Annotated in this window: 53 protein-coding genes and 1 riboswitch (2 of these 54 only partly in view); of the genes, 25 read left to right on the forward strand and 28 right to left on the reverse strand. The window is 64.7% G+C overall.

The genetic code is table 11. The features are described from left to right. Nucleotides 1-787: the 3' portion of a prephenate-dependent tRNA uridine(34) hydroxylase TrhP gene (gene trhP, locus LQD11_RS03650; protein WP_238616309.1), read on the forward strand. It extends 569 nt beyond the left edge of the window; 787 of the gene's 1,356 nt are visible here — the last part of the coding sequence; the start codon falls outside the window, past its left edge; its stop codon occupies nt 785-787. Continuing rightward, a complete protein-coding gene (locus LQD11_RS03655; protein ID WP_238616310.1) occupies nt 760-2,841 on the forward strand; it encodes a hypothetical protein in 2,082 nt (693 codons plus the stop codon). Before trhP ends, LQD11_RS03655 begins: the two co-directional genes overlap by 28 nt. 9 nt (nt 2,842-2,850) lie before the next feature. Here LQD11_RS03655 and LQD11_RS03660 read toward each other — a convergent pair whose 3' ends face one another. Continuing rightward, on the reverse strand, nt 2,851-3,597 hold the full coding sequence (locus LQD11_RS03660; RefSeq protein ID WP_238616312.1) for a YdcF family protein: 747 nt from the start codon (nt 3,595-3,597) through the stop codon (nt 2,851-2,853). A 120-nt stretch (nt 3,598-3,717) separates the two neighbouring features. Here LQD11_RS03660 and LQD11_RS03665 point away from each other — a divergent pair, with 120 nt between their 5' ends. From LQD11_RS03665 to LQD11_RS03695, 7 genes are all read left to right on the forward strand, one after another. Continuing rightward, nucleotides 3,718-4,686: a patatin-like phospholipase family protein gene (locus LQD11_RS03665; protein WP_238616313.1), complete on the forward strand. Its 969-nt coding sequence runs from the start codon at nt 3,718-3,720 to the stop codon at nt 4,684-4,686. A gap of 83 nt (nt 4,687-4,769) precedes the next feature. Next, nucleotides 4,770-5,018: a BolA family protein gene (locus LQD11_RS03670; RefSeq protein WP_040405667.1), complete on the forward strand. Its 249-nt coding sequence runs from the start codon at nt 4,770-4,772 to the stop codon at nt 5,016-5,018. A gap of 38 nt (nt 5,019-5,056) precedes the next feature. After that, entirely contained in the window at nt 5,057-6,331 is a 1,275-nt protein-coding gene (locus LQD11_RS03675) for a bifunctional O-acetylhomoserine aminocarboxypropyltransferase/cysteine synthase (protein ID WP_238616314.1), read from the forward strand. Nucleotides 6,332-6,384: 53 nt separating this feature from the next. Beyond that, nucleotides 6,385-7,608 (forward strand): HDOD domain-containing protein, encoded by a 1,224-nt coding sequence (locus LQD11_RS03680; protein WP_238616315.1) that lies wholly within the window; start codon nt 6,385-6,387, stop codon nt 7,606-7,608. After that, nucleotides 7,601-8,836: an HDOD domain-containing protein gene (locus tag LQD11_RS03685; RefSeq protein WP_238616316.1), complete on the forward strand. Its 1,236-nt coding sequence runs from the start codon at nt 7,601-7,603 to the stop codon at nt 8,834-8,836. The genes LQD11_RS03680 and LQD11_RS03685 overlap by 8 nt, the downstream gene beginning before the upstream one ends. 46 nt (nt 8,837-8,882) lie before the next feature. After that, a complete protein-coding gene (lipA, locus tag LQD11_RS03690; RefSeq protein WP_238616317.1) occupies nt 8,883-9,872 on the forward strand; it encodes a lipoyl synthase in 990 nt (329 codons plus the stop codon). Next, entirely contained in the window at nt 9,865-10,611 is a 747-nt protein-coding gene (locus LQD11_RS03695) for a HesA/MoeB/ThiF family protein (RefSeq protein WP_238616318.1), read from the forward strand. Before lipA ends, LQD11_RS03695 begins: the two co-directional genes overlap by 8 nt. 13 nt (nt 10,612-10,624) lie before the next feature. On the opposite strand, the gene gatB is transcribed toward LQD11_RS03695, so the two are convergent. The 3 genes from gatB to gatC form a co-directional block, all read right to left on the reverse strand. Beyond that, nucleotides 10,625-12,058: an Asp-tRNA(Asn)/Glu-tRNA(Gln) amidotransferase subunit GatB gene (gatB, locus tag LQD11_RS03700; RefSeq protein ID WP_238616519.1), complete on the reverse strand. Its 1,434-nt coding sequence runs from the start codon at nt 12,056-12,058 to the stop codon at nt 10,625-10,627. Nucleotides 12,059-12,084: 26 nt separating this feature from the next. After that, nucleotides 12,085-13,539: an Asp-tRNA(Asn)/Glu-tRNA(Gln) amidotransferase subunit GatA gene (gene gatA / locus LQD11_RS03705; RefSeq protein WP_238616319.1), complete on the reverse strand. Its 1,455-nt coding sequence runs from the start codon at nt 13,537-13,539 to the stop codon at nt 12,085-12,087. A gap of 66 nt (nt 13,540-13,605) precedes the next feature. Further along, nucleotides 13,606-13,893 (reverse strand): Asp-tRNA(Asn)/Glu-tRNA(Gln) amidotransferase subunit GatC, encoded by a 288-nt coding sequence (gatC, locus tag LQD11_RS03710; protein WP_008932435.1) that lies wholly within the window; start codon nt 13,891-13,893, stop codon nt 13,606-13,608. A gap of 126 nt (nt 13,894-14,019) precedes the next feature. Here gatC and LQD11_RS03715 point away from each other — a divergent pair, with 126 nt between their 5' ends. From LQD11_RS03715 to mreD, 3 genes are all read left to right on the forward strand, one after another. Beyond that, entirely contained in the window at nt 14,020-15,066 is a 1,047-nt protein-coding gene (locus LQD11_RS03715; protein WP_238616320.1) for a rod shape-determining protein, read from the forward strand. Nucleotides 15,067-15,185: 119 nt separating this feature from the next. Beyond that, nucleotides 15,186-16,061 (forward strand): rod shape-determining protein MreC, encoded by an 876-nt coding sequence (gene mreC / locus LQD11_RS03720; protein WP_276315660.1) that lies wholly within the window; start codon nt 15,186-15,188, stop codon nt 16,059-16,061. Beyond that, nucleotides 16,054-16,545 (forward strand): rod shape-determining protein MreD, encoded by a 492-nt coding sequence (mreD, locus tag LQD11_RS03725; RefSeq protein WP_238616322.1) that lies wholly within the window; start codon nt 16,054-16,056, stop codon nt 16,543-16,545. Before mreC ends, mreD begins: the two co-directional genes overlap by 8 nt. Before the next feature lie 10 nt (nt 16,546-16,555). On the opposite strand, the gene LQD11_RS03730 is transcribed toward mreD, so the two are convergent. Then, complete coding sequence (locus LQD11_RS03730; RefSeq protein ID WP_238616323.1) at nt 16,556-17,515, reverse strand: ChaN family lipoprotein; 960 nt, start codon at nt 17,513-17,515, stop codon at nt 16,556-16,558. 130 nt (nt 17,516-17,645) lie between these two features. Between LQD11_RS03730 and rnd the strand changes: the two genes are divergently transcribed. Then, on the forward strand, nt 17,646-18,791 hold the full coding sequence (gene rnd, locus LQD11_RS03735; protein ID WP_238616324.1) for a ribonuclease D: 1,146 nt from the start codon (nt 17,646-17,648) through the stop codon (nt 18,789-18,791). An 87-nt stretch (nt 18,792-18,878) separates the two neighbouring features. Beyond that, nucleotides 18,879-19,367, forward strand: a complete 489-nt coding sequence (locus LQD11_RS03740) for an FKBP-type peptidyl-prolyl cis-trans isomerase (RefSeq protein WP_008932429.1) — start codon at nt 18,879-18,881, stop codon at nt 19,365-19,367. A gap of 221 nt (nt 19,368-19,588) precedes the next feature. Here LQD11_RS03740 and cspE read toward each other — a convergent pair whose 3' ends face one another. Both cspE and LQD11_RS03750 read right to left on the reverse strand, forming a co-directional pair. After that, the gene (cspE, locus tag LQD11_RS03745; protein ID WP_008932428.1) at nt 19,589-19,795 is read right to left on the reverse strand and encodes a transcription antiterminator/RNA stability regulator CspE; all 207 of its coding nucleotides are present in this window, start codon (nt 19,793-19,795) and stop codon (nt 19,589-19,591) included. Nucleotides 19,796-20,130: 335 nt separating this feature from the next. After that, a complete protein-coding gene (locus LQD11_RS03750; RefSeq protein WP_238616325.1) occupies nt 20,131-20,571 on the reverse strand; it encodes a hypothetical protein in 441 nt (146 codons plus the stop codon). A gap of 376 nt (nt 20,572-20,947) precedes the next feature. Here LQD11_RS03750 and LQD11_RS03755 point away from each other — a divergent pair, with 376 nt between their 5' ends. Beyond that, nucleotides 20,948-21,499, forward strand: coding sequence for a SprT family zinc-dependent metalloprotease (locus LQD11_RS03755; RefSeq protein ID WP_008931340.1), 552 nt, complete (start codon nt 20,948-20,950; stop codon nt 21,497-21,499). Between the two features lie 6 nt (nt 21,500-21,505). Here LQD11_RS03755 and LQD11_RS03760 read toward each other — a convergent pair whose 3' ends face one another. Further along, the gene (locus LQD11_RS03760) at nt 21,506-23,407 is read right to left on the reverse strand and encodes an ATP-binding cassette domain-containing protein (RefSeq protein ID WP_238616326.1); all 1,902 of its coding nucleotides are present in this window, start codon (nt 23,405-23,407) and stop codon (nt 21,506-21,508) included. A gap of 135 nt (nt 23,408-23,542) precedes the next feature. On the opposite strand from LQD11_RS03760, the gene LQD11_RS03765 reads away from it, so the two are divergent. After that, entirely contained in the window at nt 23,543-24,397 is an 855-nt protein-coding gene (locus LQD11_RS03765; protein WP_238616327.1) for an ATPase, read from the forward strand. A gap of 50 nt (nt 24,398-24,447) precedes the next feature. Then, a complete protein-coding gene (gene metA / locus LQD11_RS03770; RefSeq protein ID WP_238616328.1) occupies nt 24,448-25,521 on the forward strand; it encodes a homoserine O-succinyltransferase MetA in 1,074 nt (357 codons plus the stop codon). A gap of 17 nt (nt 25,522-25,538) precedes the next feature. Here metA and LQD11_RS15555 read toward each other — a convergent pair whose 3' ends face one another. The 3 genes from LQD11_RS15555 to LQD11_RS03790 form a co-directional block, all read right to left on the reverse strand. Then, on the reverse strand, nt 25,539-25,808 hold the full coding sequence (locus LQD11_RS15555) for an ACT domain-containing protein (protein ID WP_200175604.1): 270 nt from the start codon (nt 25,806-25,808) through the stop codon (nt 25,539-25,541). After that, complete coding sequence (gene ilvG, locus LQD11_RS03785) at nt 25,805-27,532, reverse strand: acetolactate synthase 2 catalytic subunit (protein ID WP_338081466.1); 1,728 nt, start codon at nt 27,530-27,532, stop codon at nt 25,805-25,807. The genes LQD11_RS15555 and ilvG overlap by 4 nt, the downstream gene beginning before the upstream one ends. A gap of 269 nt (nt 27,533-27,801) precedes the next feature. Further along, on the reverse strand, nt 27,802-29,868 hold the full coding sequence (locus tag LQD11_RS03790) for a tRNA(Met) cytidine acetyltransferase TmcA (protein ID WP_238616329.1): 2,067 nt from the start codon (nt 29,866-29,868) through the stop codon (nt 27,802-27,804). Between the two features lie 267 nt (nt 29,869-30,135). Between LQD11_RS03790 and LQD11_RS03795 the strand changes: the two genes are divergently transcribed. Then, a complete protein-coding gene (locus LQD11_RS03795) occupies nt 30,136-30,339 on the forward strand; it encodes a cold shock domain-containing protein (protein WP_200175598.1) in 204 nt (67 codons plus the stop codon). A 113-nt stretch (nt 30,340-30,452) separates the two neighbouring features. On the opposite strand, the gene LQD11_RS03800 is transcribed toward LQD11_RS03795, so the two are convergent. The 8 genes from LQD11_RS03800 to LQD11_RS03835 form a co-directional block, all read right to left on the reverse strand. Beyond that, nucleotides 30,453-31,040 (reverse strand): CBS domain-containing protein, encoded by a 588-nt coding sequence (locus tag LQD11_RS03800; RefSeq protein WP_008931348.1) that lies wholly within the window; start codon nt 31,038-31,040, stop codon nt 30,453-30,455. Nucleotides 31,041-31,121: 81 nt separating this feature from the next. Beyond that, on the reverse strand, nt 31,122-31,922 hold the full coding sequence (gene trpC, locus LQD11_RS03805) for an indole-3-glycerol phosphate synthase TrpC (RefSeq protein ID WP_238616330.1): 801 nt from the start codon (nt 31,920-31,922) through the stop codon (nt 31,122-31,124). Between the two features lie 5 nt (nt 31,923-31,927). Next, nucleotides 31,928-32,950, reverse strand: a complete 1,023-nt coding sequence (gene trpD, locus LQD11_RS03810; RefSeq protein WP_238616331.1) for an anthranilate phosphoribosyltransferase — start codon at nt 32,948-32,950, stop codon at nt 31,928-31,930. Continuing rightward, nucleotides 32,947-33,600 carry an anthranilate synthase component II gene (locus LQD11_RS03815; RefSeq protein ID WP_238616332.1) on the reverse strand — a complete coding sequence of 218 codons (654 nt, stop codon included), beginning with the start codon at nt 33,598-33,600 and terminating at the stop codon, nt 32,947-32,949. The genes trpD and LQD11_RS03815 overlap by 4 nt, the downstream gene beginning before the upstream one ends. 57 nt (nt 33,601-33,657) lie before the next feature. Then, complete coding sequence (gene trpE / locus LQD11_RS03820) at nt 33,658-35,160, reverse strand: anthranilate synthase component I (protein ID WP_238616333.1); 1,503 nt, start codon at nt 35,158-35,160, stop codon at nt 33,658-33,660. A 95-nt stretch (nt 35,161-35,255) separates the two neighbouring features. Then, on the reverse strand, nt 35,256-35,936 hold the full coding sequence (locus LQD11_RS03825) for a phosphoglycolate phosphatase (RefSeq protein WP_238616334.1): 681 nt from the start codon (nt 35,934-35,936) through the stop codon (nt 35,256-35,258). Between the two features lie 5 nt (nt 35,937-35,941). Beyond that, nucleotides 35,942-36,631 (reverse strand): ribulose-phosphate 3-epimerase, encoded by a 690-nt coding sequence (rpe, locus tag LQD11_RS03830; protein WP_008931354.1) that lies wholly within the window; start codon nt 36,629-36,631, stop codon nt 35,942-35,944. A gap of 174 nt (nt 36,632-36,805) precedes the next feature. Next, nucleotides 36,806-38,680, reverse strand: coding sequence for a sensor domain-containing diguanylate cyclase (locus tag LQD11_RS03835; protein ID WP_238616335.1), 1,875 nt, complete (start codon nt 38,678-38,680; stop codon nt 36,806-36,808). A 438-nt stretch (nt 38,681-39,118) separates the two neighbouring features. On the opposite strand from LQD11_RS03835, the gene LQD11_RS03840 reads away from it, so the two are divergent. Both LQD11_RS03840 and LQD11_RS03845 read left to right on the forward strand, forming a co-directional pair. Next, nucleotides 39,119-39,322, forward strand: coding sequence for a hypothetical protein (locus LQD11_RS03840; protein WP_238616336.1), 204 nt, complete (start codon nt 39,119-39,121; stop codon nt 39,320-39,322). 6 nt (nt 39,323-39,328) lie between these two features. Then, nucleotides 39,329-40,663, forward strand: coding sequence for an RNA-guided endonuclease InsQ/TnpB family protein (locus tag LQD11_RS03845; protein ID WP_238616337.1), 1,335 nt, complete (start codon nt 39,329-39,331; stop codon nt 40,661-40,663). Nucleotides 40,664-40,917: 254 nt separating this feature from the next. Here the strand turns inward: LQD11_RS03845 and LQD11_RS03850 are convergent, their stop codons facing one another. From LQD11_RS03850 to purE, 3 genes are read right to left on the reverse strand one after another with little or no spacing between them, the layout of a single operon-like run. Further along, nucleotides 40,918-41,508 carry a class I SAM-dependent methyltransferase gene (locus LQD11_RS03850; RefSeq protein ID WP_238616338.1) on the reverse strand — a complete coding sequence of 197 codons (591 nt, stop codon included), beginning with the start codon at nt 41,506-41,508 and terminating at the stop codon, nt 40,918-40,920. Nucleotides 41,509-41,511: 3 nt separating this feature from the next. Next, a complete protein-coding gene (locus LQD11_RS03855) occupies nt 41,512-42,645 on the reverse strand; it encodes a 5-(carboxyamino)imidazole ribonucleotide synthase (RefSeq protein ID WP_238616339.1) in 1,134 nt (377 codons plus the stop codon). Beyond that, nucleotides 42,642-43,142, reverse strand: coding sequence for a 5-(carboxyamino)imidazole ribonucleotide mutase (gene purE, locus LQD11_RS03860; RefSeq protein ID WP_040405058.1), 501 nt, complete (start codon nt 43,140-43,142; stop codon nt 42,642-42,644). Before purE ends, LQD11_RS03855 begins: the two co-directional genes overlap by 4 nt. Before the next feature lie 106 nt (nt 43,143-43,248). Between purE and LQD11_RS03865 the strand changes: the two genes are divergently transcribed. Both LQD11_RS03865 and bioD read left to right on the forward strand, forming a co-directional pair. Then, on the forward strand, nt 43,249-44,145 hold the full coding sequence (locus tag LQD11_RS03865; RefSeq protein ID WP_238616340.1) for a phosphoribosylaminoimidazolesuccinocarboxamide synthase: 897 nt from the start codon (nt 43,249-43,251) through the stop codon (nt 44,143-44,145). After that, nucleotides 44,145-44,849: a dethiobiotin synthase gene (bioD, locus tag LQD11_RS03870; RefSeq protein ID WP_238616341.1), complete on the forward strand. Its 705-nt coding sequence runs from the start codon at nt 44,145-44,147 to the stop codon at nt 44,847-44,849. Before LQD11_RS03865 ends, bioD begins: the two co-directional genes overlap by 1 nt. Here bioD and LQD11_RS03875 read toward each other — a convergent pair. The 4 genes from LQD11_RS03875 to LQD11_RS03890 all read right to left on the reverse strand — a co-directional run bounded on the left by LQD11_RS03875 (nt 44,824) and on the right by LQD11_RS03890 (nt 47,959). Then, nucleotides 44,824-45,342: a TorD/DmsD family molecular chaperone gene (locus tag LQD11_RS03875; protein ID WP_238616342.1), complete on the reverse strand. Its 519-nt coding sequence runs from the start codon at nt 45,340-45,342 to the stop codon at nt 44,824-44,826. The genes bioD and LQD11_RS03875 overlap by 26 nt on opposite strands. Before the next feature lie 178 nt (nt 45,343-45,520). Further along, nucleotides 45,521-46,453, reverse strand: coding sequence for an endonuclease (locus LQD11_RS03880; RefSeq protein ID WP_238616343.1), 933 nt, complete (start codon nt 46,451-46,453; stop codon nt 45,521-45,523). 171 nt (nt 46,454-46,624) lie between these two features. After that, nucleotides 46,625-47,359: a coiled-coil domain-containing protein gene (locus LQD11_RS03885; RefSeq protein ID WP_238616344.1), complete on the reverse strand. Its 735-nt coding sequence runs from the start codon at nt 47,357-47,359 to the stop codon at nt 46,625-46,627. Nucleotides 47,360-47,530: 171 nt separating this feature from the next. Further along, entirely contained in the window at nt 47,531-47,959 is a 429-nt protein-coding gene (locus tag LQD11_RS03890; protein ID WP_238616345.1) for a hypothetical protein, read from the reverse strand. 948 nt (nt 47,960-48,907) lie between these two features. Further along, nucleotides 48,908-48,981: riboswitch (S-adenosyl-L-homocysteine riboswitch) on the forward strand. 82 nt (nt 48,982-49,063) lie between these two features. On the opposite strand from LQD11_RS03890, the gene ahcY reads away from it, so the two are divergent. The 3 genes from ahcY (at nt 49,064) to LQD11_RS03905 (ending at nt 52,185) form a co-directional block, all read left to right on the forward strand. Next, on the forward strand, nt 49,064-50,479 hold the full coding sequence (gene ahcY / locus LQD11_RS03895) for an adenosylhomocysteinase (RefSeq protein ID WP_238616346.1): 1,416 nt from the start codon (nt 49,064-49,066) through the stop codon (nt 50,477-50,479). Between the two features lie 90 nt (nt 50,480-50,569). Beyond that, nucleotides 50,570-51,433 carry a methylenetetrahydrofolate reductase [NAD(P)H] gene (gene metF, locus LQD11_RS03900; protein WP_238616347.1) on the forward strand — a complete coding sequence of 288 codons (864 nt, stop codon included), beginning with the start codon at nt 50,570-50,572 and terminating at the stop codon, nt 51,431-51,433. Continuing rightward, the gene (locus tag LQD11_RS03905; RefSeq protein WP_238616348.1) at nt 51,430-52,185 is read left to right on the forward strand and encodes a 16S rRNA (uracil(1498)-N(3))-methyltransferase; all 756 of its coding nucleotides are present in this window, start codon (nt 51,430-51,432) and stop codon (nt 52,183-52,185) included. Before metF ends, LQD11_RS03905 begins: the two co-directional genes overlap by 4 nt. 5 nt (nt 52,186-52,190) lie before the next feature. Here LQD11_RS03905 and LQD11_RS03910 read toward each other — a convergent pair whose 3' ends face one another. Then, on the reverse strand, nt 52,191-52,661 hold the full coding sequence (locus tag LQD11_RS03910) for a chemotaxis protein CheW (RefSeq protein ID WP_238616349.1): 471 nt from the start codon (nt 52,659-52,661) through the stop codon (nt 52,191-52,193). Next, nucleotides 52,658-56,498, reverse strand: the 3' portion of a protein-coding gene (locus LQD11_RS03915; protein WP_238616350.1) for a hybrid sensor histidine kinase/response regulator. The gene runs 1,601 nt beyond the window's last position; 3,841 of the gene's 5,442 nt are visible here — the last part of the coding sequence; the start codon falls outside the window, past its right edge — the gene reads right to left on this strand; its stop codon occupies nt 52,658-52,660. The genes LQD11_RS03910 and LQD11_RS03915 overlap by 4 nt, the downstream gene beginning before the upstream one ends.

Raw genomic sequence — 56,498 nt, forward strand, 5'->3', positions numbered from 1 at the left:
CCAGGGGGCCTGCACCAATTCCTGCCGCTGGCGCTACCGCCTGCACCCCGCCCGGGCCGATGACACCGGCGACCTGCTGCCGATGGAGGAAGCCGCCGGGGGACGTCATCCACGGGCGAACGAGGCATTCCTGCTGGAGGAAGGGGAACGGCCCGGACAGCTCATGCCGGTGGAGGAGGATGAGCACGGCACCTACATTCTCAATTCCATGGACCTGCGGGCGGTGGAGCATGTGCGGCGACTGACGGAGATCGGGGTGGACGCGCTGAAGATCGAGGGCCGGACCAAATCCCACTACTACGCCGCCCGCGCCACCCAGGTGTATCGCCGTGCCATCGACGATGCAGCGGCGGGCCGGGACTTCGATCCGCGACTGCTGGATCACCTGGAGGGGCTGGCCAACCGGGGCTATACCGACGGCTTCCTCACCCGCAACAAGGACCGCACCGCACAGAATTATGAACGGGGACACTCGGAATCCGCCCGCCAGCTGTTCGTGGGAGAGATCCTGGGCTTTGATCCCGACACCGAGCTGGCGGAGATCGAGGTAAAGAACAAGTTTGCGGTGGGAGATCGTTTGGAGGTGATGACCCCGGCGGGCAGCCGCGAACTGGTCCTGGAAGCCCTGTTCAGCCTTGCGGGAGAGGCAATGGCGGAGGCGCCGGGCGCGGGCTACCGGGTCCGGATCCCCCTGCCCGAGGGGGATTACCACCTGGGTCTGGTGGTACGGTACATGGACACGCGGACCTCTCAAACACCTTGCGACGCCTCCTCCTTTCAACCCTGATCCTGCTGGCCGCGGGACTGGCCGGCCCGGCCCTGGCCCTGGACGGTCTGCGCCTGGGCATCGGGGACATTCAGGGCGACGGCTGGTCCATGGCAGGCGTCAGCCTGGACCTGAGCCTGGGGCAGCGGGACACCCTGGATCTCCAGGTGGAACGACTCCGGCTCCCGGAACCCCTGGGGGCACTGCGGCAGGTCCGGCTGCAGTGCCGGGGAGGCGGGCTGGACAACATCACCCTGGATTGCCCGCAATTGCAGGTCACATGGCGACACCCGGCATTGGGATATGGCAGCGGCACGGGCCGCATGGCCCTGCGCCTGGACGGTCGGCTGGATCTGGATCTGGCCCTTGAACTGGAACGGATGGACGGGCTTCGAGTACGCCTCTTGCTGGGTCCGGGACACTGGCAGGCGACGGCAACCCTGCAGGCCCTGCCCGTGGCGGAGTTGCCGGGTCTGCTCGCGGACCTGTCCTCGCCCGCACCAGATATTCCCCTGGACGACCTTATGCTGCAGGGCGCCCTATCCGGCCACCTGCAGGCCACCGGTGGTGACGACGGCCTGGGGCATCTTTCATCCCGACTGTCCTGGCGCTCCGGCGCCTTCAGCGCCGCCGACGGCACCCTGGCGGGAGAAGACCTGGCCATGGACCTGGCCATGGAAGCCCGACAGCAGGCCGGTGGCTGGCGGGGCCGGCTGGATCTGACCTGGTCCGAGGGAGGCAGCTACATCCACCCGGTCTATGCCGAGTCCTCGCCCGAGGCCCCCGGCCGGGTGGGACTGACTTTCAACGGCTCACCGCAACGTGGCGAACTGCGGGTGGAGCAGCTGGATCTGACCTGGGGGGAGGCCCTGCAGGTGGTGGGCAGGCTGCATCTGGACACCCGGCGGGATCCACCCCTGCGGGAGGCCGACCTGATCCTGAGCCGGGGGCGTCTGCCGGTCCTGTACGAAACCTTTCTCCAACCCTTTCTCCACGGCACGGTGCTGGAAGACCTGGAAACCCTGGGACTGGTCTCGGCCCGGCTGCAGGTCCGGGAGGGCGAGCTGTCCCAGGCGGCACTGACCGCCGTGGACGTCTACCTGGACGACCGACTGGGACGCCTGGGCCTCTACGGCCTGGACGGTCGCTTCCTGTGGAGCGCGGCACAGATCCCACCCACCAGCAGCCTGGGCTTTGTGGGCGGACACGTCTATCGCATCCCCCTGGGCAATACCCGCCTGCGACTGCAACTGGAACAGGACGGCCTGCGACTGCTGGAACCGGCCCGGATTCCGATCCTGGACGGCGCGCTGGAAGTGGAGACACTTAAGGCGCAGGCCCTCTCCACCGATGACCCGGTGATGGAATTCGATGGCCGGATCACCCCCATTGCCATGGAACTGCTGGCCGCCGCGGTGGACCGCCCCCTGTTCACCGGCACCCTGGCCGGGGTCATCCCCCGGGTGCGCTACCAGGGGGGCGAACTGAGCGTCGGCGGACGACTGCTGATCCATGCCTTCGACGGCCTGATCATGATGCGCAACCTGCGCCTGCGGGACCCGTTCGGCGTGGCACCGGTGCTCTCCGGCGACCTGGACATCAACCACCTGGATCTGGCCGCCATCACCGGCACCTTTGCCTTCGGCAGGATCGAGGGGCGACTGCAGGGCCACGTGCATGACCTGGTGCTGGTGAACTGGGAGCCGGTCCGTTTCGATGCCGCCCTCCACACCCCCCTGGAGGGTCATTTCCGGCGTCGCATCAGCCAACGGGCGGTGGATAATCTGGTGAGTCTGGGCGGCGGCGTGGGTGGGGCGCTGGGCACCGGCTTCCTGCGCTTCTTCGAGTCCTTCTCCTACCGCCAACTGGGCCTGTCCTGCCGCCTGCGCGGGGATGTATGCGAGATGAGCGGGGTGGCACCGGCGCCCATGGGAGGGTATTTCATCGTCCAGGGGTCGGGACTGCCCCGAATCCAGGTGGTCGGCTTCACCCGCCAGGTGGCCTGGCGGGATCTGGTGCACCGGCTGGTCAGCGCGGTGCAGTCCGGGGAGTTCTCGACGGGTGAGGACGATTGAAACCGAGGCTCAGCGATACCTGAACCGGTACCAGACCATGCCCAGATACTCGTGCAGGGCAAAGCGGGTGCGTTCCAGGGCAGCCGCCTGGGGAATCAGGCCCCGTCCGTCGAACCCCTCCGTCGACCGCGGGTCCGGGCGGCGGGAATAGGTCGGCATGGCGGATACGGTCAACCCGGTCTGCTCGAAGCACCAGCGCGCCCGGGGCACATGCACCGCGTGGGTGACAAGGACGGCATGCCCGATGCCTTCGGCCAGCAGCAGTTCGGCACTGAACAGGGCGTTTTCACAGGTATTACGGCTTCGATCCTCCACCCATTGCACGGGCACGCCCCATTCCCCGGTGAGCACCTGCTGTATCAGCTCCGCCTCGCTCAGGGGTTCTTCCCCCCCCACCCGTCCACCGCTGACCAGGATCGGCAGACCGGTCTGTCGATGCACCCAGGCACCATACCTGGCCCGCTCCAGGGAAAAGTGGTTCACCGTGTCGCCGCCGTATTCCGGGGCATCCGCGCGCCTTCCACCGGCCAGGATGACGACAGCACCGGCCTCATCCGGTGCGGCCTGCACGGCACGGGCCCGGTCTTCAAGGGCACCGGTGAGCGCATGGGACACCATCGGCAGCGAGGCCAGATAAAGTAACAGCAGGCCCAGCACCACCAGGGTCCGCCCCATCCACGTCCGCCGGAACAACACCCCCGCCAGTACGAGCAGCAGGGGGCTTGCAGGCGGCATCAGCAACAGTTCCAGGGCCACGCTTCTCTCCACGGACTTGGCAAATCATCGGGCCGACGACCGGCAGCACGACGGCTTCGGCAGCGGCCTCCGGACACGGTATGATCAACACGGCATTCTACAGAAAAGGAGACCTCGCCCATGACCGCCCTCGATCCCGGTCGGCGTCGCGCCCTCAAGGCCCTGATGGCCGCCACCCTCGTGCCCGCCCTTGCCGGTCTGCCCGGTCCGGCCGCCGCGGGCCGGACACCCCGCGTCGGACTGGCGCTGGGCAGCGGCGGCGCCCGGGGCCTGTCCCATGTGCTCATCTTCGAAGTGCTGGAGGAACTGGGCGTGGTCCCGCACCGCATCGCCGGTTCCAGCATCGGCGCCATCATGGGGGCGCTCTACGCGGCGGGCCTGTCGTCCCGGGATATCCATGATGCCATCGACACCCTCACCGTGGCCCACGACGAATCCTGGTTCGAGTCCCTGCTGAACCGGGAATGGACTCGCTGGATCAAGTTCCTGGAGCCCTTCGGCGCCAAGGGCGGGCTGATGAAGTCGGACGCCTTCATCAAGTTCCTTAAGGATATCGCCGGCGTGGGTCGTTTCGAGGAACTCCAGATCCCCCTGCAGGTGGTGGCCACCGACTTCTGGGAACGGCGCATGGCGGTGTTCGACAGCGGTGATCTCTGGCCCGCCGTCCAGGGCAGCATGGCCATGCCCGGGCTGTTCAGCCCGGTCACCGTGGGCGACAGGGTGCTGGTGGACGGCGGTCTCACCAACCCCGTCCCCTATGATCTGTTGCTGGAGGATTGCGACATCACCATCGCCGTGGACGTGCTGGGCACGCGGGAGCCGAACCACGATAACGGTAACGGCGGCGTCAACGGTGCGGGCAACGGCAACCCGTCCTACTTCGACAACAGCTTCAACACCTTCCAGATCATGCAGTTCTCGATCCTGGAAGAAAAGCTCAGGCGGGTCCGACCGGACATCCTGATCCGCCCAAAGATCAGCAATGTGCGGGTATTGGAGTTCTACCGTTTCGAGACCATTTTCGAACAGTCCCGGCCGGCGGCGGAACAACTGCACAAGGAGTTGAAGGCGCTGCTCGGGAAGCACTGAACAGCAGCGGACCACCATGACCTCCCGACTCCCGATCCGTTATGATCAGAAGCCCCGAACCACGGATTGCCATTGATCAAATCATGACCCCAGAACAGGTACAAGCGCTCATCGCCGCCGGGCTGCCCGACGCCCAAGTCACCGTCAGCGGCCAGGAAGGCCATTTCGAGGCCGTGGTCATCTGCGAATCCTTCGCCGGACTCAGCCGCCTCAAGCGGGAACAGAGGGTCAACGCCACCGTCAGGCGGGAGATCACCAGCGGTGCCCTGCACGCCCTGTCCATTCGCCCCATGACCCCGGAAGAATGGGCGCAAAAGCACCCGAACGCCTGATTTTTCATCGACCGCCGAAAAACTTACGGAACCCCCCCATGAAATTCGAGACCCAGGCCATTCACGCCGGCTTCAGCCCCGACCCCACCACCAAGGCCGTGGCGGTGCCCATCTACCAGACCACGTCCTATGCCTTCGACGACACCCAGCATGGGGCCGACCTGTTCGACCTGAAGGTGGCGGGCAACATCTACACCCGCATCATGAACCCCACCACCGACGTGCTGGAAAAACGCCTGGCCGCCCTGGAAGGCGGCGTGGGCGCCCTGGCCCTGGCCTCGGGCATGGCCGCCGTCACCTATGCCATCATGACCATCGCCGAGGCGGGACATAACATCGTCACCACCAGCACCCTCTACGGCGGCACCTACAACTTGTTCGCCCATACCCTGCCCCGCTACGGCATTGAGGTCCGCTTCGCCGCCCCCGGCGACATTGATGGCATGCGCGCCCTGATGGACGACAACACCCGGGCGGTATTCTGCGAATCCGTCGGCAACCCGGCCGGCAACGTGGCGGACCTGCGGGCTCTGGCGGACATGGCCCACGCCCACGGCGTGCCGCTGATCGTGGACAATACCGTGCCCACCCCCTACCTGTGCCGCCCCTTCGAGCACGGTGCCGACATCGTGGTGCATGCCCTCACCAAGTACATGGGCGGACACGGCACCACCGTGGCCGGGGCCATCGTGGATTCGGGCAATTTCCCCTGGGCGGAACACAAGGATCGCTTCATCCGCCTGTGCGAGCCGGACCGGTCCTACCATGGCGTGGTCTACACCGAGGCCTTCGGTGCCGCCGCCTATATCGGCCGCGCCCGGGTGGTCCCCCTGCGCAACATGGGCGCCGCCCTGTCCCCATTCAACAGCTTCCTGATCCTGCAAGGCATCGAGACCCTGGCGGTGCGCATGGACCGGCACTGCGAGAACGCCTTGCGGGTGGCCCGATTCCTCAAGGCGCACCCCGGCGTGAGCTGGGTGCGCTTTGCCGGCCTGGAAGACCATCCCGATCACGCCCTGGCGCAAAAATACATGGACGGCCGCGCCGCCAGCATCCTGTCCTTCGGCATCAAGGGCGGCCGCGAGGCCGGTGCCCGCTTCATCGACGCCCTGAACCTGGCCGTGCGTCTGGTGAACATCGGCGATACGAAGACCCTGGCCTGCCATCCAGCCACCACCACCCATCGTCAGCTGTCGCCGGAAGAGCTGCAAAAAGCCGGCGTTTCCGAGGACATGGTCAGGCTTTCCATTGGCATCGAGCACGTGGATGATATCCTTGCAGACCTGGACCAGGCCCTGGCGGCCGCCGGCTGAATGCGGCTACCGGCCCGGTCCGCATCCAATCCGCCATCAGGAATCACGTCACCATGGCAGCCAGCATCGATGCCCCCCGCTTCGAGGATCTCGTCCCCATCAACGAGCTGTCAGAAGCCGGGCGCAACCAGCTCAGGATCCATCTGCGCAAGGGCGTCCTGCGCGCCGGCAACAAACTCAGCCCCGGCCATGACGCGGCGGATCTGGTGTACCTGCTGTCCGGTCGCCTGAGCCTGGTGTCCCGCGGCGTGCCCGAAGAGGTGCGCGGCGGGATGGAGCGGGCCTGCCAGCCCCTGTTCTCCGACCGTCACCAGGGGGAGTTTGCCGTGGCGGAAACCGACTGCATTCTCCTGCGCGTCAACCGGCAGGTCTTCACGGCCCTGCTGAGCCGGGAGCGCACGGCCGGCGTCGAGGTGGTGGACGTGGACGTGGACGAGACCCAGAGCTCCATCTTCCGGGATCTCTACCAGGCCACCATCAATGGCCGCCTGGAGCTGCCGCCGATGCCCGAAGTGGCCATGCGCATCCAGCGCATGGCCCAGGATCCGGACGTGGGGGTCAGCGAGATCACCCAGGTGATCCAGACCGACCCGGTGGTGGCGGGCGCCATCATGCACGCCACCAACAGTCCCCTGTTCCGGGCCGGCAAGCCCATCAACAACATCCGCGACGCGGTCATACGCTTGGGGTTCAACGCCACCCAGAAACTGGCGTTCAACATTGCCATGCGGCAGGCCTTCCAGGCCCGCTCCCCCAAAACCCGCCAACACATGCGCGAACTGTGGGACCGCAGCGTCGACATCTCCGCGATCGCCTATGTGCTGGGCAGACACCTCAAGGGTTTCGACCCGGACCGGGCCCAGTTGGCGGGCCTGATGCACGAGATCGGCACCATCCCGATCCTGAACTACCTGGACCGTCACGAGATCCATCTCAATGATGAACAACTGGAACACACCATCACCAAGCTGCGCGGCATGACCGGCGTCATGGTACTGAACTACTGGGGCATGGACCCTGAACTGGTGAGCGTGGCGGAACATGCGGGCAACTGGCAGCGGGAACACCCGAATCCCGGCGACTACTGCGATCTGGTGATCGTGTCACGCCTGCTCAGCGGGCGGGATGCCGGCACCGGCGCGGCATTGCCCCCCCTCGATCAGGTTCCCGCCTTCCAGAAACTGGATCTGGGCCCGCTCGACGATGACATGAGCCTGGGATTGCTCAAGGAAACCGAACAGGAAATCGCCGCCCTCAGGAACATACTCCATGGCTGACAGCATCTCCGCAGATACACTGACCGGCCTGCAGCCACTGCAGGAACTGGGCGAACAGTCCCGAGGCAGTCTGGCCAGCAAGGCCACCGTGAGAACCCTCAAACCAGGCACACGGATCACGGCCGCGGAAGAGAACCGCTGGATGCTCTACGTCCTGGCCGGACGCATCACCTTCGTGGCCAATGACAAGCCGATACTGATCGAGGCAGGCAGCCCGCGGGCGCAACACCCTCTGTTCAGCGCGAAAAACCTGCGGGAGTTTGCCGTATGCGCCACCCCGGCACAGATCCTGTGCATTGACCGCAACATGTACGAGTCCCTCAGCCAACAGCAACGGGATGCCAATTTCGAGGTGCAGGAAACCATTCTCAGCCCCACCGAGAGCGCCCTTTTCGCCAGGATCTACCAGCATATCGTCACCGGACGCCTGGATCTGCCGGCCATGCCCGAAGTGGCCGTCAAGATTCAGGGCGCGATCAACGCCTCCGACGCGGACGCCTACCGGCTGTCGCGGATCATCCAGATGGACCTGGCCGTGACCGGCGGCCTGGTCAAGGCCGCCAACAGCGCCCTTTACGGCGGTGCAAGCCCGGTCAGCAGCGTGCGGGATGCCATTGTCAGACTGGGTTTTGATGTCACCCGACAGTTGGTGATCAGCATCGCCATGAAACAGGTCTTCAGCACGGACATACCCGCCCTGAAAAAGCGCATGCGGACACTGTGGGACCGCAGCGTGCACGTCTCCGCCCTGAGCTACGTACTGGCCCGCCACAGTCAGCGTTTCGATCCGGAACATGCCATGCTTGCCGGGCTGCTCTATCAGGTCGGCATGGTCCCCCTGCTGGACCATATCGGGCGCCGGTACAGCGACATCCCGGAAACCGAGATCGACAGCATCCTCACCCGACTGCATCCGGTGGTGGGGGAACTGGTGATCAATTACTGGGGGCTTGGTCCCGATATCTGTCAGGTGGTGCGGGAGTGCGGCAACCTGGAACGCAACGGCCACAACACCCCGGATTACTGTGACGTGGTGCTGGTCGCCGACCTCTACCGCAGAGCCCACGACCGCAACGACACCCATGCGCCGAGTTATCACCAGGTACCCGCCTACGAAAAGCTGGGACTCCCCGAACCCGACGACGATTTGAAGATCAACATCATCAGCGAGGCCGAGGAAGAAATCCGCGAGGTCATGGACTTCCTCAAGGGCATCAAAGTGGTCTGAGCACCTTGGTCAGTCGCACGCCCATCCCAGCCCTACAGGATATGCCATGAGTCATCCCCCCCAGCGCCCGGTTCAGGGTGAAAAGCTGCGCGCCGCCGACAAGGTGGCCCGCATCCCGGTCAAGGTGGCCCCCACCGTGCAAGTCCAGCGCAAGCCGCCGTGGATTCGCGCCCGGGCCCAGGGCAGCCCGGAAGTTCAACGCCTCAAGCGGGTACTGCGGGACAGTCACTTGCATACCGTCTGCGAAGAAGCCGCCTGCCCCAATCTGGGGGAATGTTTCGGCCACGGCACCGCCACTTTCATCATCATGGGTGACATCTGCACCCGGCGTTGTCCTTTTTGCGACGTGGCCCACGGCCGCCCCAATCCCCTGGATCCGGAAGAACCCGTGAACCTGGCCCGCACGGTGCGGGCCATGGGCCTGCGCTACGTGGTCATCACTTCGGTGGACCGGGACGACCTGCGGGATGGCGGCGCCGCCCATTTCGTCGACTGCATCCGCGAGACCCGCGCCCTGTGCCCCGAGATCCGCATCGAGATCCTGGTGCCGGACTTTCGCGGTCGTATGGAGATCGCCCTGGAGATCCTGGATCAGGCCCCGCCGGACGTCTTCAACCACAACATGGAGACCGTTCCACGACTGTATCGGCAGGCCCGTCCCGGCGCCGACTATGCCTGGTCCCTGGCCCTGCTCAAGGCCTTCAAGGCCCGACACCCGGACATCCCCACCAAGTCCGGACTCATGCTGGGGCTGGGTGAAACGTCGGCGGAAGTGGAAGCCGCGCTCAGGGACCTTAGGGACCATGACTGCGAGATGCTGACCCTGGGCCAGTACCTGCAACCTTCCCGGCACCATCTGCCGGTGAGCCGGTTCGTCACCCCGGAGGAATTCGAGCGTCTGGCCCAGGTGGCCTACGGGCTGGGCTTCTCTCAGGTGGCCAGCGGCCCCATGGTGCGCTCCTCCTACCATGCGGACCAGCAGGCAGCCGCCTATGGCCTGGACGCCGGCGCCCGGGAACCCGCCGGTCATGGATGACCCGATCCTGCTGCGCTACAGTCGCCAGATCCTGTTGCCCCAGGTGGGCTACGAGGGTCAGGAACGGCTGGGGCAATCCCATGCCCTGATCATCGGCCTGGGGGGGCTGGGCAGTCCCGTGGCCCTGTACCTGGCCGCCGCCGGCGTGGGCCGGCTCACCCTGGTGGACTTCGACCGGGTGGATCTGTCCAACCTGCAGCGCCAGATCATCCATCGTACCGACCGCATCGGTCGGCCCAAGGTGACCTCGGCCGAGGAATCCATTGCCGGGATCAATCCCCTGGTGCGGGTGACCTGCATCGACCAGGCCCTGACAGGGGATGCCCTGGCCCAGGCCATGGCCGATGTGGACGTGGTGCTGGACTGTTCCGACAACTTCGCCACCCGCTTTGCGGTCAACCGGGCCTGTGTGGCCACGGGCACCCCCCTGGTATCGGCGGCGGTGATCCGGCTGGAGGGGCAGCTGTCGGTATTCGAGCCCCGGGTCGCGGACAGCCCCTGCTACCACTGTCTCTACGGAGAAGGCGAGGAGACCGCCGAGACCTGCAGCCGCAACGGGGTCCTGGCCAGCCTGCCGGGGGTGATGGGGACACTACAGGCCACCGAGGCCCTGAAACTACTGCTGGGCCTGCCCACGGTGCGGGGGCGGCTGCTGCTGCTGGATGCCCTGGCGATGGAGTGGCGCAGCATCCGGGTGAGGAAGGACCCGGGCTGCGCCGTCTGCGGGAAGGGGGGATGAGGGGGGAGGGGCGTCAGGACAGCTTCTGCTTGAGCAGATCGTTCACCTGCGCGGGGTTGGCTTTGCCGCCGGTGCGCTTCATCACCTGACCGACGAAGAAGCCGAACAGCTTGTCCTTGCCGCTGCGGTACTGCTCCAGCTGGGAAGGATTGTCGGCAATCACCTGATCGATCACTTGCTCGATGGCACCGGTATCGGTGATCTGCTTGAGCCCCTTGCGCTCGATCACTTGATCCGCATCGCCTTCACCGGCCCACATGGCCTCGAAGACCTCCTTGGCGATCTTGCCGGAGATGGTGTTGTCCTGGATGCGTCGCAGCAGTCCCCCCAGGGCCTCGGCGGAGACGGGGCTGTCGGTGATCTCCCGGCCTTCCCGGTTGAGAGCGCCGGTCAGATCCCCCATCACCCAGTTGGCCGCCAGCTTGGCCTGACCTTCCACTGCGACCGCCACCTGTTCGAAGTATTCAGCCATTTCCCGGCTGGCGGTAAGTACGCCGGCATCATAGGCGGACAGGCCGTGATCGTTCATGAAACGGTGCTTCTTCTCGTCCGGCAGCTCCGGCAGGGAACCCCGGACCTGTTCGATGAAGGCGGGCTCGATGTCCAGGGGCAACAGATCGGGATCCGGGAAATAGCGATAGTCGTTGGCCTCTTCCTTGGAACGCATGGAGCGGGTTTCACCCTTGTCCGGGTCGAACAGGCGGGTCTCCTGCACCACCGCGCCACCGCCTTCCAGGATGTCGATCTGACGCTCCACCTCGAAGTGAATGGCCCGCTCCAGGAACCGGAAGGAGTTGAGGTTCTTGATCTCGGTCCGGGTGCCGAACTTCTCGGTACCCTTGCGGCGCACGGACACATTGGCGTCGCAACGGAAGGAGCCTTCCTGCATGTTGCCGTCACAGATCTCCAGATAACGCACCAGGGCGTGGATCTTCTTCATGTAGGCCACCGCTTCGCGGGCGGAGCGCATGTCCGGCTCGGAGACGATCTCCAGCAAGGGGGTGCCGGCACGGTTCAGGTCCACCCCGGTCATGCCGTGGTAATCCTCGTGCAGACTCTTGCCCGCGTCTTCTTCCAGGTGAGCCCGGGTGACACCGATGGTACGGGTCTCGCCGTCTTCCAGCTCGATTTCCACCTGCCCACGCCCCACCACGGGCAGCTCATACTGGGAGATCTGATACCCCTTGGGCAGGTCCGGATAGAAGTAATTCTTGCGGGCGAAGATCGAGCGGGGCGCAATGGGCGCACCGATGGCCAGGCCGAACTTGACGGCCATGCGCACCGCTTCCCGGTTCAGCACCGGCAGCACGCCGGGCAGCCCCAGGTCCACCGCGCAGGCCTGGGTGTTGGGCTCGGCGCCGTAGGCGGTGGAAGCGCCGGAAAAGATCTTGGATTTCGTGGACAGCTGGGCGTGGATTTCCAGCCCGATGACCGTTTCCCATTCCATCATTATCAGACCCCAGGTCTAAACAGTTATTCAAAGCCCGCGGGGGCCATCTGATGCCACTCGGTGCCCAGCTGGTACTGGTGAGCCACTCCCAGCAGGCGAGCCTCGTCGAAATAGTTGCCGATCAACTGCATGCCCACGGGCAGTCCCTCCGAAAAACCGGCGGGCAGGGACATGGCCGGCAGTCCGGCCAGATTGACCGCGATGGTGTAGACGTCCGACAGGTACATGGTCACCGGGTCGGCGGTCTTCTCGCCCAGGCGGAAGGCCGTGGTCGGGGTGGTGGGCGCCAGGATCACATCCACCTGCTCGAAGGCCTGGCGAAAATCGTCGGCGATCAGGCGGCGGATCTTCTGGGCCTTGAGGTAATAGGCATCAAAATACCCGGCCGAAAGGGCATAGGTACCCACCATGATGCGGCGCTGCACCTCGGGTCCGAAGCCTTCCCCCCGGGAGCGCATGTAGAGGTCCATCAGGTCCTTGGGGTCCTCGCAGCGGTAACCGTAGCGAACGCCGTCAAAACGCGCCAGGTTGGAGGAACACTCCGCCGGCGCCACCACATAGTAAACCGGCACCGACAGACCGGAATGGGGCAACGCCACCTCGACGAACTCGGCCCCCAGCTTCTTGTAGAAATCAATGGCCTCATCGATCACCCGGGCCACGCCCGGATCCATGCCCTCGCCGAAGAACTCCCGCGGCAGGCCGATCCTCAGGCCCTTGAGGGTGGTATTGAGGCGGGCATTGAAGTCTTCAGCCGGGCGCTCCAGGCTGGTGGAATCCCGCTCGTCGAAACCGGCCATGACGTTGAGCATCAGGCCGCAGTCCTCGGCGGTACGGGCCATGGGGCCGCCCTGGTCCAGACTGGAGGCAAAGGCGATCATGCCCCAGCGGGAGACCCGTCCGTAGGTGGGCTTGAGGCCGGTAATACCGGTCAGGGCCGCCGGCTGGCGGATGGAGCCGCCGGTATCGGTCCCCGTCGCCCCCGGGGCGAGGCGGGCCGCCACCGCGGCGGCGGAACCCCCGGAGGAGCCACCGGGCACCCGCTGGGTGTCCCAGGGATTGTTCACCGGACCGTAGTAACTGGTCTCGTTGGAAGACCCCATGGCGAACTCGTCCATGTTGGTCTTGCCCAGCACCGGGCAGCCGACGGCCTTGAAGCGCTCCACCACCCCCGCATCGTAGGGGGAGATGAAGTTGTCCAGCATGCGGGAGGCGCAGGAGGTGCGTACGCCTTCGGTGCAGAAGATGTCCTTGTGAACGATGGGCACGCCGGTCAGCGGCCCGGCCTCGCCTCTGGCCCGGGCGGCGTCGGCGGCCCGGGCCGTCTCAAGGGCCTGCTCCGCGGTGACGGTGATCAGGCTGTTGAGACGATTATCCAGGGATTCGATGCGCCGCAGAAAGTGCTCGGTGAGTTCAACACTGGACACTTTGCCGTCCCCGAGGGCGGCGGCAAGTTCAGCGAGGGTCTTGTCGTGCATGGGAAATTCCGTGTTTGAAGGCCGTTGTGCAGGTCAGGCTGGCCGCGGCGGGCGACCCACCCCTGATCATTCTATGACCCTGGGCACCAGGTAGAGGCCGTCCTCCACCGCCGGGGCGATACGCTGGAAATGCGCCCGCCGGTCCGGCTCGGTGGGCGCGTCGGCACGCAGGCGCTGGGACAGTTCCAGGGGATGGGCCATCGGCTCCACGCCCTCGGTATCCACGCCTTCCATCTGCTCCACGAAGTCAAGGATGTCCGACAGGGTGCGGGCGTAGGTGTCCAGGTCCTCTTCCCGCACGTTCAGACGTGCCAGGTGGGCGATCTTCTTGACCTGTTCTTGTGACAGGGACATGGCGCGCTCCGGAATGTGTCCGATATTCATTGTGAAGCCGATTAAAGTAGCATAGTCCATGCCTTGCCCAAAGCCTCCCCCGGTTGCTAGAGTAGCGCCTTTCGCAGGCGACGCCCAAAAACCATCATGCTCAGCCGCATACTCGGTCTCCTTTCCAACGACATCTCCATTGATCTTGGTACCGCCAACACGCTGATCTACATGCGCGGCAAGGGTATCGTGCTCAACGAGCCATCCGTCGTGGCCATCCGTCAGGACCGTGGTCCCGGCGGCCCCCGCTCCATCGAGGCGGTGGGCTCGGCGGCCAAGAAGATGATCGGTCGGACGCCGGAGAACATTCAGGCCATCCGCCCGATGAAGGACGGCGTCATCGCCGACTTCACCACCACCGAGAAGATGCTGCAGCACTTCATCCGCAAGGTGCACAGCAACCATCTGTTCCGGCCCAGCCCGCGCGTACTGGTGTGCGTGCCCTGCGGCGCCACCCAGGTGGAGCGACGCGCCATCCGCGAGTCCGCCGCCGGCGCCGGTGCCCGCAAGGTCTACCTGATGGAAGAACCCATGGCCGCCGCCGTGGGCGCGGGGATCCCGGTGGACGAGGCTCGCGGCGCCATGGTGCTGGACATCGGCGGCGGGACCTCCGAAGTGGCCGTGCTGTCCCTCAACGGCATTGTCTATTCCGCCTCCGTGCGCATCGGCGGGGACACCTTCGATGACGCCATCATTTCCTATGTGCGTCGCAACTACGGCATCCTCATCGGCGAGGCCACCGCCGAGCGCATCAAGCACGAGATCGGCTCCGCCTACCCGGGCAAGGAACTGCTGGAAATCGAGGTCAAGGGCCGCAACCTGGCCGAGGGCGTGCCCCGCGCATTCACCCTCAACAGCAACGAGATCCTCGAATCCCTGCAGGAACCCCTGCACGGTATCGTCAGTGCCGTGCGCACGGCCCTGGAACAGACCCCGCCGGAACTGGGTTCCGACGTGGCGGAAAGGGGCATCGTGCTCACCGGCGGCGGCGCCCTGCTGCGGGATCTGGACCGCCTGCTGATGGAGGAGACCGGCATACCCGTGGTGGTGGCCGACGACCCGCTCACCTGTGTCGCCCGCGGCGGCGGCAAGGTGCTGGAGATGCTGGACGAACACGGTGCCGATTTCCTGTCCATCGAATAGTCCCGACACCCGGCGCCGCCACTCCCCCTTCACCCGGCGGACCCTGACGGGTCCGTCCCGTCGCACCCCATGGATTCATTGCCGCAGGAGGGCCTGCTATCAAACAGCCGCTCTTCAACCTGGGGCCGTCTCCCGCTTTTCGGCTGGCACTGTGTGTGATCCTGTCCCTGGTGATCATGACCCTGGATCATCGCCACGACCACCTGCAGCAGGCCAGGACCACCCTCGCCCTGCTGGTGTATCCCGTGCAGTATCTGGCGGACCTGCCGGTGCGGACCGGTGACTGGATACGGGAACAGTTCTCCACCCACCAGACCCTGATCGCCGAAAACCGCGCCCTGCGCGAAGAACAGTTCCGGATGCGCAGCCTGCTGCTGCGCTTCGAAGCCCTGGAAACGGAGAATGCCCGGCTACGGGAACTGCTCGACACTTCCACGCGCCTGCGGGAGGAAGTGGTGATCGCGGAACTGCTGTCCGTGGATCTGGACCCGTTCCGACAGCAGGTTCTGGTCAACAAGGGGCATTTTCACGGCGTCTACGCGGGCCAGCCCCTGATCAATGCCGCCGGCGTGGTGGGGCAGATCCTGGAAGTCAACGCCCTGCACAGTGTCGCCCTGCTGATCTCCGATCCCAGCCACGCCCTGCCCGTCCAGGTCAACCGCACCGGCCTGCGCACACTGGCGGTCGGCACCGGCAACCCCGAACGCCTGTCGCTGCGCTTCATCCCCCCCAGCGAGGACATCGAGCCCGGCGACATCATCAGCACCTCGGGGCTGGGCGGACGTTTCCCCGCCGACTATCCGGTGGCGCGGGTCGTCCGGGTCGAACGCCCTTCCGGCGAACCCTTCGCCGTGGTGGAGGCGAGGCCGATGGCCAGACTGGACCGCTCCCGGGAGGTGCTGCTGCTGTGGCCGGCCGACGGGGGGCGCCGGAACGGGCCGACCTCGCCCGCTGACACGGACACCCCGGCAGCCACGGAGGAGGACCATGGATAAAATCCGCGGCCTGCTGTTGGTCATCCCCCTGACCCTCCTTGCAGCCTTTGTGCTGACCATCCTGCCGCTGCCGGACTGGGCCATCCACTGGCGTCCGGAATGGGTGGCCATGACGGTCATCTACTGGAACATGGCTCTGCCGCGACGGGTGGGCGTGGGTACCGCCTGGCTCCTCGGCCTGCTGCTGGACGTGACCAAGGGTGCTCTGCTGGGTCAGCACGCCTTGGCCATGGCGCTGATCGCCTGGATCAGCATCCGCCTGCATCAGCGAATCCGGGTCTACCCCCTGTGGCAGCAGGCCATCACCGTCGGCGCCCTGCTGGCCCTGTTCAAGCTGATGGTGCTATGGGTCTACGGCATCACCGGACATGCGCCGGGCACCTGGCTGTACTGGGCCCCGCTGGCCGCCAGCATCCTGCTGTGGCCGCTGATTTTCGTACTCCTGCGACGGATACGTCGCCGCTGGTGCCTGAGCCTGGCCTGAGTGCCCCGGGTCAACCCGACCGCATCCGCTCCAGTTGTTCACGAAAGTCATCACAGGGATCGGTGATGCGCAGCCTCGGCGTGAACCAGACCCAGTGATGGACCTGGGGCGTGGCGGAGGCATAGTCGGCCATCGACGCCGCCTCTTCCCTCACCTCCACAAAGGCAAGACTCAGCACCGTCCGCTCCGGGGCCTGCCGATGCAGATAGAGGGGCACCCCATGGTCCAGCCGGACATGACCACTGCCGGCAATGAGAATGGCCGGCCGCCCCGTCACGGCCGCCATGCGCCGGGCCATGTAGGCATCCCGGGCGCGCTGGGCGTTGACCATGCCCGCCGCCCGGGTCTCGGGCAGATAACCACAGTGTGCATCCAGGATGCGTCGGGTCAGGGTCGACAGGGCCTCATCGGGCAACGGCGCGTCCAACCCCAGATCCGACAGGGCCTCATCCAGCACCTGGAAGCCCTCGCGGGCCACCGCCAGGGCGGCACTGCCGGAGAGATTCCCGGCGATGATCGGCAGCCCGTGGTTCAGGGCATGCTGCACCAGCGCCCGGTACTCGTCCCAGGGCCATTGCCGCCCCATCACCCCGGTCCGCTCCGCCAGCCCATCCGCGTCACGCCCTCCCTCGGCCCGATAGGCATCGATGGCCGGCTGATCCTCCAGGTCGAAGATCTCGAACACCAGAGCCGGCTTGCGATCCGTCATCGCCTCCACCAGGGTCAGCTGCAGGCGGTGGTGATCCGGATTGCCGTGGACTTCTCCCAGCAGCAGGAAATCCGCCCGTCGCAGATCGTCGATCAGGTCCGCGCCGTCATCACCGAGTGAATCATGATGGGACCAGCGCTGCCCCACCAGCGGGTGATCCTGAAGATGGGGCGCCAGCCACGGCTGTCCGGACCAAGCCGGCAAGGGCAAGATCAGGGCGATCAGCAACAGGCAGTGGAACAACCATCGATGCAAAGACATGGGTGGGATCCTTGTGCAACAGAAGGGAGTGTGATGGTGTCAACGGTATACTATCGACCCGAAGGCCCGCCAGGCCAAGCCCACAGACCGGAGCCAAGACCCGCCTCCGGCAGGAGACCGTGACCCATCCATGGACCATGCACGCTTTATCGACACCCCCGAGGCCCTCGAAGCCCTTTGCCGCGACCTGGAGTCCTGCTCCTGGCTTGCCCTGGACACGGAGTTCATCCGCGAAAAGACCTACTATCCCCAACTCTGCCTGATCCAGGTCGCCACCCCCGATCTGGTGGCCTGCATCGACCCGTTGGCCCTGGAAGACCTGGCCCCGCTCGACAGGCTGCTCCGGCGGCCCGACCTGCTCAAGGTCCTGCACGCCGCGGGACAGGATCTGGAGATCTTCTACCACCGGGACGGTACCGTGCCCACGCCGATATTCGATACCCAGGTGGCCGCCTCCCTGCTGGGTCATGGTGATCAGATCGGTTACGGCAAGCTGATCCAGGCCGTGCTGGGGGTGGAACTGGAAAAGGGCCATTCCCGCACCGACTGGGCCCGCCGTCCACTGGACCCCGAGCAACTGGCCTATGCGGCGGATGACGTCCGCTATCTGGCCCAGGCCTACCCCCGGATCCGTGACGCCCTGGAACGCAGTGGCCGCCTGACCTGGCTGGAGGAGGATTTCCGGCGCCTCGCCGATCCGGCCGGCTACGAGCCGGCTCCTGACGCCATGTGGCGCCGCCTGAAGGGCATCAACACCCTGCGCGGCATCCAGCTGGCGATCGCCCGGGAACTGGCCCGCTGGCGCGAGCAGGAGGCCATGCGGGCGGACCGGCCCCGCCGCTGGCTGCTGCAGGACGAGGTGATCCTGGATCTGGCTCGCCGCAAGCCCTCCACCCCGGCAGACCTGGAGCGCATCCGGGGCCTGCAGGAACAGACCCTGCGCCGGCACAGCCAGACCCTGCTGGATCTGGTGCGCGCGGGCCTGTCCTGCCCGCAAGAGGCATGGCCCGTATTGCCGCCCCGGGTCCAGCTGTCACCGGCCCAGGAGGCCTTGGCGGACGTGGCCATGGGACTGCTGCGCCATCAGGCCCAGCTGAACGATATCAGCCCGGCGGCCATCGCCACCCGCAAGGATGTGGAAAGCCTGGTCGCCGGCAATGCCGACTGCGCCCTGCTCAAGGGCTGGCGCGCCCGCCTGGCGGGCAAGACCCTGCTGCAATGGTTGCAGGGAGAACGCGCCATGCGGGTGGAGTCGGGACAATTGCACCTGGACTGACGGAGTTCTTGTGTTCCGCGGGTGATCTATACATGCCAGGCGCGTTAGACTGGCGCTTCATTCATAAAGAATCAGAGGATCGGCCTCATGCAGATCGGCAGCAACAAGGTAGTCAGCATCGCGTACACGCTTACCGACGAAGAAGGCCGCGTGATCGACCAGTCATCCGAACAGGCGCCTTTCGCCTATCTCCACGGTGCCAGCAACATCATTCCCGGGCTGGAAAAGGCCTTGGAGGGAAAGCAGGCCGGTGATGAACTGGAAGTGAAAGTGGCCCCCGAACAGGCCTATGGAGAGCGGGACGACAGCCTTGTTCACACCCTCAACCGCAGTCAGTTCCAGGGGGTGGATGAGCTGGAGGTGGGGATGCAGTTCCATGCCGGCGGTGACAATGGCGGCATGCAGGTGGTCACCATCACCGCCATCGACGGGGACGACGTGGTCATCGATGCCAATCATCCACTGGCCGGCGTCACCCTGAATTTCCAGGTGAAGATCCATGAGGTACGGGACGCCACCCCGGAAGAGCTGGACCACGGCCATGCCCATGGCCCTGGTGCCGCCAACGATCACTGAATGGCGAACACCAAGGGCGCAGGGAAGCGCCCTCGGCACTTTGCGGGGAGATGTTCAAAGGTACGGGAAGAACGTCCCTGTCCGGCGAAAATCAGAGGCGTGTCATCGGATGACTGCCGGTACAGGCCCGGAGGATAGCTGGAGAAAAGACCGAGCGGACGGGCCAAAAAAAAAGAGCTGGGACCCTCATGCAAGGATCCCAGCTCTAGCAGGGACAGAACTCAGGCGTCGATGGTCACATTGACGGCCTGCAGGCCCTTGGGACCCTGCTGAACCTGGTAGTTGACCTTCTGGCCTTCAGCCAGGGTCTTGAAGCCATCGGAGTTGATGGCAGAGTAATGCACGAACACGTCGGCACCACCGTCTGCAGGGGCGATAAAGCCAAAACCCTTCGTTTCATTGAACCACTTAACAGTACCGGTAGACATTGACTAAACCTCAATCTGATCTTTCAAGTTAACTACAGCTCCATGCAGCGGTTCCCGTGCCGACGTTAAACGGACAACCCGCACCACCACACAGGAGCCAGTCTATCCGCTTAGTGGCTCACATGCTATAGCGTTATGCATGCCCAACCCCGCCCGAGCCGGAAAAGCCCCTCGGGAAAAACGGGATTTTTTCCATTGCATCAAATCGTTGCCGAAATCAGGGCTGATCCGAAATACCTCCCGTGAAGGGCAAAAAAAATGCGCCGACGGCGGTCTCAAGCCCTGGGAAGGCCCTTGCGGGCACCCGTGACCGGGTGCCCGACAGTGCCGGAGCCTCAGGCGGCGGCGTAGATTCCCCGTCCGGTGTTGCGCAGGCGGCCGTTGCGCTTGAGGTAAGCCAGGGTCTGGCTGATGTTACGGGTTTCGACACCCTGGGAAGCCAGTCGACTCTTCAATTCCTTGGTGCTCATCTCGCCCTGCTCGTTGATGATATCAACCACCATGCGACTGAGATTGGCATTGCCGTTGCCGGCGCCTGCACCGCCCTTGGCGGAAGCCTTGCGGCGTGACGCGGTACGACCGCCCAGCGCCTTGATTTCCTTGTCGATGGCGGCCAGCTCGGCGGCCTGGCGGGCCACCACTTCCTTGCGCCGGGCCTGCAGGGCTTCCAGCTGTTCGCGCCGGGCCTTGGCTTCACGCTCCTTCTCTTGCTCCTCCCGCTGACGGGCCAGCACATAGAGCTCTTCGGCAGACATGCTGTCCAGGATATTATTCATTCTTAACAACTCCCGAAAATTTCAGAGATTCAAATAACGTTTTTTTTGAAAACAAAAAGTGCATCGGGTTCCAAGAACCCGATGCACTTTGGGCATACATGATTAGTAAAGCCGGAAAGGACTCTTCCTGAGTGGCGCCATTTTCCGCGACCCCATTGAAAATGTCAAAACCACGAAATACTCAATTCAGTTCGGAAAAACCGGTGACCGCCTCGCAACGACACAGCTGTCAAAACTCAAGATGCGGGAGAGATACAGGATTAAGTCACCCCATGTTCCGGAACACGGACAAACCGCCGATGTCGAAACCAGTCGTTGCGATCCGACCAACCCCGCTTCACAATCGGTCCTCGAATCATCCGAATGCTGACTGCCCATGCCCCTCAATCCCGAACAACAACAAAACATCCAGGACAAGGCCCGAGAGCTGTACGCCCGCGCGGCACGACTCTACCGGCTTCAGGAAACACCTCCCGAAGTACGCCTGGATCTGCGTGGACGGGCGGCGGGTCAATGGCGGGTGACGGCGGGTCGGGAGTCGCTGCGTTTCAATCCCCACATCTTTGCCCTCGACTGGCACAATCATTTTCCAGACACCATCGCCCACGAGGTGGCCCATAGCGTGATCTACCGCCGTTTCGGCCTGGGCGCCGGACGTCGCCGCCCCCATGGCCCGGAATGGCAGGAAGTGATGACGAGACTGGGATTCGAGCCCCGTGTCACCCATGATACCGATCTCAGCCTGATCCCCACCCGCCAGGTCAGGACCTATCCCTACCGCTGTACCTGCCGGGTTTATGCCCTGGGGGTGCGACGACATGGCAACGCCCAGCGGGGAGAGCGGATCTACTACTGCCGCAGCTGTGGCGACAAGCTCCGGTTCGACCCCGACGCGAACACGGACACGCCGAAGAAGAAGTCGGCCTGATGCACACTATCCCCTGGAACGCCCTTCCAGGTCTTCCCAGCGGGCATAGGCGGTATTGAGTTCCGCTTCCTTGTCCGCCAGGGCCGACTGCATGGCGGCAATCTCGTCACCGCCGCGCTGATAGAAGGCGGGATCGCCCAGGGTGGTCTGAATCCCCGCCAGTTCCTCTTCCAGGGTCTCGATCCGCTGGGGCAGCGCCTCCAGTTCACGCTGTTCCTTGTAACTGAGTTTCACCACCCGTGGCGCCGGTTTCGATGCCGGCGCCGGGGCAGCCGCCGGCCGCGCCGGCTCGGCGGGCGCCCCCCTGGGAGCCGGGCGCTGGCGCAGCCAGTCACTGTAACCGCCCACATACTCCCGGAAACGCCCCTCCCCTTCCCAGGCGATGACGCTGGTGGCCACGTTATCCAGGAAGTCCCGGTCATGGCTCACCACCAGCACCGTGCCGTCAAACTCCACCAGGCGGGACTCCAGCATCTCCAGGGTATCCGCATCCAGATCATTGGTGGGTTCGTCGAGCACCAGCACGTTGGCGGGCCGGGTGAACAGCTTGGCCAGCAGCAGGCGGTTGCGTTCGCCTCCGGAAAGGGCCTTCACCGGCTGGCGGGCACGGGCCGGCTCGAACAGGAAATCCTGCAACCAGGACAGCACATGGCGACTCTCGCCGCCCACGGTGACCCGGTCACGACCCTCGCCCACGTTGTCCACCACGCTGGCCTCCTCATCCAGGGCGGACCGGTGCTGATCGAAATAGGCCACTTCCAGGTGTGTTCCCTGGCGCACCGTGCCCGCATCGGGCTGCAACTGCCCCAGCAAGAGCCGCAGCAACGTGGTCTTACCGACGCCGTTGGGGCCGATGATGCCCACCTTGTCACCCCGCAGGATCAGGCTGGAGAAGTCACGGATCACCGGTTTCCCGGCGTAGCTGAAGCACAGGTTCTCGGCTTCCACCACGATGCGTCCGGATGGGGCCGCCGACTGGGTCTGCAGGCGGGCGGTGCCCAGACGCTCCCGACGTTCGGCCCGCTCCGCCCGCAGGGCCTTGAGGGCACGCACCCGGCCCTCGTTGCGGGTCCGCCGGGCCTTGATCCCCTGGCGGATCCAGACCTCCTCCTGGGCCAGTTTCTTGTCGAACAGGGCGTTCTGGCGCTCCTCCGCCTCCAGGGCCTCGGCCTTGCGCTGCAGGTAGGTGTCATAGTCGCCGGGCCAGCTGGTGAGCCGGCCCCGATCCAGCTCGATGATGCGGGTCGCCAGACGACGCAGAAAAGCCCGGTCATGGGTGATGAACAGCAGGCTGCCCTCGAACCCTAGCAAAAAACCTTCCAGCCACTGGATCGCATCCACGTCGAGATGGTTGGTGGGTTCGTCCAGCAGCAGAAGATCCGGCGCCGTCACCAGGGCGCGGGCCAGCAGCACGCGGCGCTTGAGCCCGCCGGAAAGACTGTCGAAGGGCGCCTCCCCCCGCAGTTCCAGGCGTGACAGCACCGTTTCCACCCGCTGCTCCAGGGTCCAGCCGCCCACCGCCTCCAGTTCATGCTGGCAACGCTCCAGGGCCTGCAACGCCTGGGGGTCGTCGGGCCGCTCGCCCAGGTCATGCACCAGCCGGTGATAGCGACGCACCAGTTCGCCCACATGGCCCAGCCCGTCGGCCACCACGTCGAAGACACTGCCGCCAAGCCCCTCCGGCACCGCCTGCTCCAGCATGGCCACCCTGAGACCGTCTCGACGCACGATCTCGCCGTCGTCGGCCTGCATGTCGCCGGTGATCAGGCGCATGAAGGTGGATTTGCCCACCCCGTTGCGTCCCACCAGGCACAGGCGCTCCCCCGGCTCGATGGACAGATCCACGCCGTCCAGCAGGTGATGCTGACCGAAACCGAGCTTGATATTGCGAAAGACGAGCAGAGGCATGGGGAATATCCGGTAAAATAAAGTCCCATTGTAACGCAGGGCAGATACGGGGATCGGGGCGGCGAGGATCGCCACTTTGCGGGCGTATCCCGTAAAATGCGGCCCGATCCATTCATCAATGACGGAATCCCCCCCTTGAGACTCACGGCCTCCGAATACCGGCACTGGAAGAACAAGTCCATCACCCTGCTGGGCATGTCCGGCGTGGGCAAGACCCGCCTCGCCCACCAGCTCCGCCGCGCCCACTGGTTTCACTTCTCCGGGGACTACCGTATCGGCAGCCGCTATCTGGATGAGCCGATCCTGGACAACATCAAGCGCCAGGTGATGCACATTCCCTTTCTCAAGGAACTGCTGCGCTCCGACTCCATCAGCATCGTCAATAACCTGTCGGTGGACAACCTGCAGCCGGTCTCCAGCTTTCTCGGCAAGCTGGGCAATCCCGAACGGGGAGGCCTCTCCCTGAGGGAGTTCAAGCGCCGCCAGCGTCTGCATCATGACGCCGAAGTGGCCGCCATGCGCGATGTGCCCGAGTTCATCCTCAAGGCCCAGGATATCTATGGTTTCGATCACGTCATCAACGACGCCGGCGGCAGCGTCTGCGAACTGGATGACCCCGGTGTCATGGAACTGCTGGCGGAACACACCCTGATCATCTACATCAAGGCCACCGAGGCCAACGAGCAGGAACTGATCCGCCGCGCCGAGGAAAGCCCCAAGCCCCTGTATTACCGGGAAGACTTCCTGGACCGGGAACTGGCCCGCTATCTGGAAGAGAAGCAACTGGAATACGTGGCCCAGATGGATCCGGACGATTTTGTGCGCTGGACCTTCCCACGCCTGTTCCGGGATCGTCTACCCCGCTACGAGGCCCTGGCCAGGCGTTATGGCTACACCATCAATTCCGATGCCATCGCCCAGGTCCGCACCGAAGCGGATTTCAACAGTCTGATCGAACAGGCCCTGGACAGCCAGCGCCCGGAGCGCTGACGCCACGGCCTTCGACCCTTCCCGTCAAACCCGCAGTCAGGACACCCGCCATGCCGCTCGTTGCCCATTCGGAACTGCCCACCTTCTCGCGCCTGAAGCAGGAAGGTCAGACGGTACTGCCTTCGGACTATGCCCTCAAGCAGGACATCCGCGCCATGCACATCGGGCTGCTGAACATGATGCCCGATGCCGCCCTGGCGGCCACGGAGCGCCAGTTCTGCCGTCTGGTGGGGGAAAGCAACCAGATTGCCCAGTTCTACATCCATCCCTTCACCCTGGACGCCCTGGAACGGGGTCCCCAGGGTCGGGCGCACGTGGCCCGGTACTATGAGCCGCTGGAAAAGATCCAGGAACAGGGGCTGGACGCCCTCATCATCACCGGCGCCAATGTCACCCAGCCGGACCTGTCCCTGGAGCCCTTCTGGGAGCCGCTGGCCCAGGTCATCGACTGGGCCTACGCCAATGTCACCTCCACCCTGTGCTCCTGCCTGGCCACCCACGCGGTAATGCAGTTCCGCTACGGCCAGACCCGCAGTCCGCTGGGTTTCAAGCGCTGGGGGGTCTACCCCCACCGGGTGGTGGATCGCACCCACCCCCTGGTGGCCGGGGTCAATACCCGCTTCGACGTGCCCCATTCCCGTTTCAACCACATCTCACGGCAGCAGTTCGAGGCCGCCGGGCTCAAGGTGCTGGTGGAAAGCGAGGAGGCCGGGGTGCATCTGGCGGTGAGCGAGGACGAGTTCCGCATCGTCTTCTTCCAGGGGCATCCGGAGTACGACATCATCAGCCTGCTCAAGGAATACAAGCGGGAGGTGGCCCGCTATGCCCGAGGCGAGCGCAAGGACTACCCGCCCTTCGTGGACAATTATTTCTGTCCCCGCAGCCAGGCGATCCTGGAAGAATACCGGGACCGCCTGGACCTGACCCTGAAACGGGGTACCACACCCCCCGACTTTCCGGAACAGCTCATCTGCGAGCACCTGGACAACACCTGGCACGACACCGCCGAGGCCGTCATCAACAACTGGATGGGCAACGTCTACCAGTACACCCACATCGACCGCAAGAAACCGTTTCGCGACGAGGTGGACCCGGATGATCCGCTGGGGCGTGTGAAGGCCTGAGCCGTAGCCGCTCCCGGCTACGCCGCGCTCACCCGGCCCAGGGACTCGCGGGCCTCCGGCGCCGCCTGCAGGGCCGCCAGGTGCTCCACATCCCACAGCTTTTCCAACTGCCGGGCCAGCATCCCCGGGTCCCGCCGACCAGCCACCCGCAGGCGCACGTGGTAACGCCCGCCCTCCAGGCGCACGTTCATGTCCTGCACCTCGAACCCGCGGGCACGCACGGTGCGCAGGATCCGCTCAAGGCTGCCCTCGGCCGGGCGGGCGAACAACTGGAACTGATGGCTCATGCCACATCCTCCTGAATCATCTGGTCATTGGACATGCCCGGCCCGACGATGGGCCAGACATTCTGTTCACGTTCAATGGGCAGGTGCAGCAGCAACGGCCCGGGGGTTTCCAGACAGGCCCGGATGGCCGCCTCCATGGCATCCGCGCCCTCGAAGCGGCGGGCCGGAATGCCGAAGGCCCGGGCCACCTGAACGAAATCCGGGTTGTCGGACAGATCCACCGAGGACAGGCGGCCCTCGTAGAACAGTTCCTGCTGCTGACGCACCATGCCCAGGTACTGGTTGTCGAACAGCACGATCTTCACCGGCAGTCCGTAGCGACCCAGGGTGGCCAACTCCTGCACGTTCATCATGAAGGAGCCGTCACCGCTGACGTTGATCACCCGGGCGTCGGGGTGGGCCAGCTGGGCACCGATGGCCGCCGGCAGGCCGAAGCCCATGGCACCCAGGCCACCACTGGTCAGGTGCCGGCGGGGATGATGGAAGCCGTAATACTGGGCCACCCACATCTGGTGCTGCCCCACGTCACAGGCCACATAGGTCTGATCCCCGGCCCGGCGGGACAGGGCATCCAGGAACCGCAGGGCCGGGAAACCGCCCTCGGGCCGCTCCGGCGGCAGCCTGAACCCTTCCGTCCGGCGGGAGCGGGCACACCGCTCGCGCCAGTCATCAATGGACAGCGGCAGGGCCAGGCGCGGCAGCCACTGATTGAGATCTCCCACCAGGGCCACTTCGGGCGCCCGCAGTTTTGCCATTTCCGCCGCATCCACATCCAGGTGGATCACCCGGGCGTCGGGGGCGAAGGCCGCCAGGCGGCCGGTGGCACGGTCATCGAAACGGGCACCCACCACCAGCAACAGGTCCGAGGCCTGCACCGCCCGGTTGGCACAGGGGGCGCCATGCATGCCCAACATGCCCAGGTTGAGGGGATCATCGGGCGGCAGCAGACCGACCCCCTTCAGGGTGGTCACCACCGGCGCGCCGGTACGGGCGACGAAATCACGAAATGCCGCCACCCCATGGCCCAGGGCGACACCGCCACCGGCATAGATCACCGGTCGCCGGGCGGCACCCAGCAGGTCGAGGGCGCGGGCCAGTGCCGCCTCGTCCGGTGTCTCGGCCTCGCCGGATGTCCGGTGCCCGAGAGCCGAACCGGAGGACAGCTGGGCGGGGGCCAGCTGCACATCCTTGGGGATATCCACCCACACCGGACCGGGGCGCCCTTCCTGCGCCAGATGAATGGCCTCTTCCAGGACGGCTTCCAACTCGTCCACATGACGCACCAGGTAGCTGTGCTTGGTGATGGGTAAGGTCAGACCCAGGACGTCGGTCTCCTGGAAGGCATCGGTGCCCAGCAGGCCGGTGGGTACCTGGCCGGTAATCACCAGCAGGGGAATGGAGTCCATGTGGGCGTCGGCCACGGCGGTGATGAGGTTGGTGGCACCGGGTCCGGAGGTGGCGATACAGACCCCCAGACGACCGCTGGCGCGGGCATGGCCGTTGGCGGCAAATGCCGCCCCCTGCTCGTGGCGGGTGAGAATATGGCGGATGGGGGCGGCATCCTGGGCCATGGCATCGTAGAGGGGCATGATGGCGCCGCCGGGATAGCCGAACACCGTCTCCACCCGATGTCGCTTGAGCACCTCCAGAACCACCCAGGCACCATTTCGGGTGGGGCTGTCCGACATTGGGTGGGGTGAAGCGGTGTCGGCGTCGGCGGGCATGGGCGATATCTCCTGCGGTGATGTCGGTTGACGAAAAAGTCATGGGCAATAAAAAACCCCGGGTTTCAAGGCCCGGGGTTTTTTGGATTCTGATCAGTGTTGCTGGATCGTCAGCGCAACAAGCCCCCGGGCCGTGGTGTGTCCACGACTACCAGTACCAGGAAGCTGACTACGCTGTGAATCATGTGTCTGGAGTGCTCGGGGTTTGTTGAGAGCTTGAGTCCGATATTAGGCAGACGCGACGAAGATCGCAAGAAAAAATCCGCCGCTCAACCATCATCAGGCAGACCGGCGACGGCACGGCGCAGCACCGTGATCACCGGCTTGCGTCCGGACACCCCCAGATGCCGTGCCACCGTTTCCCAGGGGCGCTGCTGGATCACCCGCATCACCAGGGCATCCCTGTGGTCTTCCTCCAGGGATTTGGTGGACGCCGCCAGGCCGCGAATCACACCGGCATGCAGGGCGGGCAGGCAGGCCTCATAGACCCGCCGCCCCCGGGCAAAGGCGGCAATCACCCGGCGATCCTCACCGGACAGGGGCGGAAGCTTCAGGCCCTGGAACAGGCTGGCCGCCAGATCCGGCGCCATCCCCCGCAGAGGATCGGACAACAGCATCGGCAGGGTGCGGCCAAACCCGGCCCGCACCGGGTCCAGCACCCCCTGCCCCTCCGTGGTCAGGGCCTGCAGCACGGTCACCGCCCAGCCCCCGCTGCTCACTTCCGGCTTCACCCCTACCCGCACCGGACAAAAACCCTGCCCGGTCCAGAAACGCAGCAACGGGTCCGTTCCGCCGAAACCGGCCCCGATCAGGTCGATGCCCGCCTCCCGTGCCTCCTCGACCAGGGCCTGCAACAGGGCAGTGCCCAACCCCCGTCCCTGGGCAGCGGGATGGACGGCGATACGCACCACGCGGCGATAGCGCAGCATCCCCCCCGAGGGCGGCATGTCGCCGTAAAGCATCAGACTCACGGGCAGAAAATGCCCCTGGGGACGACGCTCTCCCGCCCAGACGGACCGGCACAGCCCCGCCCCCAGTTCACCTTCATCCGCCAGCAGGGCCACGGCGGCCACCCGCCCCCGGTGCATCAGGCCGACCACCTTCAGGGCCGGGTCATCCAGCATCCGCTGCAGATCCGACGGACGGGTGCGGTAATGGGCCAGGCTCAGCAGACCGAAAATATCGCCAAGCAGGGCCTCGTCCCCGGCCAGCCGCCCGCGGGAAAAGGCTTTGCGCTCACAGGTCACGGGCCGGGCGTCGGTCATGGACACATCCTCCGCCGCCTCCGCGTCCAGCATCAGACCGCGGGCCATGAGGGCCTCCAGCGGATCATCCACGGCCCAGCGCACCGGGGTTTCCAGATGCAGGTAACGGGTATCGGGCACGCGCCGCGCCAGGGTGCGGCGAAAGCGCACGGCAAATCCCCGCCCTCCCCCCTCGTAGCCGTGAATGGTCCCCGTGAAGGCGATGGGGCGGCGGGCCGCCAGACAGGCGGTGAGCCACTGATCCAGCCACTGCATGGGGATGCCCGCGGCCTCGTCCACCAGCATCAGATCCGGGACCGGGTCGGGGACGCCATCGGGCGGGACATATTGCAGCGTCGACGCCCCCAGGCGCAGTCGCCCCGGCTCGTGTACCGCAACGGGGGGAAGCAGCCCCCTGGCCTGCTCGAACAGCGGTCCCAGGGCCGAGAGCCGGGGTGCGGTCACGCCGATATGAATGCCATCGCCATCGGGACGGGAGGCCGTCATGAGTCGTGCCGCGGCAATGCCCAGAGCCGCGGTCTTGCCGCGGCCGCGATCGGCCGTGATCACCAGCACGGGCGCGGCCCGTCCTTCGGCAAGATCCCTGACGGCCTGCACGGCATCGCGCTGATCTTCGGTCAGGCAGGGGTCCCCAGTCGGATCTGGAGGTGGCCGGTCCCGGGGCACGGGCCATGATGACACCGCCGTATCCGGTCCAAGGAACGGCACGGCGGCACGTTGCAGTTGTTGCCGGAAACGGTGCAGGAACAGGGAGTCTGGAGGGTTCTTGGCGGCAGGCAGGATCAGCAGCAGGACGCCCCCACCCCGCAGTGCCCCGGAGGCGGCGCCCAGGGCATCGGCGGACAGCCCGGCGGCGGCATCGAAGACCAGGGCATCCAGATCCCTGCCCAGCAGGCTGTCGGCCCGGGACAGCGGCACATGCTCGACAGCCACCGGAGGCGCCCCCCCGACCCAGGCCACCCGGCTGCCGGCAGGCAGGTCGGCGCACCACTGCGCCACCTTGACATTCCCTGAAACCTCAAGGGCTTCCAGGCAGATCAGGCGGCGATGGAGAATAAAAGTTGGCGGCATGGGAACAGTTCCGGTGAAGCAGGAAGCAACGGGGTAACCGTCCTGTTTGTGACGGAGTTTGCAATTTCCGCACATACATCACAAAATTGAAAAACAATCAGGGCAAATTAGTGATGGCGCCCCGCCAAGGCCGGGCGTATGATGAGAGGCGCAGTTGCCCTGTTAATCACCATGCACGGAAGTCCGCCTGTCTTTTCAAGGCAATCGACCGCCGCCGGTTTCAGCAGGAACGCTGCGAGTATATTTTTTCCTACGAGGTAATACGCAGTGCTGACCGGTACCGTGAAGTGGTTCAATGAAGGCAAGGGCTTTGGTTTCATCACGCCCGACGACGGTGGCAAGGATATCTTTGTCCACTTCTCCGCAATCGAGGGGAGCGGTTTCAAGACCCTGGCCGAAGGCCAGAAGGTGACCTTTGAAACCCAGAAGACCCCGAAGGGGCTGGCGGCTTCCAACGTCAAGCCCGCCTGACGTCAGGGATGGCTGGATCCTGATCCGTACGGGTCCCGTTCGACCCGTCGGGTTGGCATGCACCGAATCCGCAGACAGGAACCCCGCCATCGGCGGGGTTCTTTGTATGTAGCTTATCGATTCAGCAGCTTCTCGATCTGGGCAAAGCTCTGCACCGGCCCCTCGGCGGAGATCTCCACCCCCAGCTGACGCCCGATCTGGGTCAGCGAGAACACGCCACGCACCACTTCGCGGCCATTCTCGAATTCCACCACCAGACCATGCTGACGCCCGGCCTCCCGCAGGGTGGCAACGATGTCCCCGACCCGAGCCAGCACCACGTCGTAATGATCGATGGCGCTGATGTCGTTGCGGTGAGTCATCACGTGCTTGACCGCCAGCGCGTTGTGGGCGATGCGCTCGTCGGACACCACCTTCACCGGGCGCTCGCCCAGGATGTCACGGGCGGTGACCACACCCTGGATCTGATCGTCGTCGGAGACCACGATCAGCAGACGCACCCCGGAGTGGATCATCTTCTGCAGCGCGGCATCCATGGCGGTTTCGGGAGAGACGGTGACGGCCTCCACCCGACGAAAGTCCGTCATCACGTCCACGGCCGGGTCTTCCATGGTGACCCGCTGCGGTAGCCCCTGACGGAAGCGATGCACCACCGCATCGTCGGTGAGGGCATGGGAGGGAACGAGAGTGTATCGAGCCATCAAAACCTCCTGATCATGGGGCGGGAAACCCGACCTTGTTGTTATGTCGCCTGTCACAGCGAGTCTAGCACGGCCCCGGGATCAGGCATCGAACAGGGCACTCAGCTGAAGACCCGGGTCCGGCGCCTTCATCAGGGCCTCGCCCACCAGGAAGGCATGCACCCCGGCCCGGCGCATCCGCGCCACGTCCTCCGTCGTGTGGATGCCGCTCTCCGTCACCACCAGTCGATTCTTCGGCATCATCGCCAGCAGACCCAGCGTGGTTTCCAGGCGGGTTTCAAAGGTCCGCAGGCTGCGATTGTTGATACCGATGATGCAGGCATCCAGGGCCAGGGCACGCTCCAGTTCAGGGGCATCGTGGACCTCCACCAGGACATTCATGCCCAGGTCATGGGAGAGCTTGAGCAATTCGGACAACTGGGTATCGTCCAGGGCGGACACGATCAGGAGCACACAGTCTGCGCCCATCACCCGAGCCTCGTAGACCTGGTAGGGGTCGATGATGAAGTCCTTGCGCAGCACCGGCAGGGCGCAGGCGGCGCGGGCATCTTCCAGATAGGCCTCATGCCCCTGGAAAAAGTCATGATCCGTCAGCACCGACAGACAGGCGGCACCGTGCTGCTCATAGGTGCGGGCGATGGCCACCGGGTCGAAGTCCTCCCGCAGCAGGCCCTTGCTGGGGCTGGCCTTCTTGATCTCGGCGATCACCGCGGGGCGCCCGGCATTCACCCGATCCTCCAGGGCCCGCAGGAAGGGACGCACCGCCGGCGCGGCGTCCACGAAACGGGCCAGATCCTCCAGGGAGGTCCGGGCGCTGCGCTCTGCCACCTCCTCGCGCTTGCGGGCCAGGATCTTCTTGAGGATATCGGGGGTATCGGTCATGGGGTTCACGCCTTCAGGGATTGGGAGACACGGGCCAGTTCGTCCATGCGGGCCGCGGCGGCTCCGCTGTCGATCACCTCGCCGGCGCGGCGGATTCCCGCCTCCATGGAGTCCGCCAGACCCGCCACGTGGATGGCGGCCCCGGCATTGAGCATGACGATGTCACGGGCCGGACCCGGCTCGCCGGCAAAGATCCGACGGATCAGGGCCAGGCTCTCCTCGGCGCCATCCACCCGGATGGCATCCAGGGGGGTGCGCGGCATGCCGAACTGCTCGGGGGCGATGATACGGCTGGTCACCTCGCCGTCGCGCAGTTCCGCCACCCGGGTCGGTGCGCCGATACTGATCTCGTCCAGGCCGTCCTCCGCGTGCACCACCATCACATGCCGGCTGCCCAGCAGCTTGAGTACCTGGGCCAGGGGCTCCAGCCAGTGGGTGCTGAACACCCCCAGCACCTGATTGGGGGCACCGGCGGGATTGGTCAGCGGTCCCAGCACATTGAACAGGGTGCGCACTCCCATCTCCCGGCGGGGACCCACCGCATGCTTCATGGCACCATGGTGCCTGGGAGCAAACAGGAAACCCACGCCCACCTGGTTGATGCACTGGGCCACCTGCTCCGGCCCCAGATCCAGATTGACCCCGGCCGCCTCCAGCACGTCGGCACTGCCGGACTTGCTGGACACGGAGCGGTTGCCGTGCTTGGCCACCCGCCCGCCGGCGGCCGCCACCACGAAGGCGGAGGCGGTGGAGATGTTGAAGCTGCCGGAGGCATCCCCCCCGGTGCCGCAGGTATCCACCAGATGCCCGGCCTCCACCTCCACCCGGGTGGCCAGTTCCCGCATCACCGAGGCGGCGGCGGCCACTTCATCCACCGTCTCCCCCTTCATGCGCAGGCCCACCAGGAAGCCGCCGATCTGGGCCGGAGTGGCCTCGCCGGTCATGATCTGGCGCATCACATGGACCATCTCGGGTCCGGTGAGATCACGCTGCTCGGTGACTGCGCGAATGGCTTCCTGCATGTTCATGGTATGGCCCGCCCCCTGTCGTCGTGTGTGATCGGATTGTTGCGGCCACCCGGAGAGGGGTCAACCCTCGGCGGGGCCTCCAGGAAATTCCTCAGCAGGTCGTGGCCATGTTGGGTGAGGATGGATTCCGGGTGGAACTGGACGCCCTCCACGTCCAGGGTGCGATGACGCACCCCCATGATCTCGTCCAGGGTCCCGTCCGGGGTCTCGGTCCAGGCGGTAACCTCCAGACAGTCCGGCAGGGAGGACTTCTCGATCACCAGGGAGTGGTAGCGGGTGGCCTCGAAGGGATCGGTCAGACCCCGGAACACCCCCATGTCCTTGTGGTGAATCAGGGAAGTCTTGCCGTGCATGATCTCGCGGGCATGGACGATGCGGCCACCGAAGGCCTGGCCGATGGACTGATGCCCCAGACAGACCCCAAGGATTGGGACCCTGCCGGCAAAATGGCGGATGGCGGCCAGGGAAATGCCCGCCTGATCCGGGGCGCAGGGACCGGGGGAGATGAAGATCCGCTCCGGCGCCATGGCCTCGATCTCGTCCAGGGTGATGGCGTCGTTGCGCCGCACCTCCACATCGGCCCCCAGCTCACCCAGATACTGGACCAGGTTGTAGGTGAAGGAGTCGTAGTTGTCGATCATCAGGATCATGTGTGCCGTACCGTAATGAGGTTGGCTGGACTCGGGAAAAGGCCGCGGGAAGCGGCGTCAGGATCGCCCCTTCCCGCGCAACAAGGCGGGCTGTATCTCCAGTCCCGACTCCGCCATGGCCACGGCGCGAAACACGGCGCGGCCCTTGTTCATGGTTTCCGCCCACTCATTGTCGGGCACGGAGTCATGGACCACCCCGGCACCGGCCTGGATATGCAGGGTCTGGTCCTTGATGACGGCGGTGCGGATGGCGATGGCGGTGTCCATGTTGCCCTGCCAGGACAGGTAGCCCACGGCGCCGGAGTAGATACCCCGCTTCACCGGTTCGAGCTCGTCGATGATCTCCATGGCGCGGATCTTGGGGGCGCCGCTCACGGTGCCCGCCGGGAAGGTGGCCCGCAGCACGTCCATGGCGGTCATGCCGGGGTGCAACCGGCCCACCACGTTGGAGACGATGTGCATGACGTGGGAGTAGCGCTCCACCACCATGCGCTCGGTGAGTTGCACACTGCCGACGCGGGAGACCCGGCCGGCGTCGTTGCGGCCCAGGTCGATCAGCATGAGGTGTTCGGCGATCTCCTTGGGATCGGCCAACAAGTCCTGCTCCAGGGCCCGGTCGCTGGCCTCGTCCTCGCCCCGGGGCCGGGTGCCGGCGATGGGACGCACGGTGACCACTTCGTCCTCCAGACGTACCAGGATCTCCGGCGAGGAACCCACCACATGGTGGTCGCCCAGGTCCAGGTAGAACATGTAGGGGGAAGGATTGAGACTGCGCAGGGCCCGATAGAGGTCCAGGGGACGGGCGCCGTAGGGGATGGATAGACGCTGGGACAGCACCACCTGCATCACGTCGCCGTCGACGATGTACTGCTTGCAGCGATCCACCGCCGCCTTGAAGCCTTCCTCGGTGAAGCCGGAGATGAAATCCGACTCGCTGACCTTGCGGGGGGCGGGATGGGCCGGTGGCAGATGGGTGATCCGGCGCAGTTGATCCTGCAGTTCATCCAGGCGACGCTCGGCGGACTCGCGCTCACCGGCACCGGCATGGACCACCAGGTAGAGCCGTCCCGCCAGGTTGTCGTAGACCACCACCTCGTCGGACACCATGAGCAGGATGTCGGGCACGCCCAGGGGATCGGGTTTTTCACCGCCACCCAGGCGGGGCTCGATGTAGCGGATGGTGTCATAGCCGAAGTAGCCCACCAGCCCCCCGGTGAAGCGGGGCTGATCCGGCAGGTCCGGTACCCGGAAACGGGTCTGGAAGGTCTCGATCCAGGCCAGCGGGTCATCCACCCGGGCCTCTTCCACCACCCGGCCGGACTCCTCCACGCAGATCTGGTGCCCACGGACCCGGACCACGGTACGGGCGGGCAGACCGACAAAGGAATAGCGGCCCCATTTCTCGCCCCCCTGTACGGACTCCAGCAGGTAGGAATAGGGACCGGAGCCCAGCTTCAGGTAGGTGCTCAGGGGGGTGTCGAGATCGGCCAGCACTTCACGGACCAGGGGGATGCGGTTGTAGCCCTGGCGGATCAGATCATCGAATTGTTCGGGACTCATGGGACGTTTCCGGTGGACAGATTGGCACGGCGGGTGAACGGGCTGCTGTCACCCACGCCATCGCGTCGACCGGACTAGAATGAGAATCCCAGGCATCAGGCTATCTGCTCCATGAGCCCCGGCAGTTGTTCGAGGCTGTCGATGACCGAATCCGGCTTTTGCTCCCGGATATCCTGGCCGTGATTATAACCATAAGTGACGCACACAATGCCAAATCCGGCAGCCCGGGCGGCCTTCACGTCGCTGCGGGAGTCCCCCACCATGAGGGCATCCTTGGGATGGACGTCGAACTGATGGGCGGCGTACAGCAGAGGGGCCGGATCGGGCTTCTTCCGCGGCAGGGTATCACCGGCCACCACCAGTTCGAAGAAGTGGTCGATGTCCATGGCCCGCAGCAGGGGCGCCGTGAACCGGGCCGGCTTGTTGGTCACGCAGCCCAGGCGCATGCCGGCTTCCGCCAGGGCCTCCAGGCCTTCGCGCACCCCCGGATAGAGCCGGCTACGGCCGGTATTGTTGTCCCGGTAGATGTCCATGAACAGGGCCAGCGCCCGTTCATACAGGTCCGGCTCGGGCTCGGCCTCCATGTCGCCGGTGAGGGCGCGCTTGACCAGGCGCTCCACCCCGTTACCTACCCAGAGCCGCACATTGGCCTCGCCCCGGGTGGGCATGCCCAGGGCCTCCATCATGCGGTCCACACTGAAACTCAGGTCCGGCACGCTGTCCACCAGGGTACCGTCCAGGTCGATGAGCACCATCTTGGGCTGCGGAATCGTCATCGGCTTCACACCTTGGCCAGTTCAGCCCGCATGGCGGTGACGATGCTGTCATAGCGGTTGGGATCTTCCGCCCGGGCGGCACCGAAGATGGCGGAACCGGCGACGAAGGTATCGGCGCCGGCGGCCTTGATCTCGGCGATGTTGTCCACCTTCACGCCGCCATCGATCTCCAGACGGATGTCCAGCCCGGATTCGTCGATGCGGCGGCGGGCCTCCCTGAGTTTGTCCAGGGTGGCGGGGATGAAGCTCTGACCGCCGAAACCCGGGTTCACGGACATGAGCAGGATCATGTCCACCTTGTCCATCACATAGTCCAGATAGGACAGCGGGGTGGCGGGATTGAACACCAGGCCGGCCTTGCAGCCCTCGTTGCGGATCAGTTGCAGGGTGCGGTCGATGTGCTCGGAGGCCTCCGGGTGAAAGGTGATGTAGTCGGCACCGGCCTTGGCAAAATCGGGAATGATGCGGTCCACCGGCTTGACCATCAGATGGACGTCGATGGGGGCGGTGACGCCGTGCTTGCGCAGGGCCTCGCACACCAGGGGGCCGATGGTCAGGTTGGGGACATAGTGATTGTCCATGACATCGAAATGGACGATGTCCGCGCCGGCGGCCAGCACCTGAGTGACTTCCTCGCCCAGCCGGGCGAAATCGGCGGAGAGGATGGAGGGCGCGATCAGATCAGGTTTTGCCATGGGTCTTTGCCTCGTTATTGTCGGCCATCCCGGCACCCGGCGGGAGCCGGGGCGGAGATAACGTTATTCGGTTTGCTTCCTTGGGTGGTGGAGGCAATGTAACCCAAGGCGCCGGGAAAATTAAGCATGGGGTGATACGGTGGGAGTCCATGCCGCCACCCGGAAACCGCTCAATCAATACTCCCCGCCCGACGGCCACATCTCCGGCGCGAAGCGCACCACCTGATTGCGGCCGTTCTCCTTGGCGGCATATAGTGCCACATCGGCGTATTTCAGCACCTGCCAGAAGGCCTGGGCATCATCCGGATAGGCGGCCAGGCCGATGGAGAGGGTCTTGTGAAGCTCTGCGCCGGCCACCCTGAAGGGATGGGCCTGCACCGCCTCGCGGATCTTGTTGGCCACGTCCAGCGCCGCCTCCGCGCCGGTGTCCAGCAGGATGATCATGAACTCCTCGCCACCATAGCGGATGACCAGATCGGATTCACGCAGATGGGCCTGGAAGATGCCGGCCAGTTCCCGCAGGATCTGGTCGCCCACATCGTGCCCGTAGGTGTCGTTCACGGTCTTGAAGTAGTCCAGATCCAGCATCATCAGGGTCATGGGCATCTGACGGCGCTTGCACTGCGCCACCAGGCTGTCGGAATACTCTTCCAGAAAACGGCGGTTGCGCAGGCCGGTCATGGCGTCCTTGAGGCTGGATTCGCGCAGGCTGGCCATCAGGCCCTTGGCCTGCAGTACCGGCGCCGCTTCCCGCAGATAGGCGCTGATCAGGGGACGGGCACGGATCAGCGCCGGTATGTTCTGGGGTGGCACCACCAATTGCACCACACTGCCCACGCCGCCGGACTGGATGATGGGCAGGCACAGATAGCTGCGCCCGTCGGCCAGGGCCTCGCTGTCGAAGGCACGACACAGGTGACGGTTCTCCAGGCCATCGATGGCGTGGCCGGTGCGCACCGCCCTGCAAATGGTGCTCTGTTCCAGGATGTCGGGACGGCACCAGCGGATCTCCTCGTGAAGCACCCCGTCCACTACCACCGTATCCATCAGACGCTTGTCCCGGTCCACCTGATAGATGGAGAAATGCGCCATGCCGAACTCGGTACGCAGGACTTCGCTGATGCGGAAGAAAACTTCCTCGGTGGTCTGGTCCTCCTCGATGGCCTGCTTGAACTGGGCCACCTTCACCAACCCCGAAACCGTGGTGGCGGTCTCCTCCAGCAGATTGGCCCTGGGGTCGGGCGCGGTATTCACCAGCCGGGCCACATGGTCGCGGATCTCGGTCAACTTGTGGGTGATGGCATCGGCCATTTCATTGAAATGGTTTGCGATCTGCCCGATCTCGTCGCGACTGCGACTGTGAACCCGCTGGCTGAAATCCCCGCCGCTGGCCAGTCTGGCGGCCTTGCGGACTTCTTGGGTGGTCTCCACCAAAGGGCGAAGCAGACGCCCCAGAAAGACCATGGACAGCACGCCGAACAGCCCCATGATGACCACCAGGAACAGGGCCGTGACCATGCCGGCGGTCTTCATGTGGCCCACGGAGACGGTCAGTGTGACGGCGCCCAGGGCGACACCCTCGGGGGCCTGATGGCAGGCCATGCAGTTGATGTCTCCGTTGGAGGAGGCGATGTAGGGAATGGTGGCGCGGAACTCCTCGCCGAACAGTCCGCCGACCAACCCGAAGTAGGGCTCGCCGCTTGCCAGCACCTGCCGGTCGATGTCATCGGCCGGTGTCTCCATCGGCAGGCCTTCGCCGTGCTGCGCGATGACCCGTTCCCCGCGGATCACCCGCACCTCGTTGAGGCTGTTCACCTCCGCCAATCGCCGCAACATGGAGGCCCGACGGTCAATGGTGTCGTTGAGCATGGCCTCGGTGAGGGAAACACGGATCATCTCCGCCGCCGTGCGGGTATGTTCCGTGGCCGAACGGACTGAAAAATCCCGGATCAGCGCCATGCTGGACAGGCCGACGACCAGCATCATGGTGAGCATGACCACAAGCAGTGCGCCCATGGCCTTGGTTTGCAAGCGGCTGCTGCTGGTCACTGGAAACCTCGCGACCCCATAGCGGGGTAAATCCCCACATTGTACGCCCTCAAGGCCCGGTTGGCCCGGGGCTGTCGGAATCGCAAGCCGGAGTATAGGACGAATAAACGCCGTTTTTCCGTCCGGGCCAGGGCCTGTCCAAGGTCCAATACATTCTACCGCCGTGACAGCGGTCGCCCCAGTCGTGCTTCAGGTGTCCAAGCGGAAATAAATAAAGGGGGTTAAAAGTTGTTGCAAGGCCCTTAACCTACCATTCCAGTCGGATATGGCGCGGAATGCCTGCTATACTCGGAATGAAGCCACCGCACCGACTCCCTCACCGGGGGAATAATTCGCTCCGAATCGGGCGGTGATCAGCGATTAGGGGTGGGAAACAACAGTATGGGTTGAGGAGCTACCGGAAAAAACTGGACGAAGCCTTGAAGAAGGACGCGACACATGACGTACCGGATTGAATCAGGCTATCCGCTGGAAAGCGATTGGCTGCCCGCCAGTGTTTTCGCGCAACACCACGAAATCCTATCGGCTGCGGTGGCGATCGCCATAGAAGGCGTAGACGATCCTGAAGCACAGGAAGTTCGCGTAATTTGCGTGGAAACCGGCGAAGTGGTCTGGCGTTCGACCGAAGAACGATATGAGTGACGTGCCATGCAACTAACCCACAAGATCGCGCTGTGCCCGACACCGGAACAGACCGACTACTTCAAGCGTGCCTGTGGTACCGCGCGGCGCGTCTGGAACTGGGCGCTGGCCGAGTGGAACGGGCAATATGCGGCCGGTCTCAAGCCCGAGGCGATGGCGCTCAAGAAGCAGTTCAACGCTATCAAGTACCGTGACCCGCAATGGCTGGACAAAGACGGGCAGCCGTGGCTCAAGACCATCCATCGCGACGCCCATGCCCAGCCGTTTGCGCATCTGGCCAGGGCATGGGATCGGTTCTTCAAGGACACCAAGGTAGGCAAGCCGGCCCATGCGCCCAGGTTCAAGAAAAAAGGGCGCTGCCGTGATAGCTTCTATGTGGCCAACGACAAGTTTCGCATGACAGACAAGACGATCCGGCTACCCAAGGTCGGGGACGTAGCGATGGCCGAAGCGTTGCGCTTTGAGGGCAAAATCCTGGGCGCGACCGTCTCGCGCACGGCTGATCGCTGGTTTGTTGCGGTGCAGGTCGAAGTCAAAGACAGCGACTTTTACCGCCAGTGCACAGGCGATGGTGTGGTTGGGGTGGATGTCGGCGTCAAGGCCGCTGCCACGCTGTCTACCGGCGAAGTGATTGAGGCGCCCAAGCCGCTCAAACGCGCACTACGACGGCTCAAGATTCGCAGCCGTCGGCTCAGCCGCAAGCTCACGGCGGCCAAGATCAAGGCCGGACTTAAGCCGAACCAATCCATCCCTAAAGGCACGAAGCTGCCAGCCTCGAACAACCGTCAGAAGTCTGCTGCGACATTGGCAAGGCTGCACAAGCGCATTGCCAATATCCGAGCGGATTTCACCCACAAGCTCACCACGCGGCTCTGCCGCGAGAACCAAGCGGTGGTGATCGAGGATTTGCACGTCAAGGGCATGCTGGCCAACGACCGGCTGGCGCGTGCCATCAGCGACGTGGGCTTTGGGATGTTCCGCTCGCAGATCGAATACAAGACGGTGCGCTACGGCACCCAGCTGATCGTGGCGGATCGCTGGTATCCGAGTAGCCGCCTGTGCTCGGTCTGTGGTTGGAAGCATGAGGCGCTGACGTTGAAGGATCGGGAATGGACGTGTCCGCAGTGCGGAACACGCCATGACCGTGATCACAACGCAGCGCTCAATCTTGAACGGCTGGCAACCGCAACTGCCCTACCCGTGGCGAGTCCGTCCGGCAACGGTGGCGCTATGTCTGGAATGGTTCCAGACGTAGTCGGGAAAGTCACGCCTGTCAGATACGATTCCGGTAAGGGTTCGGGGCAGGAAGGGAACAGTGCGCACTTTCGCGCACGTTTTTGATAGCAGACCGAGGATCAAGTGGATTCCCTGAGGCGTTACCACTGCGACGAGTTGCAGGGCTTCCTGATCAGCCGGCCGTTGCCAGCAGAACAAGTGCCGGCGTTTCTGCACAAGCGCTGCTCAGAACCCTCCACCGCCCCAAACTCGTACGGGTAGCCCGCCGCGTCATATCTATCCCGGAATTCCGAGGCTCCGATCGACGACGCGAGCGTCGGCTGTCCGGCCGGTTTTCGCCCTGGAGACCGTGGTCTCCCTTATTCGGGCTTGACGGCCATGGCCACCGTGTATTCCCGCCCCTGCTTGACCTTGTCGTAGTTGCCGAAGACTTCCTTGAAGGCCCGCTCGATGAAGCGCCGTAATCCGGTGATGGTCACCACGTAGATCCGGCCGCCGGGGTGCATGTGATTGAGGGCATCGTACAGATACAGGTACAGCATCTCCTTGCCCACCTTGGCCGGCAGATTGGAGGTCACCAGATGGAAGCGGCGATCGCCGACGGCGGAAAAGCCGTTGCTCAGGAAGGCCTCGGTGTTCACGATGCCGTTCAGGCGGGCATTCCTTGCCGCATACTCCACCGCGACGAAGTCCTTGTCCACCAGGCAGGTATGCCCCCGGGGCGCCAGACGGGCCAGGGTCAGGCCGATGGGGCCGTAACCACAGCCCAGATCCAGGCAGTCATCGGTCTCGTTCACTTCGATGAAATCCAGCAGCAGATGGGTGCCGGCATCGATGCCCCGGGGTGAGAACAGACCCCAGGTGGTGTGGAAATTCAGGGACTGGCCCCGCAGGGTATCGGCAAAGACGATGTCTTCCCGCAGAGAGCGGATGTAGGCGTCACGTTCCATGGGTCAGGATCCCGGTTCCAGCGCGGCAAACAGGGTCTCGGCATCGGCGATGGCCTTTTCCGGATCATCGTCCAGCACGCAAAAATGGCCCATCTTGCGACCGGGTCGGGCCTCGCTCTTACCGTAGAGATGCAACTTGGCGCCGGGATGATCCAGTAATTCGGCCCAGCGGGGCTCCCCTCCGGCCCACAGGTCGCCCAGCAGATTCACCATCACCACCGGTGACAGCAACCGCGTGTCGCCGAAGGGCAACCCGCAGACCGCCCTCACCTGCTGTTCGAACTGGGAAGTGACGCAGGCGTCCAGGGTGTAATGGCCGCTGTTATGGGGACGAGGTGCGATCTCGTTCACCCGCAACTCACCGGCCGTGGTGATGAAGAATTCCACCGCCATCACACCGCAGTAATCCAGGGCATCGGCCAGGTGGGTGGCGGCACGGCGGGCCGCCTCCGCCATCTCTCCAGGGATGCGCGCCGGCACAATGCTCATGTGCAGGATGCCGTGCCGGTGGATATTCTCGGCCACGGGGTAGCAGAGGGTTTCGCCCTCGGCACTGCGGGCCAGCACCACGGAGATCTCCCGCTCCAGGTCAAGACGCCGTTCCAGCACACAGGGCACCTGCCCCAGCTGGTCGAAGGCATCACGGGCCGCCTGTGCCGAATCCACGCCGATCTGGCCCTTGCCGTCATACCCTAGCGCGGCACGCTTGAGGATGGCCGGCCCGCCCACGGCCGCGAAGGCAGACTCGACCTCGTCCAGGGCCGTCACCACCCGGAAAGGGGCCGTATCCAGACCGCAGGACTGGATCATGGCCTTTTCCCGCGCCCGATCCTGGGTACGCTCCAGGGCCTCGGCACCGGGACGGACCGGAATGAAGCCGGCCAGGGTACGCAGGGTGTCCGCCGGGATGTTCTCGAACTCGGTGGTGACGACGGCACAACGGGTGGCCATCTGCTCCAGCGCCCAGGCATCCCCGTAGGCGGCATGCAGATGCTCGTCGGCCATGCGGCCGGCGGGGCTGCCTGTGTCCGGATCCAACACCAATACCCGGTAACCCAGGGTACGGGCAGCCACGGTAAACATACGGCCCAGCTGGCCGCCTCCCAACATTCCCAGAGTATTACCCGGCAGGATCATGACGGTTCAGGCAGGCTCATGGCCAGTACCGAGTCGCGCTGGCGACGACGGAACTGTTCCAGTTGATCGGCAAGGGCGGCATCCTGATTGGCCAGCATGGCCACCGCGAACAGACCCGCGTTGGCGGCCCCGGCCTCGCCGATGGCGAAGGTGGCCACGGGAATGCCCTTGGGCATCTGCACGATGGACAGCAGCGAATCCTGCCCCTTGAGATACCGGGACGGCACGGGCACGCCCAGCACCGGCACGGTGGTCTTGGCCGCCAGCATGCCCGGCAGATGGGCGGCACCGCCGGCACCGGCGATAATGCAGCGGATACCCCGCGCGGCCGCCTGTTCGGCATACTCGAACAACAGGTCCGGAGTACGGTGGGCCGAGACCACGCGAGCCTCGAAGGGCACGCCGAAGTCTTCCAGTTGCGAGACGGCGTGCTGCATCACGGGCCAGTCGCTCTGACTGCCCATGACCACGCCTACGAGAGGGGATTGATTTTTCATCGGCGAAGCTTAAGTGAAGCGGCCATGGGGGACAAGTTCACAGGGTGTGAAAGCCCCTGTCTATAGTAGAATGACCGATTGTTCAGCCATTTTTCGGTAGCCTGCCATGACCGCCGCCCTCTTTGAAAGCCAGATCAAGAGCCTGCCCCTGATCCACCGGGGCAAGGTGCGGGATATCTATGCCGTGGACGAGCAGCACATGCTCATCGTCACCACCGACCGGCTCTCGGCCTTCGACGTGATCCTGCCCACCCCCATCCCGGACAAGGGCCGGGTCCTGACGCAGATCTCCCAGTTCTGGTTCGAGCGGCTGGCCCATGTGGTGCCCAACCAGCTCTGCGACCTGACCCTGGCCGACGTGATCCCCGATCCGGTGGAGCGGGCGCCGCTGGAGGGTCGCAGCATCGTGGTCAAACGCCTCAAGGCCCTGCCGGTGGAAGCCGTGGTGCGAGGCTATCTGATCGGCTCCGGCTGGAAGAGCTACCAGGCCGACGGCAGTGTCTGCGGCATCGCCCTGCCTCCGGGCCTGCGCATGGCCGATCGCCTGCCGGAACCCATCTACACCCCCTCCACCAAGGCCGCCGTGGGCGAACACGACGAAAACGTGGACTTTGCCCATACCGAGCGCACGCTGGGTCCGGCGGTGGCGGCACAGGTCAGGGATACGGCCCTGCGTCTGTACCAGGAGGCCGCCGCCTACGCCCTGGAGCGAGGCATCATCATCGCCGACACCAAGTTCGAGTTCGGCCTGGACGAGCGCGGCATCCTGCACCTGATTGACGAGGCGCTGACCCCGGATTCCTCCCGCTTCTGGCCGGCTGACACCTATGCCCCCGGGATGAGTCCACCCTCCTTCGACAAGCAATACCTGCGGGATTATCTGGAGACCCTGGACTGGAACAAGGCCGACCCCGGCCCGGCACTGCCGGAAGACGTGGTGAGGCAGGTGGCGGATAAATACCGGGAGGCCCTGGAACGCCTCACCGGCTCGGGCCTGAGCTGATGTCCGCCTCCCCATCCAGCGGCCTGTTCATCACGGGGACCGACACCGGCGTCGGTAAGACCGTGGTGGGGTGTGCCCTGGTCCGTGCGCTGGCTCGGGAGGGCCGGAAGGTGATCGTGCGCAAGCCTGCCGAGTCCGGCTGTGAGCGGCGCGACGGGGCGCTTTGGCCCGCCGACGGGGCCCACCTGATGGCAGCGGCAGGCGGGCAGGGACTGGACCGGATCACCCCCTATCGTTTCGAACACGCCCTGGCTCCGGACCGGGCGGCCCGGCTGGCGGGCAATCCCTTGTTCCTGGCGGATCTGATCAGGGCCTGTCACGCCCCGGATGAGGATAGGAAGGGAGACTGTCTGCTGGTGGAAGGCGCCGGCGGGTTCTACTCTCCCCTGACCGAAGACGGGCTGAACGCCGACCTGGCCCAAGCCCTGGCCATGCCCGTCGTGCTGGTGGCGCCGGACCGTCTGGGGGTCATCAACCATGTCCTACTGATCGCGGAGGCCATCCGGCATCGGAACCTGTCACTGGCGGCGGTGGTACTCAATCACAGCGAAGGCCCCGCGCCCGTCGGCATGGACAACGCGGCCGACATCGGCAGGCGCCTGCCGGTGCCCGTCCTGGGTTTCCCGCGGGAAACGGATCCGGAGGCCGAAACGTCCGCCGACCGGATCGCCCAGGCCGTCATGCCCCGGATTCGCAAGGCGTGAACAATTCCTCCAGACGTCGCCCCAGCGCCCGATAGATCTCCAGAGCGGCCTTTTCCTGCAGGCAACGGGCAAACCGTGGCACCCAGCCGCACAGATGCTCCCACAGGTCACGCCAACCGTAGGGTGAGTTGGGCAGATCCTGCTCCAGGTACCAGGCCGCATAGATGAGCTGCATGGCCAGGGAGTCCGGCGCCCGCCCCTGAAGGGCGATGCCGGCCTGCCGGTACAGGACCAACAGATTGTGAGTACCGCCCGCCATCACCTGATCGGACCAGGCCGACTCCCGGGCCGGACACGCCTCATCAGTGAAGAGCCGCTGATATTCATGACGCAGCACCGGCAGTCCCAGCATCCGCAGTTCCGGCAGGGCCGGCTTGAGCCAGCTCCAGCTGTCCGCCATCTCCTCCATCGCTTCCAGCGTATCCATGGTGGGAGGTGACAACAGCCCGCTCAGAATGCAGAGCTCATCGACATCAAGCTGATCTCCTGGCAAGGGATTTTCCATGACAGCCCCGATTGATACGCCCCCAAATCGCAATTTCATTGTCTCAGCATCTTCACAGGATTGGACTATGACCTCGGGGATGGGCTCAAGAAACGGAAAATCTTCGCTAAGTTGAGCCGAGTCAATTAAAACCTTCACCCCGGAAACAGGCTCGGAAAAACCACGCTCAGGGCAGCGGTCGCCAGAACTCCACATAGGCATTCCCCAGCCCCTGAATCGCCTTGATGCGCTGGTTACGCTCCAGCTCCCAGGCATCGGGAGGATACCGGTTGTTCCAGGCGTAATAGCGGCGTTCATCCCAGCGGCTCAGGTGAAAACCGTAGGTATCGCGCATGTAGAGCATGGTGCGGGCGATGCTGCCCTTGGCCGCATCGGGCGGCTCGGCACGGCGCAGCCAGCGACTGATGCGGATCTCGCAGTCTCCATAGCGGTCCCCGAACCAGAACACCCGCCCCCAGTCGTAATTGGATCGGCGCCCATTGATGTAGCCGACGCTGGGATAGAGATTGTGCAGATCATTGTGGGCCGCCAAAAAACCGGGATCGACCCGCTGACAGCATTCACGCCCCGACAGGGTCCGCCCCGATGCGGAACGGCAGGCCTCATAACGCTCCGGCTCCTGCCAGCAACGCCGGAACTGACCGAACCAGGAGGCGGGAAAGACATGCTCGGCCTCGACCCTCAAGGCCCGTGACTCGGTCACCAGGGACTCAAGGCCGCAACTGCCCAGATCCACACGCAGGTCGCCGTCATACCGACAACCGCAGTAGAAGGTTTGGGGCTGGTCCGCATGGACGCGCTCATAAAGGGCTCTGCGGGCCAGGCTCCAGTTGGCTGCCGTCACGGGCAGCACCTCCGCCGGCACCGGGTCGCGGCGGTAACGCCAGGCCTCCGGCAGCAGGGGCTCCACCATGGCTCGGGTCTGATGGATACCCTGACGCAACTCCGGCGGCAGCAGATCCAGCGCCCAGTGGGGCATCTGGAACACGCCCAGCAAGGATGCACAGGCCAGGACCGCGCCCAGCAACCAGAGCCGGGAGCGGCGCGGGACGGGACGGGACCCGGCGGACTTGCGCGGAGAGGAATGACGGCGGGTCATGGATCAGAAATCAGACGAAGCGGAAAACGACGCACGCGAAACACCGGCATCAATCCTGGGCAGCCTCGGAACAAGGCTGCCCGTGATAATGCCGGGATCATGCCGCGACTGCATCACATGCAGACCCGGACGCCCGCGGGGCAGACCCGAAGGCCGTGCCACGACAGCGGATTACTTGGCGGCGGCAGCCTGTTCGATGGCCTCGAGCAGCTGGGCATCCAGCTCGGGCAGCGCCGGGGCTTCGTCGCCGGCGGCGCCCTTGGCCTGGTCCAGCAACTGCTCGGAAACCTTGCGCAGCTCCCGATACTGCTCCACCAGCTTGGCGCTGCTTTCCAGGGCGGCCTGCAGGGTACTCACCTTTTCATCCAGTTCACGCTTTTCCTTGCGCAGACCGGAAAGCTGGGTTTCCAACTGCTTGCGGGCGGTGGCTTCGTCATGTTTCTGCTTCTTGAGCTGCCGCAGTTTCTTCATGACGTTTTCAGGCGTATCGGCCAGGGCCTTGTTGATGGCCTTGAGGGCCTTGTCCTTCTCGGCCAGCTGCTCCTTGATGGATTTCATTTCCTTGGTGTGAGCCACGCGCTCCGCGGCCATGTCCTGCTCACCGCTCTGCAGCCGGGAAAGGGCCTCTTCGCGGGCGGCATCCGCCAGGATCTGCGCCTTCTCGCTGGCCTTGACCTTCTTTTCCATGGCGTCGATGGCCTGCCGGGCCTGCTCGTTGGCCTGCTTGATCTTTACATCCGCCTCGTTGCCCCTCTGGATGGCAACGTCAAGGGCAGCCTTGAGTTCCTCGGTGCTGCACTCAGGGTCCAGACCCAGGGCATCCGTGGCCCCCTTCATCAGCATCTGCTTGCTGATGGCAAGTTCTTTCCAGACCTTCAACTGCAGTTCTGCTTCAGCTTGATTCACATATGACTCCTGCACGGGTATTTCAGATGGTAGGGGTAGAGATTTTGGGCGCGCATTCTACATGACTTGAGGACCAAATGCTGCACCCAAAGTCAAGCGCCCGCGAATGGCATCGCGGGCACGGGAAAGGCAGGGCCCTCAACAAGAAGGACGAGATGCCGGGAACACCGTTCAGGCGGCCCGATAGACACCGCGCCGGGGCGAGTCCAGACGCCCCTGCTTTTTGAGGTAACCCAGGGTTTGGCTGATGTTCTTCACATTCAGACCTGCCGCTGCGGCACGTTCCCGAATCTCACCGATGGACATCTCGGGCTCGGAGGCCACGATCTCACAAATCACCTGACTGGGGCCGGCATCATCGACGGTACGGGAGGCACGCCCCGCGGACACCTTGCCGCCCAGCTTGCTGATCTCGCGATCCAGGGCCGCCAGTTCCTTGCGATGCCGACGCACCAGTTCCCGACGTTGTTCACGCAGGGCCTGGCGCTGCTCACGCACCGCCTCCTCCTTGGCCGCGGCCTCCTGCTCTTCCCGCTTGCGCGCCAGGGCATAGAGTTCCTGGGCGGACATTTCCATAGGGTTTTTCATGGTCTCGGTCATTCATCTCTCCGGAAAATCATACGGCAGGCCGATGATTCTAAATATTGGCCCACACACTTCTATTATTTTGACGACAAAACAATCCATACCGGAAACAACCACCCCATCGCATCACGGCCATGCAGCGGTGAAGTTACGACGGGAACCGGAATACGGATATATTCAGCCCACACCCTGAATGAGGCAAATCACACATACTACGTGTGTCGTGATTATGACATAAGCGCAGCATGGTTTTCACATCGCTCAAGGAAATTATTGTATATTTCGCCATTCCGGATTCGGCCTTGAAAGAGGATCTTCCGCCGTCTCCGGATCGGCATGTACTTATCAGCATCAGACAAAAGAATGCACATCCAGGCCCGCGACTACCGATCTCGCCCGGCAGTCCGACACACATCAACAATTCACTCCACGCCACATGCAAAGACCTGGATAAACAGTTTTCAGGACAGAGACTTGCAAAGCCACTTCGACCAGGCCCGAAGAATCGAGCCCATCCGCCAAATCCCGCAAGCACCGTAAAGATGATGAGGGATCACCGGCGAACCGAGCCTGAACTCCCGCGCCATACTCAACCGGCAGTGCAAGCCGGCCCAGAGCAGAGTCAACAGATTCAAGGCCGAAGATCCGTCAGCATCCCCAGCCCCCGCGGACGACCTGACTCAAAGCCGACCCGAACCAAACATCAGCAGATACTCATGATTTAGATATGAGTCAAACCGCGGATCATTCATGCCCAGGAAACTTCATACCCGGATCACCATGATCCGATACGGGCCCGGGTGAAAAGGAAAAAGGGCCGATCGGCCATACCGAACCATCGCCAGGGCATGAATCGACCGCGCCCGACCCAGATTGAATCCGGTCGACGGAGCAGAACGGCGAGGGAGCGGGCACACATGCCACCGATGCAAAGCCCCGACGCTTCCCCTATAATACCCAGTTCAGTCTGAGGAGCGCTGCAACGGACCCTTCGGTTCGCCAGGCTCAGACACCTCCTAAAACGGCGCTCGCTGTATCCGCGATGGCGGTCGGCGAGTTGCGTTATTTCCCCCGGCCCCATCGCACCCTCGCCCCAACGCTTTTTGAGGAGTGTGTTGAATGAATGCCGTGGTAGATACCAAGAACCAGGATTTCTTTGTCAAGGACATGTCCCTGGCCGACTTCGGTCGCAAGGAAATCGCCATCGCCGAGACCGAAATGCCCGGTCTGATGGCCACCCGGGAGGAATTCTCCAAGTCCCAGCCGCTCAAGGGCGCCCGCATTGCCGGCAGCCTGCACATGACCATCCAGACGGCGGTGCTGATCGAGACCCTCCAGGCCCTGGGCGCCGATGTGCGCTGGGCCTCCTGCAACATCTTCTCCACCCAGGACCACGCCGCCGCCGCCATCGCGGCCACCGGCACGCCCGTGTTCGCCTTCAAGGGTGAAACCCTGGAAGAGTACTGGGACTTCTGCCACCGGATCTTCGAGTGGTCCGACGGCGGCACCCCCAACATGATCCTGGACGACGGCGGTGACGCCACCCTGCTGATCCACCTGGGCGCCCGCGCCGAGCAGGACCTGTCCGTGGTGGAAAACCCCACCAACGAGGAGGAGCAGGTACTGTTTGCCCAGATCAAGGAGCGGGTCAAGCAGCAGCCCGGCTGGTACTCCAACATCCTGAAGAACATCAAGGGTGTCACCGAGGAAACCACCACCGGCGTGCATCGTCTCTACCAGATGGCCAAGGAAGGCGCCCTGCCCTTCCCCGCCATCAACGTCAACGACTCGGTCACCAAGTCCAAGTTCGACAACCTCTACGGTTGCCGCGAGTCCCTGGTGGATGCCATCAAGCGGGCCACCGACGTGATGATCGCCGGCAAGACCGCCGTGGTCTGCGGCTATGGCGACGTGGGCAAGGGTTCCGCCCAGTCCCTGCGCGCCCTGTCCGCCGAGGTATGGATCACCGAGATCGACCCCATCTGTGCCCTGCAGGCGGCGATGGAAGGCTACCGGGTGGTCACCATGGACGAGGCCTGCGACAAGGCCGACATCTTCGTCACCGCCACCGGCAACGTGAACGTGATCACCGCCGAGCACATGGCACGCATGCGTAACCAGGCCATTGTCTGCAACATCGGCCACTTCGATTCCGAGATCGACGTGGCCGGCCTGCGCAAGTATCAGTGGGAAAACATCAAGCCCCAGGTGGATCATGTGATCTTCCCCGACGGCCACCGCATCATCCTGCTGGCCGAAGGCCGTCTGGTGAACCTGGGCTGCGGCACCGGCCATCCCAGCTTCGTCATGTCCAACTCCTTCACCAACCAGGTGATGGCCCAGATCGAGCTGTGGCAGCACGGCGACAAATACCAGAACGACGTCTACGTGCTGCCCAAGCACCTGGACGAGAAGGTGGCCTCCCTGCACCTGAAGAAGATCGGCGCCCAGCTGACCCGCCTCACCGAGCAGCAGGCCAAATACCTGGGCCTGTCGGTGGACGGACCGTTCAAGCCGGAACATTACCGGTACTGATCGGACGGGGTTGACCCGCCCCTCTCCCCCGGGAGAGGGGTTTTTTGCGCCCATCGGATCACGCTTCCCGCAATCCCTTGCGGAGGACCCATGAAATCCCAACTTCGACACGAACGCACCTTCAGCTTCGAGTTCTTCCCGCCCAAGAATGAAGAGGGCGCGGAAAAGCTGCGCAAGACCTGGACCCGGCTGGCCAGGCTGGAACCGCGCTTTTTCTCCGTTACCTACGGCGCCGGCGGCTCCACCCAGGCCCGCACCCTGGAGACGGTGCTGGACATCCACACACATTCGGGCATTGCCGCCGCGCCCCACCTGTCCTGCATCGACTCCACGGCGGAACAGATGCGATCCATCCTCAAGACCTACATGGACAACGGGCTGCGCCATATCGTCGCCCTGCGCGGGGATCTGCCCTCCGGCATGCGCGAGCCCGGCGAGTTCCGCTACGCCAACGAACTGGTGGAATTCATTCGTCGCGAGACCGGCGATCACTTCACCCTGGAAGTCGCCGCCTACCCCGAGTTCCATCCTCAGGCCCCCAGCGCCTTCAAGGACCTGGAGAACTTCAAGCGCAAGGTGGAGGCCGGCGCCGACTCGGCCATCACCCAGTATTTCTATTCGGCGGATGCCTATTTCCGCTTCGTCGACGACTGCGAGCGCATGGGCATCAACATCCCCATCGTGCCGGGCATCATGCCCATCACCAACTACAAGCAGCTGGCCCGCTTCTCCGACGCCTGCGGCGCCGAGATCCCCCGCTGGATCCGCAAGCGCCTGGAAGCCTACGGGGATGACCTGGACGCCATCCGTGCCTTCGGTGAAGAGGTGGTAAGCCGCATGTGCGATCAGCTCCTGCACGAAGGCTCGCCGGGGCTGCACTTCTACACCATGAACCAGGCCGGCCCCGTCTCGGCCATCTGGAAGAACCTGGGCCTGACCCCGCAACCGGAATGAGAGTCCCCCGCTGCTATCTGGATCACCCCCTGGCCGTCGGCCGGGAAGTCGACCTGGACGAACGGGCCCACCGCCATGTGGTGCAGGTCCTGCGCCTGCGCACCGGTGCCCCGCTGATCCTCTTCAACGGCGACGGCGCTGAATACACGGCCACGCTGATCCAGGCCGAACGACGGGCCTCGGCGGCGCGCATCGAGGCCCGTGTCCCCCGGGATACCCGGCCGACCCTCCCGGTCACCCTGGCGCAGGGCATCGCCAAGGGGGATCGCATGGATTACGGCCTGCAGAAGGCCACGGAACTTGGGGTGTCCCGGATCCAGCCGGTGATTACCCGCCGCACCGTGGGCGGCGACGACGAGCGACGCCTGGACAAGCGCATGGCCCATTGGCGGGGAGTGATCATCAGCGCCTGTGAACAGTGTGGACGCAACGATATTCCCGAACTGTTGCCGCCCATGCCCCTGACGCACTGGCTGGGGGCGTACCGAAGCGGCCCGGGGGCGGAGGAACAGGCACTGGGGCTGGTGCTGGACCCGAGGGCCACCCACGGCCTCACCGGCATCAGGAACCGACCGGCATCGATCCACCTGCTGATCGGCCCCGAAGGAGGACTGGAGGAAAACGAGATCGGCCAAGCCGTCCATGAAGGCATGACGCCGGTGCGGCTGGGACCGCGAATCCTGCGCACCGAAACCGCCGGCGTGGCGGCCCTGGCGGTGATTCAGGCCCTTTGGGGCGACCTGGGAGACTGATTGGTTCAGAGCCGGCTCAATACGTCCTTAAGCATGCGCTCGATGCCCTCGAAGGCGGGGATCATGCACAGTACCCCGCTGGCCCTGACCCGGGCCGCCACCGCCGCCGGGTCATCCTCCCGCCGGGGCAGATTCTGGATGTCGGCCGGGTTCAGCGTCACCGGATGGGGAATGCCCCGTACCTGCAGGGCGTAGTACTCCAGCCCGGGCAAGCGCTCGATTCCGTGCATGACCACAAAACGATTGATGCGGGTCTGACGCTCCCTGGGCACACCCAGCAGGGTGTCCAGGGAGACGATAGGCACCTGGGACTGACGCCATTCAAACACGCCCCGCAACCAGTCCGGCGCGCTCGCCACTTCCCGCACCACCTGCTGGGTCACCACCTCGACCACGGCGGACTGGGGCAGGAGCAGGTTCTGCTCCTGCAGGGAAATGATGAAGGCATGGACACTGTCGCTGATGGACTCGCTCATGCCGCCCCCCCGCTGCCTTGATGCTCATCGAGCACTTCCCGAATCTGCGTCAGCAGATCCATCTCCTGATAGGGTTTGCCCAGATAGCGATTAACACCGATCTCCATGGCCCGTTGCCGGTGCTTGTCGCCGGTACGGGAGGTGATCATGATGATGGGCATGCGGCGCAGACGGGCGTCATTGCGGATATGAGTGGCCAGTTCAAAGCCATCCATGCGCGGCATCTCGATGTCCAACAACATCAGGTCCGGCACCTGCTCCTGCAACTGGGCCAGCGCGTCCACCCCGTCCCTGGCGGTCAGCACCTGGTAGCCCTGGCGTTCCAGGGCGCGGGCGGTGACCTTGCGGATGGTGATGGAGTCATCCACCACCATGACGGTGGCACGCCGGCGCTCGCTCGCCGTATCCGGCTGCACGCCGTGATAGGCCAGTCGGACACCGGCCCCCGCCCGCACCAGGGCCGGTACATCCAGGATCATCACCACGCGACCATCCCCCAGGATGGTGGCGCCGGCAATCCCCTTCACCCGGGAAACCTGAGGCCCCACCGGTTTGATCACCACCTCGCGACTGCCCATCAAGGCATCCACATGCAGTGCGATGCGATGATCGCCCGAACGCACCAGCAGGACCGGACACATGGCGTCCGGGGATGGTATCAGGGGACGGGATACCTTGAGCAGGGCACCCAGATGCTTCACTTCATAGGCGTTGCCCGCATACTCGTAGACGGGATCGTCGGCGGCATGGAACGCCGCCAGGTCACGCCCCTGCATGCGCAGGATGCCCTCGATGCTGGAAAGGGGAACGGCAAAGATCTCGTCACCGGTCTGCACCAGCAGGGCCTGACTGATGGCCAGGGTGAAGGGCAGGCGGATGGTGAAGCGGGTCCCCCTGCCTCGGGTGCTATCGATGGACAGCACGCCGCCGAGCTGCTTGATCTCACTGTTGACCACATCCATGCCGACACCGCGACCGGAGATCTGGCTCACCTGACTGGCGGTGGAGAACCCGGATTCCAGGATGAACTGCATCAGGTCCTGCTCGGTGAGCAGAGACGGATCACTGGACAGGCCCAGCCGCGTCACCTTGGCCCGCACGGCATCCAGATCCACGCCCGCCCCATCATCGGCGACTTCCAGCACGACTTCCGAACCTTCACGACGCATGTGCAGGCGCACCTGCCCGGTCTCGTCCTTGCCCTGGGCACGGCGCCGGTCTGGCGCCTCGATGCCGTGGGAGATGGCATTGCGGAGCATGTGCTCCATGGGGGCCAGCATGCGTTCCAGTACCGAGCGATCCAGCTCACTGCCCTCGCCCTCGACTTCCAGTTCCACTCGCTTGCCCAATTCCGAGGCGGTCTGTCGGACGATTCGGCGCAACCGAGGCACGATGGTGGCGAACTGCACCATGCGGGTGTGCATGAGTCCTTCCTGAAGGTCGGTGGACACCCGGGTCTGCTGCAGTAACAGGGTTTCCGTGTCCTTGACCTGATCCGCCAGCAAACCCTGGATACTGGACAGGTCGCTGACGCTTTCCGCCAGGGCCCGGGACAGCTGCTGGATATTGGAATAGCGATCCAGCTCCAGAGGATCGAAGTCCTCCTGCCATCGGGCCGCGCCCTGCTCCTGTTCATGACGGAACAGGATCTGGGCCTCGGTTTCCATTTCCAGCTTGCGCAACTGCTCGCGCAGGCGCTGGATGGTCTGTTCCAGCTCACCCAGGTTGAAGCCGAAACTGGTGATCTGCTGCTCCATGCGGGCATGGTAGATGTTCACCTCGCCGGCGTAGTTCACCAGGCTGTCCAGCACGTCGGCACGGACACGCACCACATCCTGCCCGGCGGCACCGGCACGGGCCGGCTCAGGGGCGGGCCGAGGCGGTTCGGCTTCCACGCGCAGGGGAATCACCGGCTCGGCGGCACGCTCCAGGACCGGCCGGCGGCGGATCTCGGTATCCGCCTCGGGCTCCACTGCCGGCGGCGGGGACGGCTCGGCGATGGAGACGGCCTCGCCTCCCTCGATCAAGGCATGCAGACGCGCCACCAGCCGAGGCACGGGGACCACCGTCTCGCCCTGCCGGGCCTGTTCCACCATGGTGTTGAGTTGATCCAGGGCCTGTCGCGCCACCTCGATCATGGGGGATTCCGGCGCCCGTTCCCCCTCGGTCAGGGCGATCATGAGGCTTTCCAGGGCATGGCTCAGATCGCCGATGGGGGTCATGCCGGCCATCCGGGCACCACCCTTGAGGGTATGGAGCTGACGCTGGAAGGCCTGTACGGGGTCTGGATTACCCAGGGATTCGGACCAAAGATCCAACGAGGCATCGGCGGCATGGAGAATGTCCACCGCCTCCTCCAGGAACAGTGCCACCAGCTCCGGATCCGGCTCGTCCGTGACCGACTCCAACTCCAACTCCAACTCCAACTCCGGCGCTGGTTCGGGTTCGGGTTCGGAGTCAAGGATATCCAGGTCCGCGCGCGCTTCCGGCGACGCGACATCGGCCGGCTCGGCAGCCTCAAGGTCCCATGCCTGGCGCAGGGCCTCCTGATGGGCCTGCTCCTGCTCGTGAAGCTGTCGGAACCGGGCTTCCAGCGCCTCCGCCGTGGGCAGGGAGGCATCCCCCCGCTCCAGGGCATCCAGAACCCCATGCACATGCACGGTCAGGGCGCGCAAATCCGGCAAGGCTTCCGGGGGCACCGATGGCTCCGCTTCCGCGCGCAGATTCAAATAACGCTCACAGGTGCCGCAGACCGCGGAGATCTCGGGCACCTCGGCGGTACGGGCACTGCCGTTGAGGGTATGCATCGCCCGCAGCAGCTCGGACTGGATGGGAAGGCCCGCGGCCCCCGGCGGCACCTCGTCCAGCAGGGCCTCCAGGGTCCGCAGGTGCTGGCGGGTTTCCGCGCCGAAAATGGACAGCAGCACCGGATCCATGCGTGACACGGGTCCAGACTGCTCCGGCGGCTCCGCCGCAAGAGGCATGTCGACCGGCTGCGGTTCCACCAGGGCCTGCAATCGCAGGATCAGGGACTGGGCCTCGGCAACGGAACAGGGTTCACCCCGGATCTGGGCCACCAGACGGGGCAGCATCCCGCTGGAAGCTTCCATGGCGGCCAACACCTCCGGCCCCGGCGCGACCTGACCATCGATCAGATGATTGAGCAGGTTTTCGTTGGCCCAGGCAAATTCACCCAGCAACTGCGCACCGACCAAGCGGCCGCTGCCTTTGAGGGTGTGGAAGGACCGACGGAGCGTGACCAGGGCATCCTGATTGTCCGGATGTGCGCACCAGCGCGGCACCTGCTCACCGATCCGGATCACTTCCTCGTCGGCCTCTTCCAGGAACACCTCCAGGATGTCCGGGTCCAGGTCTTCGACCAGCGCGACGAGGCCGCCTCCGGCCTCGTCGTCGTCATCCTCCGTTGCCGGCACGACCGACGCCGCCGGGGGCGGCTCCAGATCTTCAAACTCCGGAACCCGCCGCGGAATCACCAGTGTACGGTCATCTTCCAGATCATCCTCCGACGGCTCCAGCCGCGGAGTGTGATCCGACACGTCCTCGTCATGGTCCGCTGACGGTTCGAGCCCGGGTAACGGCTCCCACTGAATGTCGTCGGGCGGCTCCGGCAGCGGCTCCCAGCGAATGTCCTCCTCGGGCAGGTCCGGCAAGGGTTCAAGCTCGGGCAGGTCATCCAGGGGGGGCGCATCCGGGAACGGCGACGCCTCAACCGCATCCACGGCCCCGCCAAGCCTTGCCAGCGCGGCATGCCCGCGGGCCAGCAGGTCATCGGCATTGCCATGGCCGCTCGTGCGTGCCTCCAGGGCGCATTCGAGG

The sequence above is a fragment of the Ectothiorhodospira shaposhnikovii genome (assembly GCF_022227765.1).
Taxonomy (GTDB): Bacteria; Pseudomonadota; Gammaproteobacteria; order Ectothiorhodospirales; family Ectothiorhodospiraceae; genus Ectothiorhodospira.

Excerpts from the sequence above, each read along its gene's own strand:
- LQD11_RS03665 (WP_238616313.1), top strand. The coding sequence starts at position 3,718 with ATGACCGCCCTCGATCCCGGTCGGCGTCGCGCCCTCAAGGCCCTGATG.
- LQD11_RS03670 (WP_040405667.1), top strand. The coding sequence starts at position 4,770 with ATGACCCCAGAACAGGTACAAGCGCTCATCGCCGCCGGGCTGCCCGAC.
- LQD11_RS03675 (WP_238616314.1), top strand. The coding sequence starts at position 5,057 with ATGAAATTCGAGACCCAGGCCATTCACGCCGGCTTCAGCCCCGACCCC.
- LQD11_RS03680 (WP_238616315.1), top strand. The coding sequence starts at position 6,385 with ATGGCAGCCAGCATCGATGCCCCCCGCTTCGAGGATCTCGTCCCCATC.
- LQD11_RS03685 (WP_238616316.1), top strand. The coding sequence starts at position 7,601 with ATGGCTGACAGCATCTCCGCAGATACACTGACCGGCCTGCAGCCACTG.
- lipA (WP_238616317.1), top strand. The coding sequence starts at position 8,883 with ATGAGTCATCCCCCCCAGCGCCCGGTTCAGGGTGAAAAGCTGCGCGCC.
- LQD11_RS03695 (WP_238616318.1), top strand. The coding sequence starts at position 9,865 with ATGGATGACCCGATCCTGCTGCGCTACAGTCGCCAGATCCTGTTGCCC.
- gatB (WP_238616519.1), bottom strand. The coding sequence starts at position 12,058 with ATGGAATGGGAAACGGTCATCGGGCTGGAAATCCACGCCCAGCTGTCC.
- gatA (WP_238616319.1), bottom strand. The coding sequence starts at position 13,539 with ATGCACGACAAGACCCTCGCTGAACTTGCCGCCGCCCTCGGGGACGGC.
- gatC (WP_008932435.1), bottom strand. The coding sequence starts at position 13,893 with ATGTCCCTGTCACAAGAACAGGTCAAGAAGATCGCCCACCTGGCACGT.
- LQD11_RS03715 (WP_238616320.1), top strand. The coding sequence starts at position 14,020 with ATGCTCAGCCGCATACTCGGTCTCCTTTCCAACGACATCTCCATTGAT.
- mreD (WP_238616322.1), top strand. The coding sequence starts at position 16,054 with ATGGATAAAATCCGCGGCCTGCTGTTGGTCATCCCCCTGACCCTCCTT.
- LQD11_RS03730 (WP_238616323.1), bottom strand. The coding sequence starts at position 17,515 with ATGTCTTTGCATCGATGGTTGTTCCACTGCCTGTTGCTGATCGCCCTG.
- rnd (WP_238616324.1), top strand. The coding sequence starts at position 17,646 with ATGGACCATGCACGCTTTATCGACACCCCCGAGGCCCTCGAAGCCCTT.
- LQD11_RS03740 (WP_008932429.1), top strand. The coding sequence starts at position 18,879 with ATGCAGATCGGCAGCAACAAGGTAGTCAGCATCGCGTACACGCTTACC.
- cspE (WP_008932428.1), bottom strand. The coding sequence starts at position 19,795 with ATGTCTACCGGTACTGTTAAGTGGTTCAATGAAACGAAGGGTTTTGGC.
- LQD11_RS03750 (WP_238616325.1), bottom strand. The coding sequence starts at position 20,571 with ATGAATAATATCCTGGACAGCATGTCTGCCGAAGAGCTCTATGTGCTG.
- LQD11_RS03755 (WP_008931340.1), top strand. The coding sequence starts at position 20,948 with ATGCCCCTCAATCCCGAACAACAACAAAACATCCAGGACAAGGCCCGA.
- LQD11_RS03760 (WP_238616326.1), bottom strand. The coding sequence starts at position 23,407 with ATGCCTCTGCTCGTCTTTCGCAATATCAAGCTCGGTTTCGGTCAGCAT.
- metA (WP_238616328.1), top strand. The coding sequence starts at position 24,448 with ATGCCGCTCGTTGCCCATTCGGAACTGCCCACCTTCTCGCGCCTGAAG.
- LQD11_RS15555 (WP_200175604.1), bottom strand. The coding sequence starts at position 25,808 with ATGAGCCATCAGTTCCAGTTGTTCGCCCGCCCGGCCGAGGGCAGCCTT.
- ilvG (WP_338081466.1), bottom strand. The coding sequence starts at position 27,532 with ATGCCCGCCGACGCCGACACCGCTTCACCCCACCCAATGTCGGACAGC.
- LQD11_RS03790 (WP_238616329.1), bottom strand. The coding sequence starts at position 29,868 with ATGCCGCCAACTTTTATTCTCCATCGCCGCCTGATCTGCCTGGAAGCC.
- LQD11_RS03800 (WP_008931348.1), bottom strand. The coding sequence starts at position 31,040 with ATGGCTCGATACACTCTCGTTCCCTCCCATGCCCTCACCGACGATGCG.
- trpC (WP_238616330.1), bottom strand. The coding sequence starts at position 31,922 with ATGACCGATACCCCCGATATCCTCAAGAAGATCCTGGCCCGCAAGCGC.
- trpD (WP_238616331.1), bottom strand. The coding sequence starts at position 32,950 with ATGAACATGCAGGAAGCCATTCGCGCAGTCACCGAGCAGCGTGATCTC.
- LQD11_RS03815 (WP_238616332.1), bottom strand. The coding sequence starts at position 33,600 with ATGATCCTGATGATCGACAACTACGACTCCTTCACCTACAACCTGGTC.
- trpE (WP_238616333.1), bottom strand. The coding sequence starts at position 35,160 with ATGAGTCCCGAACAATTCGATGATCTGATCCGCCAGGGCTACAACCGC.
- LQD11_RS03825 (WP_238616334.1), bottom strand. The coding sequence starts at position 35,936 with ATGACGATTCCGCAGCCCAAGATGGTGCTCATCGACCTGGACGGTACC.
- rpe (WP_008931354.1), bottom strand. The coding sequence starts at position 36,631 with ATGGCAAAACCTGATCTGATCGCGCCCTCCATCCTCTCCGCCGATTTC.
- LQD11_RS03840 (WP_238616336.1), top strand. The coding sequence starts at position 39,119 with ATGACGTACCGGATTGAATCAGGCTATCCGCTGGAAAGCGATTGGCTG.
- LQD11_RS03845 (WP_238616337.1), top strand. The coding sequence starts at position 39,329 with ATGCAACTAACCCACAAGATCGCGCTGTGCCCGACACCGGAACAGACC.
- LQD11_RS03850 (WP_238616338.1), bottom strand. The coding sequence starts at position 41,508 with ATGGAACGTGACGCCTACATCCGCTCTCTGCGGGAAGACATCGTCTTT.
- LQD11_RS03855 (WP_238616339.1), bottom strand. The coding sequence starts at position 42,645 with ATGATCCTGCCGGGTAATACTCTGGGAATGTTGGGAGGCGGCCAGCTG.
- purE (WP_040405058.1), bottom strand. The coding sequence starts at position 43,142 with ATGAAAAATCAATCCCCTCTCGTAGGCGTGGTCATGGGCAGTCAGAGC.
- LQD11_RS03865 (WP_238616340.1), top strand. The coding sequence starts at position 43,249 with ATGACCGCCGCCCTCTTTGAAAGCCAGATCAAGAGCCTGCCCCTGATC.
- bioD (WP_238616341.1), top strand. The coding sequence starts at position 44,145 with ATGTCCGCCTCCCCATCCAGCGGCCTGTTCATCACGGGGACCGACACC.
- LQD11_RS03880 (WP_238616343.1), bottom strand. The coding sequence starts at position 46,453 with ATGACCCGCCGTCATTCCTCTCCGCGCAAGTCCGCCGGGTCCCGTCCC.
- LQD11_RS03890 (WP_238616345.1), bottom strand. The coding sequence starts at position 47,959 with ATGACCGAGACCATGAAAAACCCTATGGAAATGTCCGCCCAGGAACTC.
- ahcY (WP_238616346.1), top strand. The coding sequence starts at position 49,064 with ATGAATGCCGTGGTAGATACCAAGAACCAGGATTTCTTTGTCAAGGAC.
- metF (WP_238616347.1), top strand. The coding sequence starts at position 50,570 with ATGAAATCCCAACTTCGACACGAACGCACCTTCAGCTTCGAGTTCTTC.
- LQD11_RS03905 (WP_238616348.1), top strand. The coding sequence starts at position 51,430 with ATGAGAGTCCCCCGCTGCTATCTGGATCACCCCCTGGCCGTCGGCCGG.
- LQD11_RS03910 (WP_238616349.1), bottom strand. The coding sequence starts at position 52,661 with ATGAGCGAGTCCATCAGCGACAGTGTCCATGCCTTCATCATTTCCCTG.